At 44.2% G+C, this 55,444-nt stretch carries 55 protein-coding genes, 1 tRNA gene and 1 other RNA gene; 20 read left to right on the top strand and 37 right to left on the bottom strand.

The window, feature by feature from the left end:
* Positions 1-71: 71 nt before the first annotated feature.
* From topA to clpS, 11 genes are all read right to left on the bottom strand, one after another.
* Entirely contained in the window at positions 72-2,231 is a 2,160-nt protein-coding gene (gene topA, locus RMO55_RS00795) for a type I DNA topoisomerase (protein ID WP_310422018.1), read from the bottom strand.
* A gap of 284 nt (positions 2,232-2,515) precedes the next feature.
* The gene (gene cas3, locus RMO55_RS00800) at positions 2,516-4,765 is read right to left on the bottom strand and encodes a CRISPR-associated helicase Cas3' (protein ID WP_310422021.1); all 2,250 of its coding nucleotides are present in this window, start codon (positions 4,763-4,765) and stop codon (positions 2,516-2,518) included.
* A gap of 23 nt (positions 4,766-4,788) precedes the next feature.
* On the bottom strand, positions 4,789-5,310 hold the full coding sequence (locus tag RMO55_RS00805) for a YceD family protein (RefSeq protein ID WP_310422024.1): 522 nt from the start codon (positions 5,308-5,310) through the stop codon (positions 4,789-4,791).
* 75 nt (positions 5,311-5,385) lie between these two features.
* Positions 5,386-5,895, bottom strand: coding sequence for a R3H domain-containing nucleic acid-binding protein (locus RMO55_RS00810; RefSeq protein WP_310422026.1), 510 nt, complete (start codon positions 5,893-5,895; stop codon positions 5,386-5,388).
* Between the two features lie 140 nt (positions 5,896-6,035).
* The gene (gene yidC / locus RMO55_RS00815; protein WP_310422029.1) at positions 6,036-7,202 is read right to left on the bottom strand and encodes a membrane protein insertase YidC; all 1,167 of its coding nucleotides are present in this window, start codon (positions 7,200-7,202) and stop codon (positions 6,036-6,038) included.
* A 118-nt stretch (positions 7,203-7,320) separates the two neighbouring features.
* Positions 7,321-7,740, bottom strand: a complete 420-nt coding sequence (locus RMO55_RS00820; RefSeq protein ID WP_310422032.1) for a PH domain-containing protein — start codon at positions 7,738-7,740, stop codon at positions 7,321-7,323.
* Complete coding sequence (rnpA, locus tag RMO55_RS00825; protein ID WP_310422035.1) at positions 7,730-8,101, bottom strand: ribonuclease P protein component; 372 nt, start codon at positions 8,099-8,101, stop codon at positions 7,730-7,732. Before rnpA ends, RMO55_RS00820 begins: the two co-directional genes overlap by 11 nt.
* Before the next feature lie 29 nt (positions 8,102-8,130).
* Positions 8,131-8,268 carry a 50S ribosomal protein L34 gene (gene rpmH, locus RMO55_RS00830; RefSeq protein WP_015162297.1) on the bottom strand — a complete coding sequence of 46 codons (138 nt, stop codon included), beginning with the start codon at positions 8,266-8,268 and terminating at the stop codon, positions 8,131-8,133.
* A gap of 245 nt (positions 8,269-8,513) precedes the next feature.
* On the bottom strand, positions 8,514-9,164 hold the full coding sequence (locus RMO55_RS00835) for a hypothetical protein (protein WP_310422037.1): 651 nt from the start codon (positions 9,162-9,164) through the stop codon (positions 8,514-8,516).
* Positions 9,165-9,219: 55 nt separating this feature from the next.
* A complete protein-coding gene (locus RMO55_RS00840; protein ID WP_310422040.1) occupies positions 9,220-10,107 on the bottom strand; it encodes a type II CAAX endopeptidase family protein in 888 nt (295 codons plus the stop codon).
* Between the two features lie 162 nt (positions 10,108-10,269).
* The gene (gene clpS, locus RMO55_RS00845; protein ID WP_310422043.1) at positions 10,270-10,554 is read right to left on the bottom strand and encodes an ATP-dependent Clp protease adapter ClpS; all 285 of its coding nucleotides are present in this window, start codon (positions 10,552-10,554) and stop codon (positions 10,270-10,272) included.
* A 206-nt stretch (positions 10,555-10,760) separates the two neighbouring features.
* On the opposite strand from clpS, the gene purN reads away from it, so the two are divergent.
* Complete coding sequence (gene purN, locus RMO55_RS00850; RefSeq protein WP_310422046.1) at positions 10,761-11,405, top strand: phosphoribosylglycinamide formyltransferase; 645 nt, start codon at positions 10,761-10,763, stop codon at positions 11,403-11,405.
* 185 nt (positions 11,406-11,590) lie between these two features.
* Here the strand turns inward: purN and RMO55_RS00855 are convergent, their stop codons facing one another.
* Positions 11,591-12,724: a cob(I)yrinic acid a,c-diamide adenosyltransferase gene (locus RMO55_RS00855; protein WP_310422049.1), complete on the bottom strand. Its 1,134-nt coding sequence runs from the start codon at positions 12,722-12,724 to the stop codon at positions 11,591-11,593.
* A 202-nt stretch (positions 12,725-12,926) separates the two neighbouring features.
* Here RMO55_RS00855 and RMO55_RS00860 point away from each other — a divergent pair, with 202 nt between their 5' ends.
* On the top strand, positions 12,927-14,198 hold the full coding sequence (locus tag RMO55_RS00860) for a valine--pyruvate transaminase (protein WP_310422054.1): 1,272 nt from the start codon (positions 12,927-12,929) through the stop codon (positions 14,196-14,198).
* Positions 14,199-14,366: 168 nt separating this feature from the next.
* On the opposite strand, the gene RMO55_RS00865 is transcribed toward RMO55_RS00860, so the two are convergent.
* The 4 genes from RMO55_RS00865 to accD form a co-directional block, all read right to left on the bottom strand.
* A complete protein-coding gene (locus RMO55_RS00865) occupies positions 14,367-14,906 on the bottom strand; it encodes a type IV pilin-like G/H family protein (protein WP_310422057.1) in 540 nt (179 codons plus the stop codon).
* A gap of 195 nt (positions 14,907-15,101) precedes the next feature.
* The gene (locus tag RMO55_RS00870) at positions 15,102-15,749 is read right to left on the bottom strand and encodes a response regulator transcription factor (protein WP_310422060.1); all 648 of its coding nucleotides are present in this window, start codon (positions 15,747-15,749) and stop codon (positions 15,102-15,104) included.
* 466 nt (positions 15,750-16,215) lie between these two features.
* Positions 16,216-17,955, bottom strand: coding sequence for an ABC transporter ATP-binding protein (locus RMO55_RS00875; RefSeq protein WP_310422063.1), 1,740 nt, complete (start codon positions 17,953-17,955; stop codon positions 16,216-16,218).
* A gap of 157 nt (positions 17,956-18,112) precedes the next feature.
* Positions 18,113-19,000, bottom strand: coding sequence for an acetyl-CoA carboxylase, carboxyltransferase subunit beta (accD, locus tag RMO55_RS00880; RefSeq protein WP_310422066.1), 888 nt, complete (start codon positions 18,998-19,000; stop codon positions 18,113-18,115).
* A 285-nt stretch (positions 19,001-19,285) separates the two neighbouring features.
* Here accD and RMO55_RS00885 point away from each other — a divergent pair, with 285 nt between their 5' ends.
* The 4 genes from RMO55_RS00885 (at position 19,286) to RMO55_RS00900 (ending at position 24,003) form a co-directional block, all read left to right on the top strand.
* On the top strand, positions 19,286-20,929 hold the full coding sequence (locus RMO55_RS00885; protein ID WP_310422069.1) for a serine/threonine-protein kinase: 1,644 nt from the start codon (positions 19,286-19,288) through the stop codon (positions 20,927-20,929).
* Positions 20,930-21,105: 176 nt separating this feature from the next.
* Complete coding sequence (locus RMO55_RS00890; protein ID WP_310422071.1) at positions 21,106-22,254, top strand: aminotransferase class V-fold PLP-dependent enzyme; 1,149 nt, start codon at positions 21,106-21,108, stop codon at positions 22,252-22,254.
* A gap of 212 nt (positions 22,255-22,466) precedes the next feature.
* Positions 22,467-23,555, top strand: a complete 1,089-nt coding sequence (locus RMO55_RS00895; RefSeq protein ID WP_310422074.1) for a glycosyl transferase — start codon at positions 22,467-22,469, stop codon at positions 23,553-23,555.
* Between the two features lie 31 nt (positions 23,556-23,586).
* Positions 23,587-24,003 carry a secondary thiamine-phosphate synthase enzyme YjbQ gene (locus RMO55_RS00900; protein ID WP_310422077.1) on the top strand — a complete coding sequence of 139 codons (417 nt, stop codon included), beginning with the start codon at positions 23,587-23,589 and terminating at the stop codon, positions 24,001-24,003.
* Here the strand turns inward: RMO55_RS00900 and RMO55_RS00905 are convergent.
* On the bottom strand, positions 23,977-24,885 hold the full coding sequence (locus tag RMO55_RS00905; protein WP_310422080.1) for an NAD(P)-dependent oxidoreductase: 909 nt from the start codon (positions 24,883-24,885) through the stop codon (positions 23,977-23,979). The genes RMO55_RS00900 and RMO55_RS00905 overlap by 27 nt on opposite strands.
* Before the next feature lie 228 nt (positions 24,886-25,113).
* On the opposite strand from RMO55_RS00905, the gene RMO55_RS00910 reads away from it, so the two are divergent.
* Both RMO55_RS00910 and RMO55_RS00915 read left to right on the top strand, forming a co-directional pair.
* The gene (locus tag RMO55_RS00910) at positions 25,114-26,832 is read left to right on the top strand and encodes an AarF/ABC1/UbiB kinase family protein (RefSeq protein ID WP_310422083.1); all 1,719 of its coding nucleotides are present in this window, start codon (positions 25,114-25,116) and stop codon (positions 26,830-26,832) included.
* A gap of 186 nt (positions 26,833-27,018) precedes the next feature.
* Entirely contained in the window at positions 27,019-28,452 is a 1,434-nt protein-coding gene (locus RMO55_RS00915; protein WP_310422086.1) for an FAD-binding domain-containing protein, read from the top strand.
* 423 nt (positions 28,453-28,875) lie between these two features.
* Here RMO55_RS00915 and RMO55_RS00920 read toward each other — a convergent pair whose 3' ends face one another.
* The gene (locus RMO55_RS00920) at positions 28,876-29,331 is read right to left on the bottom strand and encodes a DUF2442 domain-containing protein (protein WP_310422089.1); all 456 of its coding nucleotides are present in this window, start codon (positions 29,329-29,331) and stop codon (positions 28,876-28,878) included.
* Positions 29,318-29,596, bottom strand: coding sequence for a DUF4160 domain-containing protein (locus tag RMO55_RS00925; RefSeq protein WP_310422092.1), 279 nt, complete (start codon positions 29,594-29,596; stop codon positions 29,318-29,320). Before RMO55_RS00925 ends, RMO55_RS00920 begins: the two co-directional genes overlap by 14 nt.
* A 163-nt stretch (positions 29,597-29,759) precedes the next feature.
* On the opposite strand from RMO55_RS00925, the gene RMO55_RS00930 reads away from it, so the two are divergent.
* A complete protein-coding gene (locus RMO55_RS00930) occupies positions 29,760-30,869 on the top strand; it encodes a peptidylprolyl isomerase (protein WP_310422095.1) in 1,110 nt (369 codons plus the stop codon).
* A 154-nt stretch (positions 30,870-31,023) separates the two neighbouring features.
* Here the strand turns inward: RMO55_RS00930 and RMO55_RS00935 are convergent, their stop codons facing one another.
* Positions 31,024-32,931 carry a serine/threonine-protein phosphatase gene (locus RMO55_RS00935; protein WP_310422098.1) on the bottom strand — a complete coding sequence of 636 codons (1,908 nt, stop codon included), beginning with the start codon at positions 32,929-32,931 and terminating at the stop codon, positions 31,024-31,026.
* A 185-nt stretch (positions 32,932-33,116) separates the two neighbouring features.
* Here RMO55_RS00935 and RMO55_RS00940 point away from each other — a divergent pair, with 185 nt between their 5' ends.
* From RMO55_RS00940 to rpiA, 3 genes are all read left to right on the top strand, one after another.
* Entirely contained in the window at positions 33,117-34,010 is an 894-nt protein-coding gene (locus tag RMO55_RS00940; RefSeq protein WP_310422102.1) for an LD-carboxypeptidase, read from the top strand.
* Between the two features lie 127 nt (positions 34,011-34,137).
* Positions 34,138-34,327: non-coding RNA, 6S RNA (ssrS, locus tag RMO55_RS00945), on the top strand.
* Positions 34,328-34,447: 120 nt separating this feature from the next.
* Positions 34,448-35,146 carry a ribose-5-phosphate isomerase RpiA gene (gene rpiA, locus RMO55_RS00950; protein WP_310422105.1) on the top strand — a complete coding sequence of 233 codons (699 nt, stop codon included), beginning with the start codon at positions 34,448-34,450 and terminating at the stop codon, positions 35,144-35,146.
* A gap of 153 nt (positions 35,147-35,299) precedes the next feature.
* Here rpiA and RMO55_RS00955 read toward each other — a convergent pair whose 3' ends face one another.
* A complete protein-coding gene (locus RMO55_RS00955; RefSeq protein ID WP_310422109.1) occupies positions 35,300-35,716 on the bottom strand; it encodes a photosystem I reaction center subunit II in 417 nt (138 codons plus the stop codon).
* Positions 35,717-35,890: 174 nt separating this feature from the next.
* On the opposite strand from RMO55_RS00955, the gene RMO55_RS00960 reads away from it, so the two are divergent.
* Positions 35,891-37,021 (top strand): iron-containing alcohol dehydrogenase family protein, encoded by a 1,131-nt coding sequence (locus tag RMO55_RS00960; protein WP_310422112.1) that lies wholly within the window; start codon positions 35,891-35,893, stop codon positions 37,019-37,021.
* On the opposite strand, the gene RMO55_RS00965 is transcribed toward RMO55_RS00960, so the two are convergent.
* The 5 genes from RMO55_RS00965 to RMO55_RS00985 form a co-directional block, all read right to left on the bottom strand.
* On the bottom strand, positions 37,005-37,424 hold the full coding sequence (locus RMO55_RS00965) for a hypothetical protein (protein ID WP_310422115.1): 420 nt from the start codon (positions 37,422-37,424) through the stop codon (positions 37,005-37,007). The genes RMO55_RS00960 and RMO55_RS00965 overlap by 17 nt on opposite strands.
* 104 nt (positions 37,425-37,528) lie before the next feature.
* A complete protein-coding gene (locus tag RMO55_RS00970) occupies positions 37,529-38,305 on the bottom strand; it encodes an SDR family oxidoreductase (RefSeq protein ID WP_310422116.1) in 777 nt (258 codons plus the stop codon).
* A gap of 20 nt (positions 38,306-38,325) precedes the next feature.
* A complete protein-coding gene (locus RMO55_RS00975) occupies positions 38,326-38,511 on the bottom strand; it encodes a hypothetical protein (RefSeq protein ID WP_310422120.1) in 186 nt (61 codons plus the stop codon).
* 99 nt (positions 38,512-38,610) lie between these two features.
* Positions 38,611-39,276 carry a DUF4033 domain-containing protein gene (locus RMO55_RS00980; protein WP_310422123.1) on the bottom strand — a complete coding sequence of 222 codons (666 nt, stop codon included), beginning with the start codon at positions 39,274-39,276 and terminating at the stop codon, positions 38,611-38,613.
* A 164-nt stretch (positions 39,277-39,440) separates the two neighbouring features.
* Positions 39,441-39,590, bottom strand: a complete 150-nt coding sequence (locus RMO55_RS00985; protein WP_310422126.1) for a chlorophyll a/b-binding protein — start codon at positions 39,588-39,590, stop codon at positions 39,441-39,443.
* Between the two features lie 267 nt (positions 39,591-39,857).
* Here RMO55_RS00985 and RMO55_RS00990 point away from each other — a divergent pair, with 267 nt between their 5' ends.
* Positions 39,858-43,142, top strand: coding sequence for a glycoside hydrolase family 15 protein (locus tag RMO55_RS00990; RefSeq protein WP_310422128.1), 3,285 nt, complete (start codon positions 39,858-39,860; stop codon positions 43,140-43,142).
* Positions 43,143-43,541: 399 nt separating this feature from the next.
* Here the strand turns inward: RMO55_RS00990 and RMO55_RS00995 are convergent, their stop codons facing one another.
* The 6 genes from RMO55_RS00995 to RMO55_RS01015 form a co-directional block, all read right to left on the bottom strand.
* Positions 43,542-43,925 (bottom strand): hypothetical protein, encoded by a 384-nt coding sequence (locus tag RMO55_RS00995; RefSeq protein WP_310422131.1) that lies wholly within the window; start codon positions 43,923-43,925, stop codon positions 43,542-43,544.
* Positions 43,926-44,282: 357 nt separating this feature from the next.
* Positions 44,283-44,363: a hypothetical protein gene (locus tag RMO55_RS22145; protein ID WP_396134143.1), complete on the bottom strand. Its 81-nt coding sequence runs from the start codon at positions 44,361-44,363 to the stop codon at positions 44,283-44,285.
* A 122-nt stretch (positions 44,364-44,485) separates the two neighbouring features.
* Positions 44,486-44,950 (bottom strand): BON domain-containing protein, encoded by a 465-nt coding sequence (locus RMO55_RS01000; protein WP_310422134.1) that lies wholly within the window; start codon positions 44,948-44,950, stop codon positions 44,486-44,488.
* Between the two features lie 114 nt (positions 44,951-45,064).
* Positions 45,065-45,670 (bottom strand): signal transduction histidine kinase (STHK), LytS, encoded by a 606-nt coding sequence (locus RMO55_RS01005; RefSeq protein ID WP_310422137.1) that lies wholly within the window; start codon positions 45,668-45,670, stop codon positions 45,065-45,067.
* A 188-nt stretch (positions 45,671-45,858) separates the two neighbouring features.
* Positions 45,859-46,632 carry a sterol desaturase family protein gene (locus RMO55_RS01010; RefSeq protein WP_310422139.1) on the bottom strand — a complete coding sequence of 258 codons (774 nt, stop codon included), beginning with the start codon at positions 46,630-46,632 and terminating at the stop codon, positions 45,859-45,861.
* A 235-nt stretch (positions 46,633-46,867) separates the two neighbouring features.
* The gene (locus tag RMO55_RS01015) at positions 46,868-47,092 is read right to left on the bottom strand and encodes a chlorophyll a/b-binding protein (RefSeq protein WP_310422142.1); all 225 of its coding nucleotides are present in this window, start codon (positions 47,090-47,092) and stop codon (positions 46,868-46,870) included.
* Between the two features lie 521 nt (positions 47,093-47,613).
* Here RMO55_RS01015 and RMO55_RS01020 point away from each other — a divergent pair.
* A complete protein-coding gene (locus tag RMO55_RS01020) occupies positions 47,614-48,168 on the top strand; it encodes a DEP domain-containing protein (protein ID WP_310422145.1) in 555 nt (184 codons plus the stop codon).
* 64 nt (positions 48,169-48,232) lie between these two features.
* Here RMO55_RS01020 and hemF read toward each other — a convergent pair whose 3' ends face one another.
* The 5 genes from hemF to RMO55_RS01045 form a co-directional block, all read right to left on the bottom strand.
* Entirely contained in the window at positions 48,233-49,249 is a 1,017-nt protein-coding gene (gene hemF / locus RMO55_RS01025; RefSeq protein WP_310422148.1) for an oxygen-dependent coproporphyrinogen oxidase, read from the bottom strand.
* Positions 49,250-49,432: 183 nt separating this feature from the next.
* Entirely contained in the window at positions 49,433-50,032 is a 600-nt protein-coding gene (locus RMO55_RS01030; RefSeq protein WP_310422151.1) for a YdcF family protein, read from the bottom strand.
* A 96-nt stretch (positions 50,033-50,128) separates the two neighbouring features.
* Positions 50,129-50,202, bottom strand: a tRNA-Arg gene (locus RMO55_RS01035).
* 95 nt (positions 50,203-50,297) lie between these two features.
* Positions 50,298-50,849: a DUF937 domain-containing protein gene (locus RMO55_RS01040; protein WP_310422154.1), complete on the bottom strand. Its 552-nt coding sequence runs from the start codon at positions 50,847-50,849 to the stop codon at positions 50,298-50,300.
* A 106-nt stretch (positions 50,850-50,955) separates the two neighbouring features.
* Positions 50,956-51,732 (bottom strand): 7-carboxy-7-deazaguanine synthase QueE, encoded by a 777-nt coding sequence (locus RMO55_RS01045; protein ID WP_310422157.1) that lies wholly within the window; start codon positions 51,730-51,732, stop codon positions 50,956-50,958.
* 140 nt (positions 51,733-51,872) lie between these two features.
* Between RMO55_RS01045 and RMO55_RS01050 the strand changes: the two genes are divergently transcribed.
* The 5 genes from RMO55_RS01050 to RMO55_RS01070 all read left to right on the top strand — a co-directional run.
* Positions 51,873-52,790 carry a hypothetical protein gene (locus RMO55_RS01050; RefSeq protein ID WP_310422160.1) on the top strand — a complete coding sequence of 306 codons (918 nt, stop codon included), beginning with the start codon at positions 51,873-51,875 and terminating at the stop codon, positions 52,788-52,790.
* 134 nt (positions 52,791-52,924) lie between these two features.
* Positions 52,925-53,551, top strand: a complete 627-nt coding sequence (locus RMO55_RS01055) for a Uma2 family endonuclease (protein WP_310422163.1) — start codon at positions 52,925-52,927, stop codon at positions 53,549-53,551.
* Between the two features lie 329 nt (positions 53,552-53,880).
* Positions 53,881-54,261 carry a 30S ribosomal protein S12 gene (rpsL, locus tag RMO55_RS01060; RefSeq protein WP_015161335.1) on the top strand — a complete coding sequence of 127 codons (381 nt, stop codon included), beginning with the start codon at positions 53,881-53,883 and terminating at the stop codon, positions 54,259-54,261.
* A gap of 376 nt (positions 54,262-54,637) precedes the next feature.
* Positions 54,638-55,108 carry a 30S ribosomal protein S7 gene (gene rpsG, locus RMO55_RS01065; protein ID WP_310422166.1) on the top strand — a complete coding sequence of 157 codons (471 nt, stop codon included), beginning with the start codon at positions 54,638-54,640 and terminating at the stop codon, positions 55,106-55,108.
* Between the two features lie 147 nt (positions 55,109-55,255).
* A partial coding sequence (locus RMO55_RS01070; protein ID WP_310422170.1) for a GTP-binding protein occupies positions 55,256-55,444 on the top strand: 189 nt, incomplete at its 3' end.

Consider the following 55,444-nt stretch of genomic DNA (forward strand, 5'->3'; position numbering starts at 1 on the left):
GGGTGGGGGGGGGGGTGGCAAAAAGGGACTACGCAGAAACCCAACCTACAGATCTGTATATTACTAAATCCTTATTCCTTAGCTCCATTCACACTCAGATTACCTAGTTTTGGACTCCACCATTGCTGCTCATTTCCTCGAAAATAAGCGACATCCTTGTGTTTGGGCTTGGCTCTAGCTTCCGCATCCGAACACCTTAGCATCGACTTTTGTTTCCCATCCTTATTGTAACTATATTCTTCCAGCGGCTTTTGGCAAACTGGACAAGGATATTCGGTAAGTTTTGGCGGAGACGATCGATCGGTTTTCGCCTGTGGGAGCTGCCATTCACTCGTGCGCTCCGACCAAAACATCACCAAACCCTTACCCTCAGTATCTTTGCATCCATCCTCACACTTGAGAAAATACCCCTTCTTCATTTTCTTGGTAGGTACTTTGGACATCGGTTTACTGCAAGTCGGACATTTAGAACGTGATTTCTCCAGCGGCTTACCCTGAAAAGATCCATAATCTTGTTCTGGTAGATTCTTGCTAGCCTTACTCAAAGCTGGTATAAAATAGCTTTGATTCCACCCAATCAGATAACTCTGCCACTCTTGTTTCCCCCTGGAAATAGCATCGAGTGTTGTTTCCATCTGAGCTGTGAATTCCGATTGAATCAATTCTGGCAAAGCTTGAATGAGAAAGTCATCTACTTGCAACCCCACAGTCGTCGGTTGTACTTTGCTCTTGACTAGTTCGACATAATTACGCTCCTTGAGTGTAGCAATAGTCGGCGCATAGGTGGAGGGACGACCGATGCCCCGACGTTCCATCAGTTGAACGAGTTTTGGTTCAGAGTAGCGCGGTGGTGGTTGGGTTTGTTTCTGCTCGTAATTGACATTAGTGGCTGTGAGTGGTTGCTGGGGTTGCAAACTGGGCAGAATGGCATCACCGCTAATATCCTTCCAATATTTGGCATAGCCTGCAAATTCGAGCATTTGACCCCTTGCTTGCCACTGGAGATCGCCAGATTGAGTCACAATCGTGGTTTTGCGAATCTGCGCGGGTTTGCATTGAGAGGCGATCGATCGCATCCAAATCATCACATACAGGGCGAATTCGTCCTCTGAGAGCTGTTGTTTGAGTTCGCTGGATGCTTTGGCGATCTCTGTCGGTCTGACCGCTTCGTGGGCTTCCTGGGCATCTTTGGAACTGCGTTGTTTTGCTACCTTCGTCGGTACATTATCTTTGTCATGAGCGAGGAGCCATTCCCGTGCAGCTTGGCAAAAATCCTGACTGAGTTCGACTGAATCAGTCCGCATATAGGTGATTAACCCTGCTTCATACAGCTTCTGGGCGACTGACATGGTATGTTCGGGCGAGAACTTTAACCGCGAACCTGCCGCTTGTTGGAGTGATGAGGTGATAAATGGGGCGGGTGGCTTTTTGGGGGCGAGTTTCCCTTCGATGCTTTGAACTTGATGGGGGTGAGATTTACCGATCTCTACCAGTCTCTCTGCTTCAGCTTGACTCAATACGCGAGTTGATTCAGCGACTTTTGTCACAGCACCAGCATCATCGCTAGTTTCCTCGTCTGTTGCTGGTGAAATAACCTGAGCCGTACCATTATAGAAGGCGCGAAAACCTTCAGCATAGTCTACAAATACCGACCAATAATCCTGGGGTGTGAAGGCTTGAATTTCTCGCTCTCGTTGACAAACTAAGTGGAGGGTGGCAGATTGTACTCGCCCGACACTTTTGGCTCCATTTTTGAGCCGCCAGATGAGGGGCGATCCTTTGTAACCGACGAGCTTATCCAGACAATCGCGACACCTACCTGCTTCGACTAGAGCCATGTCGAGGGCACGGGGAGACGCTATGGCTTTCTTGACGGCTGATTCGGTAATCTCTTGATACACAACCCGCTGGGGCTGTTTTAGCTTCAATACTTGGGCGATATGCCAGCCAATGACTTCACCTTCACGATCTGGATCTGAGGCGATGAAGATTCGATCTGCTTGTTTGGCGGCGGAGATTAATCCGGCGATGGTTTGTTGGGCGCGCTCGTTGCGGGGGATATATCGACAATCGATGGTATCCACACCCAAGTCGAAGCCCAATGAACTGTCCCCATCGTTGGCAAGTTGGCGAATATGTCCGATCGATGCTTTGACATCCCAGTCTGAGCCGAGAATGCTCTTGAGCTTTTTAATTTTACCAGCAGATTCCACAATCAGCAGATTTCGCATAGTGAGGGGTCAGGGGTCAGGGATGAGGGGTCAGCGGAGAATATTTGGAACCCTAGTTCTTCATCCTCAACCGCCCGCGACTAAAGTGCGGGCTACTAGCAAAAGTCCACTTAAGTGGACTTAATTATGCTAGCCCGCACTTTAGTCGCGGGTGATTGGCAACGAAGCACCAATGTCCTAGATTTTAGCGAATACCCGTGGGTACCCACAAGGGGCACCCCTACAAGTTAATTGCGTAGCAAGGTGGATTATTTTAACGATCGAGATCGAACCCAAAATACAGTCTACAGCATTAAATCTGCTGGATCGTAATCGATCGATCTTGCTCCAATTCCAATTCCCTTAACGGCGTGATAAGTACCGCCCCAGACATATAATCCAGGTGCGATTTCAGCACATAGATCTTTCCCTTGCAGAAACTCATAATTTCTGAGGCTAACCATGTAGGGTTGCAAAAAGCGATAATCACCCGCGTTTATGTCTCGATAATTCAGCTCCCGTAAGCGTTTTCGCACCTTATCGTCATATTCAATAATGACAGAGGTAGTGTCATCGCTAATTAATCGAAACTTTTTAGCTACTTCGGGAAAATCTAACCGCTTGCGTAAATCCTGAATCTGATGAATATCTGCACCAGATTGATAGAGACACTGAAAATATTCTTCAAAAATACTAGGATCGTGGAGATTGAGATTTTCTCGGTTTAGTAAGCGGATAGTCTCATCTACTGCTGTTTGATATTCTCCTTGTGGTACCTTGCCTTCAGAGGGTTGAAAAATTACTACTCTACCCAATCCTAGCTTTCCTTCCCGATTGCATCTTCCTGCGGCTTGGACGATGCGATCGAGTGGCCCCACCGCACGATATACTGCTGGAAAATCTAGATCTACGCCAGCTTCAACAACTTGGGTAGAAACTAAGATACATGGAAGGTTATTTTTCAATCTTGCTTTGACTGTCGCCAAAACTTCCCGTCGATGTTTACCACAGAGTAATGTGGAGAGGTGAAAAATATCTGCTCTGTCGAAATCATCGCTACGATTATTTAAAACATCTAAAACAGCTAACGTATCTTTGCGCGTATTTAAAACAATTAGGGCTTGATGCTGCTGGTGAGCGACTAGATCGTCGATTAAGTCACTCCACAACCAACCTTGAAGATGTAGCTCATAATTTACTCGCTGAAGATTCTGAAAGTGCTGGATTGCTAAATCTGGAGCGATAATATCGCGGACATTTTTCAATCCTTTCAAATATCCCGTATCGCCAGTGAATGCAGGTTGAGTCGCTGTACAAAGCACTACCGTTACTTGATATCGATCGCACAATTCCCCCAATACACTTAAAATTGGTGATAGTAAGCCGACGGGCAAAGTCTGAACTTCATCTAAGATAATTACACTTTTAACGATATTATGCAGCTTCCGACACTTACTTGGACGATTGGCAAATAAACTTTCAAACAACTGCACCGTGGTAGTAACAATTAATGGCACGTCCCAATTTTGAGTAGCTAATCTAGCTTTAGCATACTGCTGTCTAGCATCATCATTAATTTCTTCTTTATCATCAGAATAGAACTGTTCTGTATTCGCAGCACTATGATGTTCTAGTACCGCATTCTCACCTAAAATATCTCGATAAACATTTACCGTCTGCTCGATGATACTAGTATAAGGTACCGCAATAATTACTCGATCGAGTCCATATTTGAGTGCATGTTTGAGCGCGAAAGATAAGCCGCTGAGAGTTTTACCACCACCAGTTGGTACCGCTAATCTAAATACTCCAGCAGGTAATTCAGCCGCATCAGTACAAGCTTCGTAAACTTCTCGCCGAACTTGGTTGACTGATGATATGTCGGCTGCTTGAATTACTTTTTCTCGATCGATTTTAAGTTTTGTCCACAAATCTGTTAGATCGATTCTCTTACAGAGAGGCTCCGCCAACGATTGTTGTCTCTGAATCGTCTGTGCTGGTTTAAAATGCTCTTCAGTATCTAAGTAGTCTGCATCAACCAAACAAGAGAATAACAATCGAGTTAATAGATCGTAGCTATAGCAATCTGTGAGTAAACTTCTGACTAAAGGATTAAAATCTTCATCGATCTGCAATTTTCCTAATTCTTGCTCGGCATTAGCACAAGCAATTTTATAATCTTCTTCATGCTTTGGATTGGCAAGTTTATCAGGAAGTTCGGACTTTGCTGGCAGTCCAGCATGATGTCCATAAATTAACAAAGCTAGAGGAGTTGGTTTGTATAAGTCCCAAGCAAGTTTAGCACCATGAATAGCATGTGGAACTTTTTTAATGTATGAACTAGTTCCACTATGACACTTGTCTAAATATTTCTGAAATTCAGGATTATACTTACCCAGATCGTGCCATAAACCTGCATAGTAACCTAATTTCCCTGCCTTAAACTTATCGGCAAACTCCTCGGCTAAATTAGCAACATCACCTAAGTGCTCCTTGAGTTCATGCCATTTATCCTCACCCTTGGGTGGAGTGTGAGCATTGAATTTATATTGCATTTACAAGAATTGGATCGATCGATTTATTCTTCGAGTCTATTTTTGAGAGTTCCGAGAATACCCCACCGACTATCTAATAACTGCTGTGCTTCGGATAGTTCGGGATCTGGTTCTATTGGAGGGATAATTCCAGCACAATCTCGATCGCAAAGTTGTCGCAATGGCAATGATAAACACAATTGTTCGTACAACCACACATTAGGATCGAAGTGTCCATCTGGTGGTAAAGAATCGACTAATTCGTCTAGATCCGTGCGGATTTCCATCCCACGTCGATCTGGTTCTTCATCAACTTCTTCTAACCAAATAATCTCCGTCGCATCCAGTAACAGGCGATGATTGTACTGCTGCAAACATCGATCGCATTTGAGGGTAATAATTGTCTCCGCTTGTGCAGATAGATCTAAAAATGTCCCCCCATGTTTGACAATTACTTTACCTCTAACGGGTGTCAGTGTTTCAAACTCAGGAATCAATGTATCGACAATGATTTCCAGGGTTCGATCCTGTCGATTTGCTAGTTGGGGAATATGAAGTGGTTCCATCGCAATTAAGTAATAAGTAATAGGTAATAAGTAATAAGTAATAGGGGGACTTAACTCTGCCTATTTTCTCGTTACCTATGCTTCTGGAGATTGGGCTAATTTTACGACTAAACGTCGATCGGGTTCTTGTCCGCGACTCTCAGTTAATAGATCGCTATAACTAGCATCGCCATCAAAGAAAGTGTGCATTTGGCGGCGTTCGGCGGAGGACATTGGTTGAAGGGTAACTTCTGCGCCTGTTTCACGGACACGATTTGCTGCATCATCGGCTATAGCTTTGAGTTCGACGGCGCGACGCTGACGATAACCATCCAATTCGATCGTGTATCCTGCCTGTAAATCGGCTTCTGCGTGGATGTTTAAGCCAGCATTTGCTAAATACTGGATCGCATCGATCGTGGCACCTTGTGAGCCAATTAAAAGTTCTTTCTGGGTAGATGTGAGAGCGGTTGGATCGATCGTCAGCCAATAATTAGCCGAGGTTGATCCTTCTGGCTGTTGAGTATCTACAGTAGTTGCAAGTCCCGATAGGGTTAGTACTTTTTCTAACCACTGTTTGCCACGGTCTAAACGTTGGTCGGTCATAAGTTGAAAGTTGAAAGTTGAAAGTTGAAAGTTGAAAGTTGAGTAGTGACTAGTGGATAGCAACTAGTCGATTGCGAGGGTTTATGATTTAATTCCATATTCCCTAACTTTCCACTTTCCACTTTCCACTTTCCACTAAATTAAGTTGCTTTTTTCTTCTTACTATTCTTCTCGAACGGAATTTCTGCTCTATCGCTATTATCCTTGGGCTTTTCCCGTTCTTGTTGGTCTACCAGTTTCTGTAATTCTGGCGGTAAAGGTTCTTTGTTAACAAAGTAGGTTTGACCTAATTGAAACACGTTACCGATCGCCATATACATCAGTACGCCAGCAGGTAAGGGGAAGAATAGAAACATCCCAGAGAAAATAATTGGGGTGAATTTATTGACAGCTTGCTGCTGTTGTGCTGCGGGATCGTCTGAGGCTGGAGTTGTTGACGAGCCACTCGATAAGTTTTGGCTGACATAGAGACTCAATCCAAAGAAGACAATCATCGCGATGATATCCCAGTGGATTTTACCATCGGGGTCTACTGCGCCAACGTGACCGAGAGCATCGATGAAAAGGAATCCAGTATTAGCCGCAATTCCAGGAATCGTACCTTTGAGTGTAACTTCTCCAGGGGCGATCGCTTCGATTTGACCATCGGGGGTGATTTTAACATTCTCCATCCCTTTGGTAATCGTCCATTCAGGGGTGAGGTTGGAATCGGGATACTGGGAGGCTAATTCACTAAAGGGTTTACCATCAAGACCTTTAAAATCAATTTTAGCTTTCTGTCCCGCGCCTAAAATATTTCCGGTGGGGATATCCGCAACGACAGGCGTATGGATATTGGTGGTGAAATAAATACTGTGCGGTTCACTATTAAATACTTGTGGTTGAATTTGAGCGATCTCTGCGGTGGGGACAACCTGCAAGTTGACATTGAAATCGACATTGGAAAATGGAGATCCCCGCAAGGTGGCAAACAGCGCGAACAGAACGGGCATCTGTAGAAGCACTGGCAAACATCCCGCCAAAGGGTTGCCAAACTCCTTGTAGACATCACTCATCGCCTGCTGCTGCTTCGTCGGATCGTCTTTAAACTTCTGCTGAATTTCCTTAACCCGTTTCTGCATCAAGGGTTGGGAAATTTTGGTCTTTCGCATATTGCGAATCGAACCAGCACCCAACGGATAGAGTGCGAACCGAATTACCAAAGTTAGCGCGACGATTGCTAACCCATAGCTAGGCACGATTCCATAGAAAAAATCTATGATCGGCAGCATTATATTGTTAGAAATAAATCCGATTCCAAAGTCCATTGTCAACTAGGTATTAGGTATTAGGTGTTAGGTATTAAGTGTTAGGTATTAGGTGTTAGATATTAGGTTTAAAGCCACCATAAAACCTAAAGCCTAAAACCTAAAGCCTAATCGCTAATTATGTCATTTGAGCATCAGCTTCAGCTTTCTCAGTTACGCTCAACAACGGTACGCCATTTTTAGCAATTACTCGCTCGTTGATATAGTCATATATTTCCCGATAGCGAGGGAGAGAGCGTAACTCTAGACGACTACCATCTTTGAGGGTGACAACCATGTCTCCCCAAAATCCTAACCCACGGGGGATAGTTAGTGCGTCAGTGATTTCCGAATAAACAAGATCGGTGCGATCTTTGCCCATCCAACCACCAATTACGGAGATACGTCGATCGGTAATTTTATACCGCAACCAGATGGCTCTAACGATCGAACCTACTGCCAACGGGATAAAAACTATAAATACTGATAAAAATAGATGGAAGATGAGATCCCCAATGTGTGGCCCACCTTCGTAAAATGTTTCTTCTTTAATGCCCATCAAATATTCCTGCGGATGCCAACAACTGCTCTAATTCTCGCAAAATTTCGACATATTCGCACCCCTGTGCTGAAGGTCGAACGCCGATTATTACCGACCATCCGCTGGTAATTCGTGGCAACATTTGACGGAGTGCCGCTTTTACCTGTCTTTTGAGCAGATTGCGGATGACTGCTTTTTTACTGACTGTTTTACTGACGGAAATCCCAAATCGAGTAGCAGGTAGATTTTCGGTGGTGGAGTCTGGCAGATGTCGCAAACTTCTAAGTGTCAAATGCACTTGCTGATGACGTTTGCCATACTGATAAACTTTCTGAAAATCTTGCCTGCGTCTGAGTCGATGGGGTTTAGGCAATGACACGAGTTGCTACTTTATCTGGCGACACCAACCTATACGGACAGACGATGACGACCTCTGGCTCTACGGGCTTTGATCACTTTTTGTCCTGTCCGAGACCGCATCCGCGCTCTGAATCCAGATGTTCTTTTTTGTTTGCGGTTAGTACCGCCGAGAGTACGCTTTGTCATACCTTATATCCGCTCGAATTAACTAGTTATTAATACTATGGTGGGCAAAAAAGCCACAATGTACTAGTATAACAGCTATTGCACTCGATCTACGAATCTCGATCGGAAAATCCCCTCCTCGGAGCGGCGTTTTTATTCTGGGGTTCCCCCAGAATAAAAAAAAGAAAAGACAGGGGTACCCGTAGGGTGGGGTGAGTAGATCTCCGCCATTCACCAACCATTTCCCAATTACTTTATCCTTAGATTCAACCAAACCGAATTGCCGTCTTATATTCAATGCTTTTTCGCGCACACTCAAAGAGTGTAAACCACACCATTCTTTCTATTTTAAATGGATGGCAATCTCGTTCGCGGTCTATTAGAAGTTTCTTGAGCATATATTCACTAAGATCTCCACCCTCAAGCTGTATATCAAGAAATGGTGCAACTGAGACTAATTCGCGAAGTAGACAATAGCTAGATCCGACGATTCCACCCAATACATCGTCTTCCACAGCGGGAATGAGAGGTGAGGGAAAATTTACTGGAACATAGAAACCTTCACAATCGGAATGATAAACTAAATGTGAATAGATTGATGGGGAATCGTACTCAGCAGCAAGGAGTCGATCTTTCGAGGCATATTCGCCGTCAAAGGGTATAACCTCAAATCCTTTACACATGTGTACATAGGCACGGCGTAAGTAGTGAATTGATGAATAACTGAAGTTATCTGATTCGCCTCGATATGGTAGCTCGACGCTTTCTGGCTTTTTATGCCCTGGAAGTCCACAACGGAGCAGGAATCGGTCTAAAGATCGATAGATCTCTTTGTAATCCTCAATCTCCTCTTCATCAGTGTTATCAAGATTATAAAGAAACTCAGCCAGATCTCCAACAATAATAAGAAGTCCCATCTTCGTGCCGACCATCTAGGTTTCAAGTATTATCGATATTTTATTTATCTACTTATTAAGCTTTCGATCGATCGACCTTACCAGGCAGATTTGACATCAGGATAATTAAGATACTCAAAAAAATCAATCCGAGTAGTCCAGATAGTGGATTGCCATTAATTCCTGTTACCCAGTCGGAGACTCGACCGGAATACTCGACCATGTGACCGACATTGATAATATAATAAGCCCAAACCATTCCGGCATGAAGACCGATCGACATTCCCAGTAGATTTCGATTTTGGCGTTTGGCAATAATTACGGCTGTGCCAAGTAAATACAATCCTGGAAATTGCGGGAAAGACTCAATCATTGCCGCAATTGGCTTGAGAAAATGGAGTGAGGCAAATAATCCAGCATCAGCTATTAAAGAGATTTTTGGTGAATAATCTTGCTCCAACTCATCTAACATCCACCCTCTGAAAAATAGCCCTTCAGCTAAACCTGTACCTAATGCAGTTGCCGAACCTTCGAGTATCAATTGGATAATAGGTAAGCGGGGAGATTGCCATGTCAACCAGCCAAATAGCCCTTGGGTGATAAATAGTGCGAAGGCAAAGCAGGAACCGATCGCGAGTCCTTTGAGTAATAATAATCCGTTCTGGCGCGTGAAGACTAGACCATAGCGGGAATATAGATTGGGGTGCTGATATACTTTGCGTCCCCACCAGGGTAATAATGCGATAAACTCGATCGCGAGTAATCCCATTGTCAGGATGGAGAGTAAATTTTTGGTGCCAGGATCTTCGAGATTTTGGGTGCTACCCATCACTAAATATATTAATGCTAATCCAGGCGACCATAATAGAATCAGCACCAGGAGAAAGCTAATCATTCTCACTGGTGCTGGATAATTTTTAATTTGACTAAGATTTAGCATCACAAATTCACAACTTTTAGCCACAGCTATTTAGATTAGCTTAATTGACGCTAAAATTTGAATTTTGATTCTGTTTGATGTATGAAAGGATAAGTATCGATTGGCTAGAAACAGCCTGAAACTTAGGTGGTGGGCAATCCCCACTACGTCTAAAGCCTATTTACAAGTTACGAGTTACGACTTATTTTAATCTGCTGGCTCGATCGTACTAGTAAGACCGTGACTTTTCAAGACTTCGCAGTAATGTTCGGCGTGTTCTTGGTTACAAGTGATGACTAGAGCCATTCCATATTGATGGGCTTCCATCATCACATTAATAGCTTGAGGGGCGGAGAGATTGGGAATGGTAGTTATTAATACCTCTACCACATGCTCCATGCCATTAAAATCGTCGTTGTGCAGTAGCACTTTATAATTGGGTGCCAGTCTACGGATGGTAGCTGGCTTCTCGATCGTTTCTGTAAAGCTCATGTTTCGATAGATGAAATCAGTTGACAGTGGATAGGCAAAGAGTCAAAACCCATGATAACCATCAACAGGTAACTCATTCGCTACTTCTTTATTTTACCCAATCGCTACCGATATACAAGGTTAGTGGCAAGCTTTCGTAGAGGATTTTTACCAGAAATGGTATAACAAACTGGGGCACTTTGCTCGATCTTCATACTTGCACATCCATGACCGATACACCCAGCTTAATCTCGCCGACACCTAAACCTAGCACGAAAGCTAGTCCTCCACTCATCCTGGGAATCATGGCATCGGGAAGTGGGAGTAATTTTGAAGCAGTTGCTCGATCGATCGAGTGTGGTAATTTAAACGCTAAGATCGCCGTATTGATTCATAATAAACCCGATATCCAGGCGATCGATCGAGCACAACAACGCGGCATCCCGACAGTATTTCTCGATCATCGTAATTATCCCACGCGAGAGAATCTCGATCGAGCGATCGTCGATATATTCCGAGCGCATCAAGTAGAATGTGTGGTGATGGCTGGTTGGATGCGGGTAATTACTCAGGTATTAATCGATGCTTTTGTCGATCGAGTCATCAATATTCATCCTAGTTTACTACCTAGTTTCCCTGGAATTAGATCGATCGAGCAAGCTCTCGCCGCCAAGGTTAAGATTGCAGGCTGTACGGTACATTTAGTCAGTCTAGAGGTAGATTCTGGGCCAATTCTCGTTCAATCAGCCGTCCCAGTTTTACCTAATGATACTGTTGAAACTTTGCACGCACGGGTACAGATCCAGGAGCATCTAATTTTACCTCAAGCGATCGACATATTAGTCCACAGCCATTCTCATCATGAAGATTGAGAGCCGATCCAATCCAATATTTTGTCTCATCTTAGTCCGCGTAGGCGGACTTTGTATCACTAGTGGTGACTTCAGTCGCTGACTGACTTACCGTATTGAGATCGGAATCCTGGTTTTTAAAAATAAAACCGCTGCAATCCCCATTCTGTCGTTAACAATCTGACAATGATAGAAGCACTACTGATCTAGAAATCGACACCTCTTCGTAAATCTACGCCATTATCTGCATAATGTTTGTGACAGATCATCTCAGAGTGAACGCTGGCGATATTAAAGTAAGCGGGGGTATTAAAGCAGCGTCCAGTAATAATTACCTGAGTATCTTTGGGCTTATTTGTCAAACACCGAACAATCGGTTCTTGATCGAGTAGATCTAGGTCTACAGTGGGGTTTAACTCGTCGAGAACGATCGTTTTGTACAATCCAGAGGCGATCGCACTACTAGCTATCTCCCAGCCCCTCTGAGCCTCGATGTAGTCAATATCTTGTTGCTTACCCCGCCAGACAATTGCGTCGCTGCCACAGCGTTGGTGATCCACTAGTTGAGGATAGCTGTTTTTAAGGGCATTAATCGCGGCATCTTCGGTATATCCAGTACCACCTTTGAGCCATTGGACAATTAAGACGCGATGAGATTCATCTTGGCTAATTCCTTTACCGATCGCTTGCAATGCTTTACCCAGGGCACTTGTAGACTTACCTTTACCTGCGCCTGTATAGATTTCAATCCCTTCTATTCCTTGCTCTGCGGCTTGAGGATGGTGGTGGGGACGCATTTCGGAATGTAAATCGGCGATTTCGATTAAAGCTGCTGGTGCATCTCTGCCAGTGACAATCACTTCGAGATGATTGGGTTTTGATTTGAGCATTTCGACGACTTCCAGAATGGGAAGTAAACCCAAATCTAAGGCGGGGTTTAATTCGTCGAGCACGATGACAGAGTATAAGTCTGAGTAAATCGCACCTTTAGCTACAGTCCAAGCTCGATGGGCTTCTGCTCGATCGAATTCAGTAACTTCATCTCGTCCAAAATACTCCGAGCGTCCAGTCCGCACTCGATCGATCAAATGTGGGAAACTCTTTCTCAATGCCGCGATTGCCGCATCTTCATCATAATCCCGTTCCGACCCTTTTAAGAATTGCAGTAACAAAATTCGCGTATCTGCACCCGATTCAATTCCCAACCCGATCGACCTTAATACTACCCCTAATGCTGCTTGGGATTTACCTTTCCCCGCCCCATCATAGACGTGAATTTGTCCCGCCGCACGTTCTTTCTTTTTACTTGCCGTGCGAATCCCAATCCCAACTCTACTCACTTATATTTAACTCCTAAATTAATCGGTTATCAGCGATCGATTCGCTGGCAAAACTTCTTATGGTAGGGTGCGGTACGGCTGTGCCTAACACACCCTACCATAAGATATTCACTATCTATCGCTCAATAATTATAGACAAGTTATCAGAAGGGTTGTTTATAATATTGTTAACATCTGCTCGATTGTCCACTAACTGACAACTATGAACCTCGCACTATCTCAAATCGGTACCCAAATGTCTAACTTGACGGGTGTTCGCGCCATCATGAAAGACATTCAAGAAACTCTCGCCGCCAAGAAAGGTCGAGAGTTCATCAACCTCAGTGCGGGTAATCCAGTCATTCTGCCAGAGATCGAGCAAATGTGGCGGGACTACACCCACGAATTATTAGATAGTCCCGATTATGGCGAGGTTGTCTGTCGGTACGGTTCGAGTCAGGGTTATCAACCATTAATCGATGCAGTAGTCAACGATTTTAATCATCGCTACGGTCTCAATTTGACCTCGCGCAATGTCCTAATTACCCCCGGTAGTCAAAGTTTATATTTCTATGCGATGAACGCCTTTGGCGGGCAAACAGTGGGGGGACAGATGAAGCAGGTAGTTTTACCTTTGAGTCCTGATTATACGGGTTATGGTGGGATGGCGATCGTGCCAGCATCGGTAGTTGCTTACAAACCAACTTTAGATATCGACGCGGCGAATCATAGTTTTAAATATCGCCCTGATTTTAGTCAATTACAGATTGGTGAAAATACTGGTTGCGTCTTATTTTCGCGCCCCTGCAATCCGACTGGTAATGTCTTGACGGATGAGGAAGTCCAAAAAATCGTCGATCTTGCCGCCACTTATGATGCCCCTGTGCTGATTGATTCGGCTTATGCGCCACCATTTCCTAGTTTGAATTTCACCGAAATGACTCCAATTTTTGGTGACAATATTCTCCACTGCATGAGTCTCTCCAAAGCTGGATTACCAGGAGAAAGAATTGGTATTGCGCTGGGTAGTGAAAAATTTGTTGGCGTGCTGGAATCATTTCAGACAAATATGTGTCTTCACTCGTCCCGTTACGGACAAGCGATTGCCGCCAAAGCAATTGCCAGTGGCAGATTAGCCGATTTGTCTACTACTGTGATCCGTCCTTATTATCAGCAAAAGTTTGCTGTATTGGAAGCTGGATTAACTAAATTCATGCCTCAAGATTTACCTTGGTATCTCCATCGTGGTGAAGGCGCAATTTTTGCCTGGATGTGGTTCCAGGATTTACCAATGACTGATTGGGATCTATATCAAGCTCTCAAGCAAGTCGGGATCATCGTCGTTCCAGGTAATTCCTTCTTCCCTGGATTGCGCGAAGACTGGGCGCACAAGCAACAATGCGTTCGGATCAGTCTTACAGCCAGCGATGCTGAAATCACGACAGCGATGGAGCGGCTAGCCACCGTTGTGACACAAGTTTATCGGGGGAAGTAGGGTAGTTGGGGGAAAGGTAAAGGGTGGGAGGATGGTTCGGCTCCGCTCACCAACAAGGGAGGAAAGAGTTAGGATGCAAGCGTCCTGATTACTCCCCACACCTCCGACACCCTACTACGGTGGTACAGCCACACTCAAAAACTCCCCCAGTCCCCCGTTCCCCTAAGATTAAGGTTCGTGGTAATTGCTCGGACAGTCAATCCCCACCGCAGTGAAGACAACGCTAGGTGGTACACCAACATCTGGTTCATCAGACTCACACATTTTGGGGACGATGACTATTTCGCTAGCACTATTCTGATACATTAAATTACCACCAGTATAGGATCGATCTGCAGTATTACTAGCGGAGGCAATAATCGAGGTTTCGGTTACAATATTGCTGCTAGCCAATTGGTAAGCGTATGCTTGGCTAACACTACTGGTGCTACCAGTTAATCCTGCACCGATAGCTAAAGCATCGAAAGAATCAGCAAATCGATTGTTTTCAGTCCGATATCGAGCTTGCGCCCGATTGACTAAACCAATCGCCATCTTTCCTGACGATTCTCTCGCTTTTGCTGCTTGACCGAGCAGGGCGGGGATGGAGATGGAAGCTAAAATTGTCATAATCACAACTACCACCAACAGTTCAGCCAGTGTAAAACCTTGGGTAGAGCGTCGCAACAGTAAGTATCGTAAAATCTGGAAACTGAATTGTGGTTCCATCGCAGGTCAGGATAATGAGTAATACGCAGATACAATCATTGCTTCTGACTAACGTACCCACATATCGATCGAAATCTTTCAGATGTAAGCATTGTTAAAACCCAACTCACACTACTTTGACGCAGTCTGTTGTTGGGTAGCGCAACGCGAAGTCCAGCCCACGCGGATTATTTCGCTTTCAACTTTCAACTTAAATTACGCCATTCTCGTTTCAATCGCCCATCGCGCCAATTCCGTGCGATTACTCAGTCCGGTTTTCCCTAGCATATTCGATACGTGACTCTCGATCGTGCGTTGACTGACATTCATCTGGATGGCAATTTCCCGATTTGCCAATCCTCTAGCAACTAGTTGAACTACTTTCAATTCCGTTGGGGTAAGTTCGACACTTGCAGGAACTTGAATCGATGAGTTATCCTCGCCAAAGCCATCTGTATGTAACAATAGCCGATTTGTTTGCTTGAGTGAAGATTCGACTTGAGCGACGAGTTCTTCTGGCTCGAATGGTTTTACCATATAGACATCAGCACCCAAATTCAGCCCCTTAATCCGATCTTGGCTCTGCCCTCTCGCTGAGAGAAATAGAACTGGAATCCAACTCGTGCGCGGATCTTGGCGGACATTCTCGATTAGGGCATAACCATCCATCTCTGGCATCATAATGTCACAGATGATCATATCGGGGAGGTTTTGGGAAAGCAGGTATAGAGCTTCTTTACCATTATCGGCGGTCAACACCTCGTAACCCCGAAATTCCAAATAATCCCTAACTAATAAGATGAGATTGGGGTCATCATCGATTAATAGTAGTCGCTTGCGGTCTTTTCCACCAACTGCTTTCATAATCTTTTGACTAAAGTTAACCGTCTATTACGATCGATAATTTGTATTTAACCACCCAATTGGGTCACAAGGCTACCTAATAACTCAAGTTGCTAGAGACAGTATCGCCACAGGCGAGGCTACTTCTGATGAACGCAGTCGAAGTGTGCCAACGTCTATCGTTCACTGTCTGAGGGGAAGTGCCGGTGGGAAAATACTTTTCTCCCTCGTCCTCTTTACCGACCTCTGGTTATAACTAGCAACTTATCATTAATATTCAACTTACTCCAACCAAATAGCTTCGAGGTGTTTATAGATAATACTCTAAGATTGCGATCGAGTGGTAATAAGCTAGGTATTAGGTATTAGGATTTAGGTTTTAGGCTTTGGGATCTAGCTTTAGGCTTTAGTAAATAGGAGGAACGCAAACGTTCCAGATCTAATTTCTAGCACCTAATACCTAATACCTAACACCTAACACCTAGAATCAGTGCAACAACTCCTCTAACTGATTTTGATTGCACAACCACTGATATAAGCCTTTTTGAGCAATCAATTCCTGATGGGCACCAGTTTGGACGATTTCACCTTTATCCATCACCAAAATGCGATCTGCTGTTGCTGCGGCTGATAATTGATGGGTGATAAAGATAACTGTGCGTTTTTGTCCAGTGTGGGAGAGGTTTTGGAGAATTGCGGTAGCTGTCTGATTATCTACACTGGAAAGTGCGTCATCGAGAATTAGAATCGGTGCATTCAGCAGTAATGCTCGTGCTAATGCTGTTCGTTGGCGTTGTCCGCCGGAAAGGGTGATGCCACGTTCGCCGACTACTGTCTCGTATTGTTGGGGAAAGTTCAGGATTTCTGCATGTATTTGACCAAGTTTTGCTGCTGCTTCTACGATATTTTTGCTGGCCAAAGGATCGCCATAACGGATATTATTCTCGATCGATGTACTAAATAAAAAGCTTTCCTGGGGGACGTAGGCAATTGCCCCACGCAGACTGTTCAAACTCAATTTAGTCAGATCGTAACCATCGAGAAATAAACTCTGTTCGGGTATTTCTAATAGTCGGGGCAAGGCATTTGCCAGGGTAGATTTACCAGAACCGATCGGCCCGACGATCGCGATCGTTTCTCCAGCTTTAATTGTAAAATTAAGCTGGTTGAGAGCTGGTGTTTCTGCCCCTGGATAAGTGTAACTGAAATCCTGCGCGCTAATCTGACCTTGGAATGCTGTTTCAACATGCAGTGATGTCGCTTCGTCAGAGATTTTAGGTCGAGCGAAGAGGATGGCTTCGACTCGATCGATACTGACTTCACCTCGTTGATATGCGGTAATTGTAAACCCTAATAAGGCGGTTGGGAAAATTAGATTTTGGGCATAAATAACTAGAGATAAAAAATCACCAACGCTGATTTCACCACGCGCGATCGCTAGTCCGCCCTGCCATAATAACACTAACAAACTAATCGATGCTAGTCCTTGAATGATCGGGAATATCGTATTTCGCGATTCGGCTAATTTGAGATTAGCTTTAAATAATTCATGATTCTTTTTTCTAAATGCTTTGCGTTCAGTTTCTTCTTGAGCATAAATTTTAATTAGCGAAATCCCGCTCATATCCTCTTGAATCAACTCACTCAAATCGGAGATTGATTCTTGGACGACTACCTGTTGATTTCGCAGTTGTTGACTGAATAACTGTACCGTAATCAACATCAATGGATATACAGCTAATGCCATCAATGTTAGCTTGACATTAATATATAACATCGCTGGTAAAGTCAGCGCGTAAGCAAAAACAATATTTGCCGTACTCAGCACTGCAAATCCCACCAACCGCATGATATTTTCGACATCACTGGTAAACCTGTTGATCAGATCTCCTACCGTCGTTGTCGCAAAATAACCTGGCTCCAACCGCAGAATCTGCTCGAAGATATTCTGTTTCATCGTTGCTTGAACTTGTCGCCCTACCCCAAAAATGAGAATGCGGGAAATCATCCGCACAATCCACATAATCGAAGTCAATCCAACGATTGCGATCGCCAATTGAGTGAGATAATCGCTAGTAACCGAAGTTTTTAGTCGATCGATTCCCGATCTAATCGAGAGCGGAATATAGACACTCAAAGCATTGACAATAAATAGCGCGAATATGCCCTGGGCTACTTGCCATTTATAGGGATTGAGATAGTTGAGAAGTTTTTGAAAACGAGACATCGATTAGGGGTAGTAGAGGGAGAGGAGAAGCAATTATCGGCGTTGCTGAATCTAGTACTCGGCGGCGTAAATAACAGTACTATTTTGGGCAAAGGATAGATTCCTTTACCCTTTACCCTACTTAAATAGGACTTTTGTCTCTGATGTAAGATGTGAGTTATTCAACGATCGCAGTCATTGGTTGATGCAATCGAATTAATTGGGCGACTGTGTGCTTGAGTTGGGTCCGAGGGACAATTTTGTCAACGAAACCCTTTTGGAGTGAGTATTCGGAGGTTTGAAAGTCGTCGGGGAGTTTTTCGCGGAGGGTTTGTTCGATTACTCGTCTTCCAGCAAAGCCGATTGTGGCTTTGGGTTCGGCGAGAATGATATCGCCCAACATGGCGAAACTGGCGATGACACCGCCGGTGGTGGGATGGGTGAGAATCGGCAGATAGAGCAACCTAGCTTCGTGGTGTCGTTCTAGGGCGGCAGAGATTTTCGCCATTTGCATCAGACTGAGCATTCCTTCCTGCATTCTAGCACCGCCAGAAGCACAGACAATCGCGACCGGAATGCGATTTTTGGTGGCAAACTCGATCGCGCGGGTGAGTTTTTCCCCGACGACAGAACCCATACTCCCACCCATAAAGCTAAAATCCATCACGCCCAAAACGAGGGGTGAACCTTCAATTTTCCCCATTCCAGTGAGTACGGCATCCGTCAGTCCAGTTTTGTGCTGAGTTTCCCGCAATCTGTCGCTATAAGCCTTGCGATCTTTGAATTTGAGCGGATCTGTCGGCTGGAGATGTTCGTCTAGGGGTACCCATGTGTCCGCATCGATGAGTTGCTCGATCCGTTCGTGACAGGATACCCGCTTGTGATGTCCGCATTCTAGACAGACCATCTGATTGGCGATGATATCTTTAGAGTAGGCGATCGCATTACAATTTTCACATTTTGTCCATAGCCCATCAGCAATCTCCCGCTCCTGTTGTTGCTGTATGCTGGGACTAGATTTAGGGCGATCTGCAAACCAATCGAAGAGAGAGCTGATTTGGGGCATATGGCAGTTATCAATTAAATAGCAATTCGTAAATAATTAAGCTTGTCTTTATTTACTGATTTAGATATATTATCTCGTGTTTGGCGGCGATTGCCGATCCCTCATCTTTGTAATTAATTGCCGCGATCTCTGAAATCTGTTTTACTTGCTGGATAATTATGATATGTAATTCCACTATTTTAGCTACAATTAAGGCAGATTATCAATAAATTACTGGATCGTTTAGCAATCTTGTCTGTAGCATTGAACTAAAATTCACTTATTGCCTCTTCATCGATCGCAGCCATGAGCTACTGCCTTAATCCTAATTGCCCTCAGCCACAGAATCATCGTGAGGAAAAAATTTGCAAAGCTTGTGGTAGTCAGTTACTACTGAAAGATCGCTATCGAGCGATTAGTTTTCTCGATAGTGGCGGGATGAGTCGAAATTTTTTAGCAATCGATACAGATATGCCAGAAGAAAAACGCTGTGTCATCAAACAGTTTTTCCCAGCACCGCAGGTATTAGACGATCCTGAAGCTTTTGAAAAATCGATCGAGTTATTTCAGCGGGAAGGGGCACAATTAGATCGGTTGGGCAATGAATCAAATCAAATCCCGCAGCTTTTTGCTTACTTAGAACAGGAGCGAAGATTTTATCTAATCCAAGAGTTTATCGACGGACAAAATTTGCTCAAGGAATTACACGAACATGGTGCATATTCAGAAACTAAAATTCTCCAGTTATTAAATGATATATTACCAATTCTAAAATTCGTTCACGATCGAGGCGTGATTCACCGCGATATTAAGCCAGAAAATATCATGCGACGTAATAATGGTGAATTGGTAATCATCGATTTTGGGATGTCCAAACATCTCAATAGTACGGTGATGTCGCGGGGGACAACTGGCGGTACGATGGGCTATGCGCCACCAGAACAGATCCGTGCTGGGGTGGCTTATCCAGCTAGTGATATCTACGCGCTGGGGGCTACCTGCATCCATTTGCTGACAGATATCAATCCCGATCGACTGTACGATTTTATGGCTAATAAATGGACTTGGCGACAGGAATTAGTTACTCAAGAAAGATCGATTAGCGATCGATTAGCTGGGGCGATCGATCGAATGTTAATGAATGAGGTTCAAGATCGCCATCAATCTATTGCCTGTATTATTGCCGCATTAGCTTCCCCACCTGTGAATAACTGGCGATTGAAAGCGATCGTTGGTGCGGCTATTTTATCGATCGTCACCACTGGATTAGTTGCTTATACAAATAGAGATAAAATCGAGTGCCAATTGGGTGGACACAACAGAACCTGTCCCCTACCGCTGCTATCATTAAAATTCCAGACACCTGAAAAGATTGGAACTGTTACTTACTATCCATTCTTGCCTGTCGGAGATAGTCGTGGCGGCTCGGCGGAAATTAACATGGCAATATTGAGCGATGAATATGAATGGCAATTAGGTTCGGACAGTGAAGTTAGGCTTAATGGCAAGACTGAATCTGTACCAATTTCTGTGCTCAAAGAAAAGTTAGAAAAAAAAGATAAGGGTGTAGAGAAAAAAAGTATTCTTGATATCATGCAAAATCCCAACCGAATTATTGCTCTTGGCATGGCTTCTTGTGAAGGAAGTGATAAAGAAGAAGAGAATCGCGCGCTACGTCGAGCGATCGCGATTCAATCTAAAATTGTCAAGCCATTATTTGATGTTAAGGAATATCCAGTTGTCAACCTGGGTCAATTTTCAACTAATAACTGCGGACGAAACAATCCAGCCAATTCGATCCAAAGAAAACTTATTATCGTTGGAATGCGGAGACAATGTGCTGGTTTAGAGGTAAAAGAAGTTCTGTACAAACGACTTGGAAAAACAATTAAAGAGATCAAGCTGGATAACTACTCCAAGGGTAGTTTCCAGAATTTTGAACTGAAGTAGCAATTTTCACCCTGTCTTGATTCGTTGTCTTGTCTCGCTAAACCCTCGGCAAAGCCGAGGAGCGCGAGCCGCTGTCTTGACTGAAACGCACGCTGAGGGAACCTCAGCGCGATTTCAGTCGCAAACCGTCGGCGAACCCGACGAGCGCGAATCGCTTTACCCTTTACTCTCCTTCAATGAATCGTCACCAATTTCCCGCATTAACAAATAAAGCATACTTTAACTATGGTGGACAAGGGCCGATGCCACAAGCTGCCTTAGACGCGATTCTAGCTGGCTATCAGCAGATCCAATCGGCAGGGCCATTTGGACTCAAAACGAGCGAATTGGTGGTGAGAGAGTCAAATTTGACCCGTCAGGCGATCGCTTTGGATCTGGGTGTAACCGCACAGTCGATCGCCCTGACTGAAAATGTCACTGTTGGTTGTAATATTGCGTTATGGGGTCTAGATTGGCAACCTGGCGATCGAATTCTCCTCTCTGACTGCGAACATCCTGGCGTAATTGCGAGTATTCAAGAGATTTGTCGCCGCTTTCAAGTAATCGTGGATATCTTTCCGATTCAGGCTACTTTAAATACTGGCGATCCTGTCGCTGTAGTTACGGCGCAGTTAAAACCGCAAACTCGATTAGTCGTACTCAGTCATGTACTCTGGAATACCGGACAAGTATTACCTTTAGCTGAAATTTCTGCTGGTATTCGCCAATATCCAGATGCAGATCGACAGATTCGGATCTTAGTAGATGCGGCTCAATCGGTGGGTTTATTACCACTAAAGTTAGATGAGTTGGGGATAGATTTTTATGCATTTACCGGACATAAATGGTGGTGTGGGCCTGAAGGTGTGGGAGGATTGTATATTCATCCCAATGCAATGAACAGTTTAGCCCCAACATTTATTGGTTGGCGGAGTTTGGATTATAGTCAGCCAGATTTACCACTAATTGGTGATGCTCGTCGTTATGAAGTTGCGACATCTGCCTATCCTCTATATGCTGGATTGCGTGCGGCAATTAAGATCCATCAAGATTGGGGTAGTGCGATCGACCGAGCTACTAAAATTGTTAGTTTAGCCACTTATCTATGGGAAAGTTTACAACGATTACCAGAGATTAAATGTCTGAATCATACCGCTCCTCGATCGGGTTTAGTCTCTTTTCAGGTTGGGTCGAGAAATCATGGTAAATTAGTTCAATCATTAGAACAAGCAGGTTTTTATCTTCGCACGATTGTCGATCCCGATTGCATTCGTGCTTGTACTCATTATTTTACTACTACTGCTGAGATCGATGAGTTAGTTCAATGTTTAACTAAGCTGACGTAGATATCGATTTATAGCAATCCTACGTGAGATGCCTAACCCTAAGGCGGGCATACTTCCACAGGCTCAGTACAAGTAGAGCAACGCGCCTACAGGTTAATGTTGCTGCTAGAAATTCAAATGGGGCGATCTAATTAATTTCAACTTAATAACTTTTACCCTTTCTTTCTCCCCACTTGCTCCACTACTTAATTTAGCCTCACACTAGATTACCCATGTCAAATCCTACGATTTATATTGCCATTACCGATCATGGTTTCGGTCATGCTGCAAGGACTGCTTCGATTGCTGGACATCTCCAACAGCTATTACCATCAATTAAGTTGATTGTGGTAACTACCGCACCAAGATGGTTATTGGAATGTTATATCGATGGAGATTTTATCTATCGTCAGCGCAGTTTTGATGTGGGAGTAGTTCAGGCGGATAGTCTGAAGATGGATCTGGATGCAACATTAGTTCGATGGCAAAATATCCTTTCTAAAAAGGACGAAATAATTGCCCAAGAAGTGGCATTTTGTCAAGAGCATGGTGTAGATTTAGTCTTTGGCGATGCGCCGCCATTGACAACATTAATAGCCAAGCAATTAGGTGTTCCCTGTTGGATGTCGGGTAATTTTGGGTGGGATTTTATTTACCAAGATTGGGGCGATCGATTTAAGTCCATTAGCGACTGGATTAGTGAATGTTATGGACTATGCGATCGATTATTTCGCGTTCCATTGCATGAGTCAATGGAACGATTTCCTATTATTGAAGATGTGGGTTTGACTGGTGGAGATCCTAAATATCCACTAGAGGAACTCCGAGATAAGTTTAATCTAATTCAGCCTAAAAATGGAACGATATTACTCACATTTGGCGGATTGAGTTTAGATGCAATTCCTTATCAGAATGTCAGTCAGTTTCCAGAGCTTCAATTTATCACACTCGATCGCACTGCGCCAGATTTACCCAATCTCATTAAAGTCCTAGATCGAGCTTATCGTCCGGTTGATTTTATGCCATTGTGCGATCGAGTTGTCTCAAAGCCAGGTTATTCAACCTATGCAGAAGCTTTGAAATTAGATATTCCCATTGTCTCACTTACCCGCGCTGGCTTTGCTGAAGCCGAAGTGATCCTCAATGGAATGCAAGATTATGGCTATCATCAAGTGATTAGCCCCGACCAATTTTTCAACACTAACTGGGATTTTCTAAATCAATCTTTACAGCCACCTAGAATTAATCTTAAGTTGGCAACAGATGGGAATGATTTTATTGCGAGATCGATCGTTAATTATTTAGGTGGTCAATCAGTTTAGAATCAATTTTCAATTTTTAACTAATGTAACTATGGCTCATTACCAAAAACTTCTGACTATTCCCAGTACACCCAAATCCTTTGTTAAAATCACTTCCCAGATAAATCGTATTGTCACTGAATCAGGAGTTAATACCGGATTATGTACCCTCTTTCTGCGGCATACCTCTGCAAGTTTAGTAATTCAAGAAAACGCCGATCCTGACGTATTAATCGATCTGGCGAACTTCCTTGCTAAGTTAGTACCTGAAGACGAGAAATACATTCATTCTGCTGAAGGGAAAGACGATATGCCCGCACACATTCGGACAGCACTTACCCACACATCCGAACAGATTCCCATCATGCGAGGTAATTTAGTCTTGGGGACATGGCAAGGAATCTATCTGTGGGAGCATCGTCAACACCGTTACAATCGCGAACTAGTCGTGCATATTAGTGGTGACTAGATGAGTGGTCATTTGCTTAATTAATTCTAATTCTTGTCTGAGTGGTGGTAAACCATAGCCTAACGAGATCGCTTTCGTACTGTCTAGAGAAACATCTGCCGCCCTGGGAGCTGCCATCACCAAGTCTTGCTGATATATTGGCGATACTAGAGCTAGATCGAATTCAAACACTTCTGCAAGCAACTTACCAAAATCATAGCGAGAGATGCGTTCTTTGCCGCCTAAGTTAATAATCCCTGACGTAGATGATTGCAACATCATTAATAAGCCCTGAGCGGCAGTTCTTGCACTCACTGGCGTGCGAAATTCATCGATAAATAATCCCAGCTTTTGCTGAGAATATAACGCTTTAATCCAAGGCTGGATAAAACTAGTAGCTGTCGGTGGTGCCATCCCAAACATCAATGGCATTCGACAGACAGTAGCTCGATCGTAAGTAGTTAAAATATCACATTCGGCAGCTACTTTTTGTTCGCCATAGATATTAATTGGTGAGACTGGATCTGTTTCTAGATAAGGTGGCTTAGTACCATCAAAAACTAGATCGGTAGAGGTAAAGACAAAGGGAATCTTTGCATCGGCACAAATTTTGGCTAGTAGTTGAGATGCCGACACATTAATTTGATAAGATAGCTCTGGATACTGTTGACAAAAATTTGGTTTAGAAGCAGCCGCAGTATGAATTATCGCATCTGGTGCAATTCTATCGATCTCCGCTTTTAGCAGATCTAAACTCGTAAGATCGAGCCGATCTATATTAACATTTGGAATCTCGATCGACTGTTGATAATAAGTACCATATACTTCCCATTCTGCACGAGCAAGTTGGCACAAATTCCAGCCCAGAAAGCCACTCGCACCAGTAATCAAGATTTTCGGCATAGTTAAGAAAATATTAAGCTTTTGGGACAATTTCCACTCTAGCTAACTCTAGGTTCGGTTATCGCCCGATCGCAAGTGAATCTGTATTTTTGTATACTAATGTTAAGGAGAATTTATCTTTACTGAGTCGAAAAGTTAAGATAATAAGGAATAGCGTAACGAAAGTTAACGTTATCACTCAATAATTATGAGAGTACAACTCGATCGAGTAGGAGCAAATTTCCCAACGTGAGCCAGCAACAACTTGCCCAACTGCGCCGTTACAATCCCCAAGCGATTGCTAGTTACTATAATAAACGTCCGTGGCTAGTCATCTGGCGGGCAATAACTATAGTCTGGCTGTTCGCAGGATTCTTGATTGGTTTGCTACTCGATCGATCTGTCGGAAATATTGAAGCAAATAAATACGATCGAGCGAGTCAACTCCGCGAGATTCTAACACATTTAGGCCCTACTTATATTAAAGTCGGACAAGCACTCTCGACTCGCCCCGATTTAATCAGACAAGACTTCTTAGATGAATTAATTAAGCTACAAGATCAGCTCCCACCGTTTGATAATGAGTTGGCGATGCAGATTATCGAGTCTCAACTCAAAAAGTCTGTAGAAGAATTATACAAAGAAATTTCGCCTCGTCCGGTTGCTGCGGCTAGTTTAGGTCAGGTTTACAAAGCTAGACTATATAGTGGCGAAGAAGTCGCTGTAAAAGTCCAACGCCCTAACCTACTGCCAGTCATCACTCGCGACTTATACCTGCTGCGGTGGGCTTCTACTTGGATTAAACCTTTACTACCACTGAATTTAGGTGATAATCTCACGATTGTAGTTGATGAGTTCGGGACTAAATTATTTGAAGAAATCGACTATCAGAATGAAGGGCGCAATGCTGAGAAATTTGCTGCTAACTTCCAAGACGATCCTACTGTTAAAGTTCCATCGATTTATTGGAGATACAGTAGTCACACAGTACTCACTCTAGAGTGGATTGATGGAATTAAGCTTACCGATTTAGAAGGGATTCAAAAAGCTGGACTCGATCGAGATAAACTGATTAAGGCGGGTGTCACGTCGGGGATGAGACAGCTATTAGAATTTGGTTTCTTTCATGCAGATCCTCATCCTGGTAATCTATTTGCGATGGCAGATGGACGGATGGCATTTATTGATTTTGGGATGATGGATCAACTGACCCAGCATACCAAAGAAACGATCGCCGGATCGGTGGTTCACTTAATTAACAAAGATTATCTCTCGCTTACTGATGATTTTGTCAAACTGGGATTCTTAACTCCTGACATCGATATTTCCCCAATCATTCCAGCTCTAGAGAAAGTACTAGGGAATGCAATGGGTGAAAGCGTTGGAAATTTCAACTTCAAAACCGTCACTGATGAATTTTCGGGCTTGATGTTTGAATATCCCTTCCGCATCCCCGCTCAATTTTCACTGATTATTCGTTCCCTCGTCACCCAAGAAGGTGTAGCTCTGAGCCTCAATCCCGAATTTAAGATTGTCGAAATTGGCTATCCTTACGTCGCGCAAAGATTACTTAATAGTGAGACTCCCGAAATGCGTCGGCGACTGGTTGAAGTCATCATCAAAGATGGTAAATTGCAGTGGGAACGGCTGGAAAATATGATCGGTATTGCTCGTAGTGATAGCAACTTCGATCTTCTACCTACGGCACAATTGGGTTTCCAATTTCTGATGTCTGCGGAAGGAAAATCTCTTCGCAATCAGCTTGTGATGGCATTGACAGAAGATAATCGTCTCCACCTGTCAGAAGTTCAACAGTTGTGGGCTTTGGTGAGAGAGGAATTAGAGCCAGCTAAACTATTAAATATTGCTTTCAGTGCTTTCGCTGAAAATCTCCCTAAAGCAATTGGCGATCTTTCTACTGCGGGTGTCAATTCTTTATTTGGTTCCCTCACAAATAGTCGTAAGTAAAACTTACTCCTTTCCCAGTTTCAAATTAGACATCTAGGGCAGTGGGTGAATGGACAGATGGTGAATCGAGATCGTCTATTTCTTGAGTGGGAAAGGGTAAATAACTCGATCGGCTAAATGAGCTAAAATCAGTAGGGGCAATGCATTAATTACCCCTACTGATTTTTTAGATACGACTTAATTTTAATGTCCGATCTCGTTTTATTTTGGCATCGCAACGATTTAAGAATTTCCGATAGCATTGGTTTATCGCAAGCATGTCGCACCAATGCTAGAGTGATTGGGGTATTTTGTGTCGATCGAGCAATCCTTTCCCGCGACGACATTGCGCCAGCCAGAATTGTATACATGTTAGGCTGCTTGAAAGCTCTCGCCGAGGATTATACCAAAGCAGGTAGTCAATTATTATTTGTCGATGGAGATCCAGTCGATCGAATCCCCCAATTAGCTAGTACTCTACAAGCTAGAGCAGTATACTGGCATCACGATGTCGAACCATATTCCCAAACTCGCGATCTTCGAGTAACTACAGCCTTAGAAGCCCAAAATATCCAAATCCACACCAATTGGGATCGGCTGCTTCACGATCCTACCACCATTAGAACGGGCAATAAACAGCCCTACTCAGTCTACACACCCTTTTGGCGGAACTGGAATAGTCAACCCAAGCCAGCCCCAGTAGCCGTCAAACTACCAGCGAGCGAATTAACCCCCGCCGAAAAACAGGCTCTGACACAACTACCAACAATTAACCTCCCTACCGCTGCGGAACTAGGATTTACGTGGGAAGAGCCGCTAATTTTCGAGCCAGGTACCAATGCAGCCCAACAACAGCTAGAAACATTCTGCCGCAAATCGATCTTCAATTACGACGAACAACGTAATTATCCGGCAATCTCTGGCACCTCCGGCATGAGTGCCGCCCTCAAATTTGGGACAATTGGAATTCGTACTGTCTGGGCTGCGACAACCGAAGCTATGAATGAAACCAGGAGCGACGAAGCGCGTGCGGGGATTACCACCTGGCAACAAGAATTAGCATGGCGAGAGTTTTATCAACAAGCCCTCTATCATTTCCCCAGCCTAGCCCAGGGAGCTTACCGCGACCACTTTAAACAGTTTCCCTGGACAAATAACGAAACTCACTTTAAAGCCTGGTGTGAAGGCAAAACGGGCTATCCGATTGTCGATGCCGCCATGCGCCAACTCAATCAAACTGGCTGGATGCACAATCGCTGTCGAATGATTGTGGCTAGTTTCCTGACTAAAGACTTAATTATTAACTGGCAATGGGGCGAGAAATATTTCATGCAAACCCTCATCGATGGAGATTTAGCAGCGAATAATGGCGGTTGGCAATGGAGCGCATCGAGTGGGATGGACCCCAAACCATTGCGGATTTTTAACCCCTATACTCAAGCCCAAAAATTTGACGCTGAAGCTGATTATATTCGTCAATGGGTGCCAGAGTTAAAATCTGTAGATACCAAAATGATTCTCACTGGCGATCTTTTACCACTAACTCGCCATCAGGTAGGCTATCCGCTACCGATCGTCGATCATAGCGTCCAACAGCGGCTATTCAAAGAATTGTATGCCAGTGTCAAAGGTTCTGTGTAGGGAGATTTGCCCTAATATTCTATGAAATAACTGTACTGAAGGTGAGTGATACTCGGCGACCTCGTGGCCAAGACCTTCCACAAAACTTGTCACTCTTGCGAGCAGAAATGGCATGTTGCCAATTGTAACGTGATTCACCAGCAAGGACTAAAAGACTACAACATTTAATTGATTGTTGCTGGTGGGGTTGGGCGGGTTCGTTTCGCCATTAATGGTGCGTTGCGAGGATTTCTAGCATCACGCGGCGTTTTTATGCGGGGGGAACCCCCGCATAAAAAAACGACAAGACACCCGCCATCTACGACATATGGGAATAGGTTTGAATTTGGAATTGCTGAAATCCAGGCACATAATTCAAACCTTTGACTGAGATCGGCATCGCTTCTATCGATCGAGTGAGCATAACTATTAAGGTTATTTAATTTATGAAGAAGTGTTTTGGATTAGTTTTCGAGGACGACCACCTTTTTTGCCGTTCTCACGAGACGAAAGAGCTTTAGCAGGTGATGAAACTTTGCCACCTGCTGCGCCTAATTGTGACATCCAATTTTTAGTTCCAAAAATACCGATTAGTAGAGCTGGAATACTAAAGCTGACACCTAATGAATCCCAGTGAATACTATCGCCAGAGCTAGGCATCCAGAAATCGGCGAGAGCTTTAGGGGATGCATCTGCAAGTCCTTGAGCGAGTTCTGGTGGAAAGCTGAAGATCGCATTATTAGTTAACTCGATCGAGATAATATTGTCTTGAGGTAAGTAACAAGCAGATCGAGCGCGTGGTTCAGTTTGATTAGCTCGTTCTCCTTCTGCTCTAGCGGCTTCAATTTGAGATGATAAATTTTCTTCTGTTAATAAGTGTTGCCATTTATTTGTTGCCATGATATTCATTCCATATTTCTATTAAATACTCTTGATGGTCTGCGGCTAGATTTAATGCATTGATAATATCTTTATTTCTAACATCTTTAGCTGTGATTTTAACTAAAGATGGAGGCTCTACAGTGGAGCCAATATTAATTTTAATGTACCCTGTTCTCGAACCACGCTTCCGACCTTTGAAAACATGAACATGCGCTGGCTGGTGGTCGTTGGTAAAAATATAAACGAATAGATTACTCTGCGGATCGGATAAGACTTGTGGCATACGATCGTATTTTAACCTATTCGTTAGGTTTTTTCAAATATTTATTATCATAGGGCGAAAAGTCGAAAATAGTACAGAACTCGATCTCCATGTGAAATCCCAGAGCTGACGGGGGCGGTGATGTGGCAAGATAAGGGGAGGATTATATCAACTTTTTTTAGAGATGCAAACGGGCAAAAATTCTATATTTAGTCGCTGGCGACAATGGTTACAGACTGGGATAGCAACCATGCTGATCCTCAGTTTATCGGCAGGAGTTAATGCTGCAACTCTACTACCATCGGGTAATGCGATTACTGACGGACAGGCGATCTTGCGATATGCACTCCCGATCGATAATAAACCAGTGCGGGAACTTCAGAATAGTTTGGAAGATATTTCAAACCATCTGCGGGGGAAACAGTGGAGTTCGATTAGTGGGGATGTCAAGAAAGCTGCTGCGGTATTGAAAACTAAGCAAGCCGACATCTTGAAAAGTGTGCCAGAAGCGAAGCAAGCGCAAGCACAGACTTTAATTAACGAGATTCAGACTAGTGTTGATGCTCTAGCTATTTCAACGGAAGCCAAGGATAAGCCACAGGTTCAAGTCGAACGCGCTCAGGCTCTAGCGAAAATTGGTACGCTCGAAGCTGCAATGGTGACTGGTTTTCCCTATACAGTGCCAGCAGAATATAGCAATATACCACAACTCCAAGGTCGGGCGACGATCGCGCTCAAGACTACCAAAGGCGATATTAACCTAATCGTAGATGGCTATAGTGCTCCAGTAACGGCGGGTAATTTTGTCGATCTCGTCCAACGGGGATTTTATAATAATCTCGCTTTCACCCGCGCCGAGAATGATTATGTCCTCCAAATTGGCGATCCTCCCGGCGATGAGGTGGGTTTCATCGATCCCAAAACCAAAAAATATCGGGCGTTGCCATTGGAAGTAATGGTCAAAGGCGATAAAGAGCCAATGTATGGCATTACGATGGAAGACGCTGGACGATTCCGTGAGGAGCCAGTTTTACCTTTCTCCTCCTATGGTGCTGTCGCGATGGCTCGTTCCGATGCCGATCCTAATGGTGGTTCGTCTCAATTCTTTTTCTTTCTATTCGAGCCAGAATTGACTCCAGCCGGACGTAATCTTCTCGATGGACGCTACACTGTATTTGGTTATGTAACTTCGGGACAGGAAGTGCTCGGACAACTTAAAGCCAATGACAAAATTGAATCTGCAAAAGTGATTGAGGGTGCAGATTTATTGAAGGTATCAGCGAGGGAGACTTGATGCGCAATTTTGAATCAAAAATCCAAAATTAGCTCCCAATCTCAATTATTTTGGGCGTTGCTGAATCGATATACGGTCTTGTACTTCTGAGAAAAATTAGCGTTTCTCTCTCTGAAGCTTCTCGATCTCGTTCATCCCTGAATTCAGCAACGCCTTAGTTTGAACCATCATTAGGACTAACAACTGTGCTGGGTGTGGCTGCTGGTGATGGAGAAGTAGATTTACCCTGAGCTAGTAACAAACTGCCAGCAACAATTGCCATTAAAATGATCGAGACAACTGCTCCTAATACCAAGGGTTTTTTGCTATTAGTGTCTGGCTGCTTCGATCCTTTCTCAGCATAGATCCGCTGACGTTCGATATCGCCACTGTTAGTTTCGGGACTACTGAGCAATAAAGTGTCAGAATGAACGAAAGGAACAGTGTCATTGCGGAGATCCTGGAGCACAGTGCTTTGTCCGGCTTCAATTGGTTGTTTTACTTGACAGTGAACGAGTGCAATTGTGGCGTTATCATGTCCATTCTGCGTATTTGCCATGTTGATCGTGCGCTGACAAGCCGTTGCCAGATCTACCTTGCCTTCTAGTACGGGCAAAATCTCGGTTTGCCAGTACTGAACTACTCGATCGCGATCGCTGACTCCATCAGAACATAGCAGGAAAATACATTCTTCATCAACGATCGTTCTGCGGATATTTGGATGGAGTGCTGTCGAAGAATTCATCCCCAAGGCTTGAAATAACGAACCAGAACTATTCATGCCCAAGGCTTCCCGATATAAAACGCCGCTGAGTCGGACTTCCCGTGTTGCCAGATCGTCATCTAAGGTCATTTGATGACAACCAGTGCGCGTAATCCGATAGACCCGACTATCGCCAATATGGGCGATATAAGCCTCATGGCCGTAGATCAGGCTCATTACCATTGTCGTCCCCATTCGCTCGCGTTCTTGGCGATTTTCGCTGTCATTGCGGAGACTAATTTGGTCGTTGGCAACACAGGTAGAATTTTCGATTTGAATCGTAATACTATCAGGATAGCGATTTTCGGGTTTGTTGAGGACGTTTTCGATCCGCCGATGAATGGTATCGATCGCCAAAGCGGAAGCTACTTCTCCACCTTGATGCCCGCCGACTCCATCGCAGACGATCGCTAGACTGAGATCGTAGCCAGTGTTTTGATACAGTGGCGAGCCACTGGCTGGATAACAAGCATCTTCATTCTGTTCTCTGGTCGGGCCAGTATGACTGAGGGCAAGATAATTACAATTGAGAAATTGTTTTTGACCGACAGTTCGCAGTGCTTCATCTAGCATGGCAATTAACTGCGTTGCTGTCGTAATTTCTTCTTTGACTAATTGAATGCAGACTTTCTCCAAGATTTGGGCAATGCCAATCCGAGCCTGCTTTTGCCACAGTTTCCAGATTTTACCCAGTTCGGATAATTTGGGTGGATTAGCTCCATTGGGCATCAACTCGATGACCCGTAACAGTCCACCTTCAACCCGTAATAATTCTGGATTGAGCAACGTCCGACTTACGCCTTCAACCTGCATCGAGTCCCAGAGATTGGCGATTTGCCACAGCCAATTGAGTTGGCGCATCGATCCCGCTGTTTTCCAACTTTCAGTAATTTCGGGCATCACTTTACCCGCAAATGCCGCGCCCAAACCCTCGCTATAAATCGGTGCTTTTTCCAGCAACCAGATCGTGCTACTACGTCGCCCCGATCGATTGAGTGGAATCGATCCATAAACTTGGGGAATGTGAGGACGGTGTCCAACTAACCGGAGGTAAGGTTCGATCGCTTCTGTTACTTTCTCGACCACTTCTGGTTGCCAGCCTGGTTTAGTGTCCAACAATACCCGATTATTAACGACGATATAGCGGTTATTCGCCAACGTCTGACCGATTTTTAAACTGAGCGCATCTTCGCCCACAGTCCACAAGTAAACTTTGGGGATAGCTGTCCGACAATGAGCACAAAAATTATGACTCACTGGATTAGGAGCCTGACATTCAGGGTTTTGGCAGACGATTTTTGCCTCTAGTTGGTTGGTCATGGGGTTCGGGGTGCTCCAGTCAGCCGATAGTTTGCGCTATCATGGCAAGTCAGGTGTATTGCTTGAGGTAATTTCGGTCGGCAGATTTTGAGAACCGCAATGCAGTCAATCCAAATTTTAACCTGCGATCGCGTGCGAGTCTCTATAATCTATAAAAATAAATCGGCCCAATCTTATAAGTACCCATGATTCACCCAAATCGAACACCTTTACCCCTCAAAAGTGGAGATTTGTTACAGGTCATTGCACCTAGTGGGAGATTAAGGGAACGAGCTGCACTCGATCGAGGTATCCAGATTTGGCGAGATCGCGGTTATCGGGTAGAAGTAGCCGATCGAGTCACGGAAGGTTGGGGCTATCTCGCAGGAACTGATGTGGCTCGACGCTCCCAATTAGCCGCTGCTTGGGAAGATCCCAACTGTCGGGCAATTCTATGCGTGCGCGGCGGTTATGGCGGGATGCGGCTATTGGAAAATTGGCAGTGGACTTCGATTGCTGAACCCAAATGGTTAATCGGATTTTCAGATATTACGGCATTGCTGTGGAGTCTCGATCGAGTGGGGATTGTCGGGATACATGGGCCATTATTGACCACTCTAGCAGATGAACCTGACTGGTCGCACGATCGACTATTTGGGTTAGTGACTGGACAACCGCTCTCACCGCTTCAAGGCGATAGTTGGGTGGGGGGAGTGGCGACAGGTCGATTATTACCGTGCAATCTGACAGTAGCTACCCATCTACTTGGTACTCCATTTCAACCAGATTTAACTGCGGCAATTTTGGCGATCGAAGATGTCACTGAAGCTCCCTATCGGATCGATCGATTACTCACCCACTGGCGGCTCACTGGAGCCTTGTCAAAGCTTGCAGGTATTGCGATCGGTCGATTTAGTCAATGCGATGCTCCTGAAGGGATCTCTAGCTTTACAGTGGCGGAAGTGCTACGCGATCGACTCACCGATCTTCAGATTCCCATTGTCGCCAATCTCCCCTTCGGACATGACGGCTGTAATGCTGCACTACCAGTCGGAGTTGAGGCAATTCTAGATGGGAATACAGGTCAACTCAAGTGCTAATTTAACCTAGTGAATAGTGGATGGTGGATATGTAGATGGTAAATTAAGTTAAACCTTTCCCATTTACCCTTTACCCTTTCCTACCCTCTATTCAGAACTAAAAACTTAGGCTATCATGGTGGTTATGGTCTGGCTGCGACGTTGGTGACTGCCAATAACGTTTTTTGATCTATGCTTGAATTTTTTACGGGAACTAATGTTGTTCTAGCGGCAGTAGACTGGACTTTTGTATCCAGAAACTTTATGCGCGAACTTCCGGTACCCACCTGGTTTTAACCAGGTCATAAACTGAGGTAAGACGGCGTTGCGGTTGACCTAAATTTTTGAGAACCAGAACCTCTAGTATTTATGCTGGGGGTTTTGTTGTGAATCGGGATTCGGGATTAGTTTTACTGATAAAGTGGTATCCGAAGATATTGGATGAGATTAAGCAAATAATGACACCACAAGATTTGATGAAGCAGGAAGTCGGAAAGGCTGCTGCGGCGAGAGTACAGTCTAATTCGATCGTGGGATTGGGTACTGGTTCGACAACTGCGTTTGCGATCGAGTACATCGGCAAACGATTGGCTGCTGGCGAAATTACCAATGTCAAAGGGATTCCCACTTCTTTCCAAGCCAGAGTTTTGGCGAAACAGCATGGTATTCCCCTAACTACTCTAGATGAAGTCGATCGCATTGATATCGCGATCGATGGTGCCGATGAAGTAGATCCTCAAAAGAATCTGATCAAAGGTGGTGGTGCGGCTCACACTCAGGAGAAAGTCATTGATGCGCTGGCAGCGCAGTTTATCGTAGTCGTAGACAATACCAAACTCGTAGATAAACTTGGAAGCACTTTCCTGCTGCCTGTAGAAGTCATTCCAATGGCGGTGACTCCAGTCATGCAAGCGATTGAAAAACTCGGCGGCAAACCCCAACTGCGGATGGGTATTAAAAAAGCTGGCCCAGTTGTCACCGATCAGGGTAACTTAGTAATTGATGTGAAATTCGACTCGATCGATAATCCCGCCGAGTTAGAAAAGACCCTCAATAATATTCCTGGCGTGCTGGAAAACGGTCTTTTTGTCGGCGTAACAGACTTAGTGTTAGTTGGCGAAGTTCAGGGCGATAAAGTCATCATCAAGGAAATGTAGATATTAGGTGTTAGGAATAGCAGTATTAGAGGTTTAATTCTCCATTTCAGCAACCCCTCCCCAGCTTAATACCTAGAGCCTATATGCAAAACAAACGAGGTGTTAACATAGAGTTAACACCTCATCCATAATATTTGCTAAAACTAGGTAAATCTAGTCGTAGGCTTTTTTGCCAGTGAACTTAATCTTAGAAGGATCGGGATTGCTACCGATGTTCCGAGCTACACTACCAACAGCTTCCCGTCCAGCATTCACTTTCTCAGGAAATACACCATCATTGGGATGGAGTAATGTCGTGTCACCTTTAGGGGTAACACGGTAGACTTTGTAATCGGTGATTTTGAACTTACGTAATTGAGTACCAAGCGCGAGACACTGCTCTTTCCGAGCCAAGTATAAGAGGTTTTCCCCAGATACCATTGTCGCTGCACCGCCAGTAGGCATTTCAAATACTTGTTGCTTAGGACTAGTCCAAGTAATTCCGTATTTTTCTTCTACATCGGCTTTGCTGAGTAAGCCACCAGTGCTGCCACCAAAAATCGGTGTTGTGCCAGTTAGTTTATCTGCCATAAAACTGCTAGTTGTAGGGTTTTAGGGAATATTACCACTCTGTCTGGGCACGATCGCCATCTCGTCAAGAACTGTAACAGTTGGGAGAGGGGAGTTGGGAGCTTTCAAGTCAGCATTCCCTTGTTATCTCGTTTTTATTGCGTTAAAAAAATAGTTAACACAACGATCGATTCTATGACTACTAATCCTACTGCGATTTCCTTGCTGGTTGCTCCCGCTCGCGTGATGCGGGGACAAAATGCGCTTGGGGATGCGATCGAGTATATCCTCAGATTAGGTCAACGTCCGCTGATAATTGGTGGAGAACAGAGTTTAAAGCTGAGTCAATTGCAGGTACTACTCGATCGACCGGAATTAGAGATCGATACAGTAAAATATACTCCAGACTGTTGTGAAACTAGTCTCGATCGATTAATCCAAACCGCCTCAGCACATCAAGCCGATCTGATCATTGGTATTGGTGGGGGAAAATGTTTGGATACTGCCAAGTTATTAGCCCATCGGCATGAACTACCAGTGGTGACGATTCCCACTTCTGGAGCGACTTGTGCGGCTTGGACAGCCTTGTCAAATATTTATTCTGAGTCAGGCGCATTTCTGGATGATGTTAGTCTCGCGAAATGTCCAGACTTATTAATCCTCGATTATGGTATCGTCGCTACCGCACCAGCACGGACACTAGTAGCTGGCATCGGTGATGCGATCGCCAAATGGTATGAAGCTTCAGTCAGTAGCGGTCATTCATCCCAGACATTACTCATCGCCGCAGTTCAGCAGGCACGAGTACTCAGGGATATTCTATTCCAAAAATCGGCAGCCGCGATCGCTCATTGTGGGGGCGAAGACTGGCAAGAAGTTGTCGATGCCACTGTCCTCCTCGCAGGGGTAATTGGTGGGCTAGGTGGTGCCCAGTGTCGCACTGTAGCCGCCCATGCCGTCCATAATGGTCTCACACATCTCCCAGGCAGTCATCATGCCTTACACGGCGAAAAAGTGGCCTATGGGATTTTAGTCCAATTGAGACTAGAGGAAATGCTCCAAGGAAACCAGTTAGCCGCTACAGCCAGACAGCAGTTGCTCGATTTCTACACGACAATTGGGTTGCCAAAAACTTTAGCAGATTTGGGTTTGAGTGAAATTACGATCGCTCAACTACATCATGCGGCGACACTTGCGTGCAAACCCGATTCCGATTTGCACCGCTTGCCTTTTCCCGTGGTGCCGGAACAATTAGTCGCAGCAATGGTATCGACGACAATTGTCGAGCGAATGGCTGAAATCGATCTGATTAACGATCTGGTTTAGAACCATGACATTTTGATAATAATTTCTGGAGTTCGAGGGGTGCTTCATTTAAAGAAATTGACTTTGTTGCAGGGCATCCAAACCCAAAACTTTCGATCTCGCCACTATCCTTAAACTTAACTTTCAATGGTATCGAAGCCCGATCGAAGATTGCAACATAATTATTCCCTTCTTCGATAACTCTTTGATAAGCTCCCAACCATTTTTTCAAGCTCTCCACTAAATTGCGATCCTGAATATTACTACCTGGAGGGGCAGAGTTATAGCGAAAAATTCGATCGATAATAATTTCTGGAGCTGGCTGTGCCATTACAGTTAAGTCCATCGATGCTACGATCGACAATAATGTACCCACCACAGCTACTCGATTGGCAATTTTCAGATTCAGCTTCTTTCTGTTCATCGATATCACGATTTTCATCCTCTTTCGATCGACCGGACGATATATATAGATCGATCTTAGCTTGAAATTTCGATAACAATCGAGCAAACTTATTAAGATCTAGTTCAATATCCACCACCATTAGAATTGAAAATCTGTCCAGTCATCCATTGGGCATCATCTGTCACCAACCAACCAATTAATCGTGCGGCATCTTCGGGCATTCCCCATCTTCCTTGGGGATTAGCAGCACGAATGAATTCATATACTTTATCATCTGCCCAACCTGTATCTGTGGCACCAGGATTAACAGTATTTACCGTAATTCCCCGTGGAATTAGATGAGCGGATAAACTCAACGTTAATTGATGTATGGCACCTTTGGAAGCAACGTAAGCAAGTTCGCTCGGCATGGGAGTGAGATGTTGCCCAGAAGTTAGCAACACGACTCGTCCACCAGCACTTTTGTGATGTTGCTTTGCGAAGGCTTGCGTCAGCAGTAATGTCCCGCGCACATTGATTTGAAAATGGGTGTCGATATCTACTGGGGTTAGTTGTTCCAAATTTCCCATCGTGCTGTAGGTATGGTTCGCAATTAAAATGTCCACATGTCCAAAGGCTTGCACCGCTGCATCCATCATTAGATGAGGCACGGTAGGATTGAGAAAGTTTCCTTCACCGTGGGCAATCCGCGTGCCATGCGCCTGAAGTTCGGTTATCAGTGCGGAAACCCCGTCAGGATCGGCTCCCCACTCCCGATCGGCATCGTAGGGGGAAAAAGAGTGAACGAACACATCTGCACCCATTGAGGCGAGTCTTTGCGCGATCGCAAAGCCAACTCCTTTCCGCCGACTCACGCCTGTAACTAGTGCAACGCGACCTTTTAAAACTGCTTCAGGCATAATTGTTTTTGAGCTATCGTCTACAAGACATCGGAATCTAGGGCATGAATATGATTGTCTCGGAGAAATTGCATATTTACCGATCGAACCGGAGCCTGAGTTGCTGCATCTAGTCGATCGATAGTACCTCTAATTCCACCGCCCATTACCATCGTCCACCAATCCTCTGGAGTAGCGACATGATTGCTGTCTGTTTCGGTAAACACTTTTACTCACATTTTGGATCGATGCATAGATACTATTACTACTAAAACCCTTGGGGAACCTCAGATTTACGCTGATTACTTGCGATTGCAATTAATCGCCTAGTTCAACTTTGGACAAGCAGCATTTATCCGTCTGGCGGTGGGGCACTGCTGCTCCAAGCAGGGCTGATTGTAGGCATCATCTGCTTCTGGTGCAGGGGGTATTTGTCCGAAAATCATCTTGCAACTGAGATCCTCAAAGTTGGGTGTCATGGTGAGGGGAATCCCAAACTTCTCGGTGAAAAAATCTTGAGTGGGCACTTTGCACATATTTACGCACATCCCGACACAACCACTATCTGCGAGGTAACGGCATTTTTTGATATAGACAGCCGAAGGTTGCGATCGAACCGTTCCATCTGCCAAGCTGATCTCAGCTTGTGCAACCTCACAAGGCCCTACCAGCCACTCGAACAGTTTTGCGGCGAACCAAGCATTTAGCACGCATACCAATCGTGTCGGCGAGAAAAATGTCCGAATCGCCCAGATTACTGGGGCAGGTACTAATGATTGCAGCACTTTGGCGACAACTACTTGCTGTTGTTGAGCATTCCGCCCCTGCATAATTTTTTTCGACAAATCGACAAAACCGCCGTAGCCGCTGACATCGGTACCCGCACCCAGAGCCTGAGCCATTTTGTGCGAAAATAGCCGAATAAACAATCGATCGACTAAATTGTCTTTGTATTCGTCTGTGACAATAGTTTGTACGGCTTTAGGCTGCATAGCTTTCCTTCAGATCGGAGCGTCAAGATTCACTCTTTACGATCTTAACTGTATTTTTCATTGTTGCCAGTGGTAAAAACATCAATCAGCAGGTATCTGAAATGCATTAAAAAAGCTGGGTAGACACCCAGCTAAAATTAGATTGATTGAGGTTGTAGCGAGAATTACATTAATCCGAGGAAATGCAATACACCTTGTCCAGTGACCAATTCAGTAACGACAGCGGCAACAAAACCAATCATCGCCATGCGTCCGTTCAGGTTTTCGGCCGAACCAGTGAAACCAAATTTCGCTTCATCTTTCTTAGCTTGCATAGTTCTGACTCCAGTAACGTAAATATTTGTGACTGCTTATATAAAATAATGTAACGAATAAATTGAAAAATAGCAACTTATTGGAAATATTTGTAAACTCTCTAGTGACTAGGTAACTAATCATGCATTGAATAAGATATTGACACGTACTTGTCTACATTCGTGCGTTTCAATACTTGGAATAGAGGCTAGCTTTACCCTTTACCCTGCTTGGTGCGCTTTCCCCCACCTCACGATCCGACTTCGCTAGATCCTAGCCGATAAACTATGAACCGTTCTCAGCAACTCGATCGATATTACCAACAAATCCAGTCGATTATCCTCAGCCGCCAAAGTCCAATTACGGGGCTGTTTCCTGCGAGCACGGCAATTACAGCGCATGGCGATTATACAGATGCTTGGGTGAGGGATAATGTCTACACCATCCTAGCCGTGTGGGGATTGGCTTTAGCGTATCGGAAAGTGGATGCACCGCCAGGGCGGTTGTTTGAGCTGGAGCAGAGTGTGGTGAAGCTAATGCGGGGATTGCTGTTTTGTATGCTGCGCCAAGCCGATAAGGTGGAGCAGTTTAAACAGACTCAATCACCGCTGGATGCGCTTCATGCTAAGTATAGTACCCACACGGGGGATGTCGTGGTAGGAGATGATGAGTGGGGACATCTCCAATTAGATGCCACTTCTCTGTTCATCTTGATCTTAGCGCAAATGACCGCTTCGGGGTTGCCAGCGATTTATACGCTGGATGAGGTGAATTTTGTGCAGAATTTGGTTTATTATGTCGGGCGCACTTATCGCACTCCTGATTTTGGATTGTGGGAGCGGGGGGATAAGATCAATCATGGAAGTGTGGAATTAAATGCTAGTTCGATCGGGATGGCAAAAGCGGCGTTAGAGGCAATTAATGGTTTAGACTTATTCGGGGCAAGAGGTTCCCAAGCATCAGTGATTCATGTGTTACCTGATGAAATTGCGCGGGCGCGGTTGACATTGGCTTCGTTGTTACCGAGAGAGTCGAGTTCTAAGGAGACGGATGCAGCATTATTAAGTGTGATTGGATTTCCCGCTTTTGCAGTTACAGATCCGCTGTTAGTAGCACGGACTCGGACTAAAATTGTTGAGAAGTTAGAGGGTAAATATGGATGCAAACGATTTTTGCGCGATGGACATCAGACGGTATTAGAGGATAGCACTCGGCTGCACTATGAGCCAGAAGAACTGCTCAAGTTTGAAGGAATTGAGTGTGAATGGCCGTTATTTTTTACCTATTTATATTTGGATACTTTGTTTAGTGGCGATGTGGTGGGGATTGAGAAGTATCGCAGCTTATTGTTGGCGGTATCTGTAGACGTAGATGGGATGCAGTTATTACCAGAGTTGTATATTGTACCCAAGGATAAAATTGCGGCGGAGCGATCGAACCCACATTCTCAAACACGGATTCCCAATGAGAATCTGCCCTTAGTTTGGGCGCAGAGTTTATATTTTCTGGGAGAGCTATTATTTGATAAATTTCTCGCACCTGGAGATTTAGATCCGTTAGGGCGACATTTGCGGATTGGGAATAAGCGTCGGCGAACTGTCCAGATTGCTTTGATTGCCGAAAATGAGGAGTTACAATTACAATTAGCTGACTATGGAATTGCAGCCCAAATATCGGCACAGATCGATCCGATTCAAGTCCGTCAATCGACCGAACTAGCCGCTGCGTATACTCAAATTGGACGTAATGATAAATTAGGCTTAACTGGTCGTCCAGTGCGAAGATTGCGCAGTTTAACTACTTGCCGAATATTCAATATTCGCGGTGAGACAATTGTCTTTCTACCAGCATTTTTAGACCAACAACAGTTTTATTTGACCCTCGATTACCATTTCCTAGTATCGCAAATTAAGGCAGAGATTGCCTATATTAGCGAACAGTGGACACAGTTAGGCAGACCGACAATGACACTGTTGTTAACTAAATCATTATTGCAAGAAGGTCAAGCTGAATTTCAAGGTCAACAATATTCTTCACCGTTACTAGAACTGATTGCTGAATTTAAGCAAGGTAAATGTAATGGGGTGCCGATCCGCTTGGGGGATCTGAATTACTTAAAACTTACGGCGGGAATAGAACGGATCGATAACTTACATGAATTTGAATTCGATCGATCTGTGGTCAATCCATTAGCACCACAACATTATTATCTCACCTATGCAGCCGATCGCAATCAACCATTAACCAATACTCAAGAGTTTCTATTAGAAGCTGAAACCAGCGTCAAGCTTTTGCTAACACAACTCAGAGGATCTAACAATATTTATCAACAAATCGAATTGCTCCATACTTTAACTAGATTAGAAGGTTTAAACTTTAATACTGGATTTGGTGGTGCTGGAATAAGTGTGACGGTGGCCGATTTACTCGATGAAGTTTACTTCAAAGCAGGTAATTTTAGCGATCGACCTGATTGGGCAATCGTGCGTTATGCGGCGGGTTTATTAGACAAAGTTGATATTAGTTTATCCGATGCTGTCACAGACATTCTCATTGGTGGGAAACAGCTTACGGTGGGGATGGCTTATAGTGAAGCTGCTTTAATTGACGCGCCAATGTCCCATACCGAAATTATTGAGAAGATCGACAAATTCTGTCGTGAGGATATTCGCGATCGAGTATTGACACAAGAGATTATTATCTATCTAGGCTTGTTAATTAAATCGCAGCCAACTTTAGTCAAAGGATTACTAACATTAAGAGTCGGATATTTAATTGTCTTGCTAACTAGTGAGCTAGTAATGGAGCTAGGAATTACTCAAGACGAAGCTTACGAAAAATTGATGGAACTTAGTCCCTTTGAAATTCAAACTAGACTCCATCAAGTTCTCACTGACTATCAAGGTTTAGGCGATACTGTCTTCCAACAAGAATCTCTACATCTAAACCAATCTCAAAATCAAATTGAATGGATTGTAGATCGATCGACCGAGCGAGTGGATACGCCTTCAATTGACTGGCGATATCAGCGACGCAAAGATGGGGCAATCAATCGAGTCGATCGAGATTTCTATCCGAGTGTCTGGCGGTTGCTCGAACATTGTAAAGGACTGACGATCGGTGATAAACTAGAGAAGCGCAATCGTCTGGATAGCGAAATAATTTTATCTGAAATGACTCCAGGTGAGAAGAACTTTGCCCTGAGGATCGAGCATTTGCTCAATAAAATTGTCGCGCCAGAATATCGGCAATTAAACATTGAAGCACTGATGGCACTAGCTGCTTTATCCGAACGCAATCCCGATCTAAATATTGAAGAATACATCGTTCTAGATGTATTGATCGGTCACGCAGTCCGATTGGCTTGGCTAGATGTCGAGCTACCAAAAGCAACAGCTACTCAACTCGACTCGACAGCCTTCGATCCGACTAATTACGAGCGATATAAATCATCTGCTTGGAGTGCTTTTTATCAAAGCTCCCCATATATATGTGCGAGTTATATTGTCAAATCGCTGCAATTCTTGAGCCAGCTAGCAGATAGTCCTACTAAATCAGGAGCACTAGGATGAAAATTGAGGTCAAACTAAATCAATTAACACATCAAGAGTATATTCAGGTTATCAAAAATCGCCATAAATATGCAGGTTTTCCTGATGATGGCGTGACGAATGACCTTTAACTCGGACGATAACGATTGCTCGAGGCAATTGTAAGCCCAGTGTCAGCAGGTAGAAAAGGGGAAATTTAGAGATGCACAAATAGAACTAGTAGGCGACTTGACAATCGATAGCGATCCAGAAGAGTTCGATTAATCAACAAAGAGCAGGATCGATTCACACTTGTCTTCAATGATTTAACTCCTCAGATATTTATAGGATAGACATGTTATTCAGCTAGGCTAGCTGTCTATCCCATTTTTATCTAGTCTAGTCTCGATTATCCCAACAACTATCACTCCTGAATTTAGACTATTTTTTCAAGCGATATGCGGGATTAGTGATATCGATCTTAATATCTTGACGGGTTTTGATTGGTTTAAGATTAATTCCACTAGGACTATTCTTAGTACCATTAACTTGTTGGTTACTAGTCCGTGTCTGATCGACTGCACGGTGGCTACCGTGGTCATTTTGGACATTAGTAGTATTTACCGTATTGCCAACACAAGGACCTGTAGAACCTTGAGTAACTTCATTGCTTTGCTTTCCAGGCTTTTTAGAACCATGCATGGACATTTGGATGCTCGTATCGTTCATCACGCATTGGGCACTAGCATGGGGGGCTGGTAGGGCGATCGAGGCAGATAATGTAATAAGTGAAAGTAAACTAACGGACAAATATGAGGATTTCATGATTTTTGCAGGAAACGATCTTGAAGATTACTACATCACAAGGATCGACGATTCCGTAAATTTCCCCAAAGTTTCACTCAAAGCACATCCATTGCGAACATCCTCGCATTTCAATACTTAGGGCGGCGAAGCCAGAAATATCGACATACTAGGGGTAAAACCGTTGATGAACATCGAAACGTATTGGCAGGGATCGATAGTCGATCGATCTCAATCCAGCAGTAGTTACAGCTATTAGGGACGTGTAACTTGATCGAGTACCAGCAAAACGGGATTAATCTTTCTCCTCACAGAGTTCGACAACTAGATTTATTAATCCTGTGCATTACCCAGGTTGGAAAAATTCTGTTGTAGTTCCTACAACTCTTGCTCTGATTGGTTTTCGACATCAATGATTTGATTTCGGGCTGAATCAATCGATCTAATCAATTCATCCAACTTGATTTGAACTGCTTTAGCATCCCGATTCTGAAAATTTTGACATCAGGAACGTCACAATCGTCGTTCTGGTAGGATCTATGCCGATAAATAGAGAGATATTTTTTGACTAATAAATAATTTTAGGGAATTATATCTGCTTTGACAGTGACACTTTTAACACCTTTAATTTCCATTGCTAGTGGTTTAATTTTATTCAATTGATCCTGCGTTTTTACTACTCCAGATACAGTGAGATCTGCATCTTTTGCCGAGACGGTGAGCTTGCCAACTGGAATATTTGCTTCCAACTTACTTCTTACTTCGCTGGCTAAATCTGCGTCAGCTCGTTTCAGAGGATTGCCTCCCATATTATTGCGTTGCTCTCTGGCTCTGATATCAGCATTTAGTTGCTTTTTGCGGATGTCATTTTGAGCATCGTCTTGCGTTGGATTAGCATTTTCGGCGGTAGAAACGACACCATTAGTATCTGTCGAGCTGGGGGCATCGGCGGCCGTTTTTGCTGTACTGCAAGCTGAGACACTTGCCATTAGTAAGACGCTAATTAGTAAAGTTTTCGTGGAATTTAGTTGATTAGTGCTATTCATCTTACGATCCTTAATTGTAGTTGTTGATAAATCAGTGTCTAGTTAGCTTCACTTTTCAATTGAGTGGCTGAAGACCTTGTTTGAATTTTGATGTCAATCCAACATTTCGCCGATCTATAAATAATGGGTAGTAACTGGTGTTACCGTATATGCTGAGTCACTATGAAAATCATAGGCATACCATTCGTGAATACCATAACGACTGAAGATTGACTTAGCTAAAGTGATATCTGCGGCTGAACCTTCCACCATGACTAGATAATCGCCTTGTGAAACTCGATCGCTATAAACATGAGCGCGATCTTCGGGGATACCTAAGCCCAGTAAGCCACCCGCCAAGCTCCCCGCAGCGGCACCAATAAAGCTGCCTGAGATAGTTGTCGCGATTGCCGTTGCAGCGGCCCCAGCGAGCATAACAGGGCCGACTCCAGGAATTGCGATCGCACCCAATCCGACTAATAAACCAGCCACACCACCGATGGCACTACCGGTGACAGCTCCGGTTTTGGCTCCTTCCTCGGCAACATTTTCATCAGTGCCCAGGTTGCCAATATTCATGAGGGTGCTAGTATTGGCTCCGGTAGATTCAATCTGGTTATTAATGCCGCGTCCTACTACAGAAACTCGATCCATCAGAAAGCCACTATTTTTTAATTCATGTAAGGCAGTTTCAGTTGTTTCGTAATCTGAAAATGTACCGACAGCGCGTTGCTTTAGCATATTTTTTACTCCTAAAATTTAAGAACTTGCTATTTATCGAACTTTTAATGGTTTCTGTGGATACTTCCAGCATATCTAGTTTGCTTGATTAACTCATCTGCCAAAAGGTAGATTTGTTACTATGCCGATTCCACTGAGCGGAAATTATACTAACAAGATAAATAATTTTATAGTTGTTAAATTTACTTTCAGTGATTAACGTCGGCAAACTCTCCGTCATAATGAAGCGATTGGGTACCAAGCCGCTTGTCCCAAAAAGTAAAATATAGCCCGTAGTGTAATGCATACTGACGATGATGAACAGCGTGATGAGCTGGTCCTGTAAACCAGCGGCTACACCAGTGATGAGGGAAATTTACTGGTAATCTTTCGATGCCTAAATGATTGACAACTGCCCAAACTGTCATGGTAATCAGGATGGCAATTACAGTAATGAAGTGAAGTGGAACTATGAAGATAATTGCGACTAAAAATAGGGATTGAACGATCGCTTCTGGTGGATCGAAGGCAAATGATGTCCAGGGTGTAGGATGGTTCGATCGATGGTGTCCTTGATGCCACCTGCGGAATAATAAGGGGTGGTGGAACAATCGATGCAAAAAGTAAAAATAGGTGTCTTGTAGGACGATTGCGAGGGCATAGCTAACAGCTAAATACCAGAGAGGGTATTGATGAACGTCGGCATATAAGCGAGTAATCCCTAATTCATATGCTGAAACGATCGAGGCTGCTGCGAGTGCAAATATAATCGAGGAAAGTACTGAGAGTTTGATATCCCGCCTAATCGATTTCCACGGTGGTGATAGTCTTTTCCTATCGCTCTCATCTTCCCTAGTATTAATAGTGGATGGACTGGAAATTCCGTACAAAAATAGATGCGTTCCTCCTGCCAAGATAAAATATCGCGCGAGGATAATTCCGAAGAAAGCAAATCCATAAAACGCAAATGAGTGGTCGGTCAATTCAGTTTCCTCTGGACAATAGATGGATGAAGTAATAGATAAATTGAGATTGAAGAATGAGAGCTAATATCTTGAGGATATCAAACTCTATCGCAATCCTAAATGAGAAGCGCGGGTCCCTAGAGGGCGGGCATGAGGTAACGCCCCTACGAGTTAACTCTACCGATTTTCATTCTGAGAGGCTGCGCCAACGGAACTCAAATAGGATTGCTATATTCTTCAATCTCATCGCTAATTACTGAACGGGAGGGATGAGTGTTTGAACTAGGCTCCAGTAGTGAAGAAAGCCCTGGTTAGAAGCTAACTCAGTTAGTAATGCAGCTACAAATCCAATCATGGCAAACCGACCATTCCAGTTTTCAGATTGAGGAGTGAATCCCCATCGCCAACGGTTACGATCTTCTTGTAAAGTGGGTGTGTCAAGAATAGGATTGGCAATTCCTTTTGTTGGACTTGTCATGATAGATGTTCTGCTTTATATGGTTATGAGAGCTAGGCTGAATTCGCAAAATGATCCAAAAATGCTTTGTCTAATTTATTCATCACCCTGAACAGATCCTATCAACTATCTATAGGTGTGTATATCTACCAAATGGGTGATTTTCGAGAAACTTGTCAGTGTCAATAGATAGAGAAGACAATCGACCGATGGTGTTATAGCTATTTATAGCGATCCTAACCGAAAAGCTTAACCCCTAGAGGGCGGGCATACCTCGACTTCCCTAGGTACAAGTACTTCGATAAATTTATTACAAGTGAAGTACTATTCTGAGCGAAGAGCTAACAGTCAACATCCTGTCAACAAGCGCACTACCGCCTTGCGACTGAGAAGCAAAACTGGTATTCCGTCAAATTACATTTACCTCTGGAATGCTTACTATTTTTTTAAATAAGTTAAGATCGATACCCTGGATGGGTATATTAGTTGATATCGATTGTTATCGATTGACTTAATTTAGTCCCATTGGGAAATCAGGTGGCATGTTACTAAAGTCACAAGACGTAAGTTATTGTCAACTTGTACGTCAGTTCGGAAATACATCGGAAATTGTGAGTGGGGTAAATTATCAAGGCAATTTATTTGTCCGAGGTAATTCGTATCCTCAACAGCAACGTCAGTTAGCAATTACAGAAATGCGTCGCAGTTATCTCGATCCAGAGCCTGTGATAGCTTGCCTGTTAGTAGAGGATGGAGATATTGTCACTATTTGGTATGAAGATCGATACATTACTAAAATAGTCGAATCTGCTGGAGATATCGTCAAGTATTTCGATCTAGCTCAATTAGTGAACGATATGCGATCTCCACAAGGAGTCGAAATTAAAAATCGCTCCCAAAGTTTTCGCCTCCCATATCTCCGCTGCTTTATCGGGCGAGAAGCGATCGATTGGATGACTGATAGGCTATCGATTAGTCGCCTCGATGCTGTTGTACTCGGTCAAAGATTAATTGATGACAGTTGGCTGCAAAACATCTCCAATCACCAGCCGTTTGAAGATGGAGAGCTTTTTTATCAGTTTTTTATGGACAAGTGAATTAGTGGATAGTGGATTTAGATTGAATGTAAGGTTGGTAGTGTTCGCCATTTCAGTTTCAGGCTTATGCTTTCCAATTTGCCCAATCTTGGGGCTTGAGGAAGACATTGTAGAGTTCGGCTTCGGGTGAGTTGGGTTCAGGTTGATAGCCGTATTCCCATCGCACTAGGGGCGGTAATGACATCAAAATCGATTCTGTCCGTCCATTAGTCTGGAGTCCGAAAATTGTGCCACGATCGTAGACTAGATTAAATTCTACATAGCGTCCGCGTCGGTATAGTTGGAAATTCCGTTCGCGTTCGCCATATTCAGTATTACGACGGCGTTCTACAATTGGCACATATGCAGGTAGGAAGCTGTTAGCGCAGTCTTGAGAGATTGCGAATAACTCTGACCACGTGCGGGGCGCGGGAACGCCGATCGAGTCGCTATATTGAGCCGCAGGCCCTTGGGGGTCAGGACCGCGATATAATGCTCCTTGACCATCTTGATAGTCAAAGAAGATTCCGCCTACGCCACGGGTCTCATTGCGGTGTTTGAGATAAAAATATTCATCGCACCAGAGCTTAAAAGTCGGATATAAATCGGGACTGTGTTTGTCGCAAGCTCCCTTGAGGGTATTGTGGAGATGACTGGCATCTTCAGCAAATGGATAGTAAGGTGTCAGATCCAAACCACCACCAAACCACCAAACGGGACCAGCTTCAAAGTAACGGTAGTTGAGATGAACGGTCGGAATATAAGGATTGCGCGGATGCAATACCATCGAGGTACCTGTAGCAAACCACCGATGTCCAGCCGCATCGGGACGTTGACTTAAAATCGAGGGTGGTAAATGGTCGCCCCAAACTTCCGAAAAGTTTACGCCACCTTGTTCAAATACATTACCCTCTTTCATCACTCTCGATCGACCACCACCGCCTTCAGGGCGATCCCAGCTTTCTTCTTGAAACTTTCCACCGCCATCAACTGCTTCCAAGCCTTGACAGACACTATCTTGAAATTCCCGCATGAACTCAGTCATCCGACTTTTAGCATCAGCAGGGGGTAGAAACTTGGTGTCGGTGGAGAAAGCTGTCATATGCGAGATGTAAATGAGGTTAAATTGATTTAACTATCTAGCAACCTATCATATTCAGGCGATCGACCACCGACGATCGTTACGGAAAGTATACAAATTATGGCTTAAAGTTTTCAGATCGGGTTACTATCGGTTCAATTGTGTCGGTTTGAGTACGATCGATTGGAAGTCAATCATGATTTATTACTTACCACCAGCATAACCAGTCGCTATCCATAGCAAAGATCTGAAGCTATCTCTGACGGTTTTCTGAATTGGTTCTGTCGGCCTACCACTAACAAAAGTTACTGGTTTAACTTTAATCCCTCTGCTGCCAAAGACAATTTCACCGATCGATCGGGCGCGTCGCATATGATCGTCAGAAGTCACAAGATAGACACTGGTAATCCCTTTCGACTCGAATCGATCGACTAACGTTGTAAAATTGGTAACAGTGTCGATCGCTTGATAATCTAGATGTAAATTTTCAGCAGAGACACCAGCCTTTTTGAAGACTCGTTTGGCATAGCCTGGGGGTGCGCCACTAGAAATCCATACGGGTAGATTGGGATGTTTATGGGCAAATTTCGCTCCAAATATTTCGCGCTCTTCTTCACCACCTAATACAAAAATTACTTGAGGTTGAATCCAAGTATTTTCGACCTCTCGATAGCCAATCCAGGCTATGGGCAATAGTAGGGGTGAAATTGGTAACAGTAATTTCCACAATCGCCAGGGATAGCGACGGCGGTGTTTAATAATTGACGACGGATGGGATCGGGGGAGGGTATGATGATGCGCCATGCTGCAATGAGCTTGGAAAGGATAAAGTGAGGAACTGGATTGCGCCCAGTAAATGTTAGGCTCAAGTTACCACAATTTATCAATGCAGACAACGAACGGGACTGGCGGGAATCGAACCCACGGCCTATCGCTTAGGAGGCGATCGCTCTATCCTTCTGAGCTACAGCCCCAAGAGGGGGGGTGGGGAGTTGGGGAGTTGGGGAGTGTGGGGGAAAAACAGTTTTTACCCTTTACCCTTTTTCCCTCAAGCCTAAAGCTATCAAGCCTAAAATATCTTACCCATAATATTCCCGATATCCTCGACGATATTACCATCACCGTCGGCATCAATCATCTTCGTAGCCATGCCCAGGAAGTCATTGCCGCCACTCATACCACCGAGCATTTGGGCAATCCCATTTGCATCCAAACCACCTTGTTCCTGACTGGATTTGCCCAATGCACCCATTACTAATGGTGCCAGCATACCTAGGAGTTGAGTAGCTGCGCCACTATCCATACCAGTGTTCTGACTGATACTATCAGCCATTTCGTTTTGTGTGCCACCGCCCAAAACTTGACCTAGTAAAGCACTGCCCATATTAGCCGCACCAGCATTACCGACAAATCCCATCACGTCATCTAAAATCGATCCATCATCGCCTTGAGCTACTTGTCCAGTTGCTTCAGGCTGGTTGCCAAAGGCTGACAACAACATCGGTAAAGCCATACCTACCGCCGATTGGGTCGTACCTTCATTCGCGCCGATTTGCTGACTAATTTGTTGAATTACTGGGCCACCCAGTTGACTAGCAAGCATACCAATTAATGGATTCATGACAATTTAGCTTGAGTTTGATAATGTTGAATGTCGATTCAATCGCCGCCAACATTGTACACAAATCTTTCCCCAATTTTGATTTGGCTAGCTAATAGCTAGTAAATTATAACTGTCCAATCATTTTATGTGTCTGGGGAATCACCCGAATTTGGGGGAGATACTCTTTCATCACAGCTTGCCAAGTTAATACCTGTTCGGGTGTTGGGGCGGTTAAAGCTGGATTTGTATGGGGTTGGGCTAATGCTGTCATGGGTTGCAGAAAGACGATGATTTTGTCGCTCACCGCCGCGACTAACTGAGCTGCTTGTCGAAGTTCAGCCAAATCGGTAGTCTGCGAAATAATAATTTTTACGAACACCTCAACATCCGCAGCTTGACACAGTTGCAAAAATTCTCGATGTTCCTTCCAGTGCGTCTCACCGCTGACACTAGGTAACTTAATATCCATTCCTACCAAATCTAGGTATGGCAAAACTTGAACTAATTGTTTCGGGCGATGTCCACCTGTTTCGAGATAGATTGGTAAATTAGTTAATTCCTTAACTTGCGGCAACCATTGCGCGAGAAATGGCGCGTGTAAAAGCGGCTCGCCACCAGTAATGCTGATAGTGTCATGGAGATGTGGCGAATTTTGCTGTTTAATCCAGGTGAGGAGTTGGGATGACTCGATCGGGTTATCATGAGTCGTAAAATCACGTTGCCCTGGGGTTTGCTCGATCGAACAAGTCGATTGTTTCGTCCAGGTATGTTGGCTATCGCAATAATGACAGCGCAAATCGCACCCACCAAACCGCACAAATATCTGTCTGGTACCGACATTTACCCCCTCACCTTGAATCGCTGAAAAGATTTCAATTAAATTAGCAGTGAGTGCAGTCATGAGTATTGGCAACCGATGGACTAACTATTCTAGCTTATGCCCGAAAATAACGGCGACAGACACCACGAAATACCGAATCGGTAAAAATATTGAGCATTGAGCGGATCGATTATTCCGCAGTTAGTACGTATTACGCTTTTATGCCAGAACCAGTAATTTTTATAGCTTTAGAACCACATACCGATCGAGATCTGCATCAGCTTGACGAAGCTCTTCAAATCTTGTCACGTAAAGAGCCAACTCTCCATATCTATACAAATTGGTATACTGATCGAGTCATAATTGCTTGTAGCGAGGAGATGGGCGATTCTTACCTAACAAATCTGGTAGCGGGTGTACAGCATGAATTTAAGATCGAGACAACCATCAGCAAACCACAATCATTTTATCGCGAAACCATTCGTACAGGTGTCAGGCAAGAAGGTAGGTACATCAGACAAAGTGGTGGTGGTCACTCATACGGTCATGTTGTCATGGAGATCGAGCCTGGAAAACCTGGAAGCGGGCTGAAATTTATTTCCAAGCTTGTTAATGCTCCTGTCTTAGAACATTATGCCGAATCGATCGAACAAGGTGTCAAAGAAACGTGTGAGTCTGGGATTTTGGCTGGGTATCCAGTCACCGATCTAATTGTTACGCTTGTCGATGGCTCTTACCATGAATATGACTCACATGAAATGGCCTTTAAAATTGCGGCTTCGATCGCTATTGCAGAAGCTGTCAAAAAGGCACAGCCAGTTTTGCTAGAGCCAGTTATGAAGGTAACAATTGAAGTTTTTCATGACTGTTTGGATGAAGTTATTCACCTACTCGACTCCCTGCGCTGTCAGATCGATCGACAAGAACGGTCAGGGGAAATTGCTAAGATTATAGCTAGAGTTCCTCGTGCAGAAATGTTTGGCTTTCAAACAGATCTCGATCGCCTCAGCCAATCTTGTAGTAGCTTCTCGATGGAATTCGATCGCTTTGATGAAGTACCGCAATGTCTAACCGAAAAGGTCGTTACGGAGCACGAGCAGAGAAAGTTACAGGCACGCAATAGTTGGAAAGAATTGTAGCCCACCAAAAAGGTTTCAGCCAATCTCCATCTAACAAACATTTACATCCAACTTACCATCTCGATATATCGATCGATAGCAGTCAGGGATTTCGATCGAGTAAACTTAGAATATTAGTTTGGCGAAGTTAGCGTATGACCATTACGGTAGACCAACCAAGACAGCATAAGCCCCAGAGTTTTGATGACTTTCTCGATCGATATGGTGGAGATAATCGCTACGAACTGATTGATGGAGAGGTATTCGACTTTGAACCAACAGGCTCGCATGAAGAGGTTGCTGCTTTAATTACGACCAAAATTTGCGTCCAAATCGAGACAGCGGGATTACCTTGGTTTGTCCTTCAGCGGGGAATATTGCGACCTGAAAATATTGGGATGACCGCATTTAGACCTGATGTGGCAGTAATAGATCGAAATCAACTTACAAAAGAAATGTACTGGTCTGAACAGTCAATTCTCACTTTAGGTAGTTCGATTAAATTTGTGGCGGAAGTGGTGAGTGGCAATTGGCAAAATGACTATTCCCGCAAGGTGGAAGACTATGCGGTTTTGGGTATCCCCGAATATTGGATTGCCGACCACGCCGGATTGGGCGGTACGAGACACATTGGTAAACCGAAACAACCTACCCTGTCTACTTGTACACTAGTGAAAGGGGAGTACGAAATTCAGCAGTTACGGGGCAATCAAAGCATCATCTCACCAACTTTTCCCAATTTGAAACTGACTGCCGAACAAGTTTTGAACGCAGGGAGGTGAAATCACTGCTTGAGTTAAATACCGTGGATTCGTGTTGAGGATATTTGCTTCGTCTAATTCCCGCACTCGATTGAAATCGGTGCTATTGATACAAAGTCCGCCTAAGCGGACTAATTTGTTCAGTCCGCGTAGGCGGACTTCACGTCATGACCCACATAACGCCAGAAGCGAGGCTACGCCAACGCGGAGCGTATCCGAAGGATGGTTTCAATCGTAAGCATTTCTATATCGATCTCTGATTTTTTGATTGACACGCGCAGACAAAACATCGTAGAATGGTAATTTGTCAACAGTTGGAACCGCTAGGTGACTGCAAAAATTTCTAACACATGCCAACCATCCAACAGCTAATTCGCAAAGCTCGCGAAGACTATAAAGTCAAAACTAAGTCACCCGCACTGAAGGAATGTCCTCAGCGTCGTGGTGTGTGTACTCGTGTCTACACAACTACACCAAAAAAACCTAACTCAGCTCTACGTAAAGTAGCGCGGGTGCGGCTAACTTCTGGATTTGAAGTCACAGCATATATTCCTGGGATCGGTCACAACCTCCAAGAACACTCTGTGGTAATGATTCGTGGCGGTCGGGTAAAAGACTTGCCTGGAGTCCGGTATCACATCATTCGCGGTACATTAGACACTGCTGGTGTCAAAGATCGGAAGCAAGGTCGTTCCAAATATGGAACCAAACGTCCTAAAGCAGCCAAGTAAGTTTCACATCTCGGTCGCCATTACTCATTAAAGAGTGCGTCAAATATATTTGTAAGCTTACATAAAAATCATGCCCAGTCAGGTCGTAGGCTCCCATGCTGAGGGTGTCTACATGTCGTTGCGTTAGGTGTCAGTTCTAGACATTCATCCTAACCTAAGATAATTGCTGAAGTGAAGATAAATTGGTAGTTTCCGGTTTCGTTGCAATTGGTAAGCGAATATCGCAAGATCCGCCACACCATACACTGAAGATTCCTATATTAATCCTCAAAGAAAGCAAGTTAAGTCGGTCAAATAGTGAACAGTCAACAGTCATAACTGATAACTATAACTAGTAGCTGATAACTGAACAAATCACCAATTCAATCTTCCGTTTATGTCACGTCGAGCCAAAGTCCTCAAACGCTCAGTTCCACCAGATGCTGTCTATAACAGCCGTCTGGTTAATATGATGGTGCGCCGCATCATGCGAAGTGGTAAGAAATCAGTCGCTTATCGGATCATTTATGATGCGATGAAAACAATTGAAGAGCGCACCGGAACCGACCCGCTCGAAACTTTTGAGAAAGCAGTCAAAAATGCTACTCCTCTCGTGGAAGTCAAAGGTCGTCGGGTCGGTGGTGCTACATACCAAGTACCGATGGAAGTGAAAGCCGATCGCGGTACAGCACTAGCTATGCGCTGGTTGATCAACTATTCTCGCTCTCGTGCTGGCAAATCGATGTCAGGCAAATTGGCTAACGAGCTGATGGATGCAGCGAACGAGACAGGTAGTGCGATTCGTAAGCGCGAAGAGACTCACCGGATGGCAGAGGCAAACAAAGCATTTGCTCACTACCGTTACTAGAGTTTTGCGCTCGTTTTCACTAGCGTAGCTTCTCCCCTGGAGAATCTATCTATGGGCACTTCATCCGACAGTGCCCAAAAACATATACAATCTTAATAAAGATTAACTAGTTCCATATTAAGGCAACAGACAAGTAAGGAGGTTATTGTGCCACGTACCGTCCCGTTTGAGAAAGTACGCAACATCGGGATTGCCGCCCACATTGATGCGGGTAAAACAACCACCACCGAGAGAATTTTATATTATTCTGGGGTTGTCCACAAAATCGGTGAAGTTCACGAAGGAACTGCAACCACCGACTGGATGGTGCAAGAACAAGAGCGTGGAATCACCATC

Source organism: Chamaesiphon sp. VAR_48_metabat_135_sub, assembly GCF_031418915.1.
GTDB lineage: Bacteria > Cyanobacteriota > Cyanobacteriia > Cyanobacteriales > Chamaesiphonaceae > Chamaesiphon.

Coding starts and splice junctions, on each gene's coding strand:
- topA (WP_310422018.1), bottom strand. CDS start 2,231: ATGCGAAATCTGCTGATTGTGGAATCTGCTGGTAAAATTAAAAAGCTC.
- cas3 (WP_310422021.1), bottom strand. CDS start 4,765: ATGCAATATAAATTCAATGCTCACACTCCACCCAAGGGTGAGGATAAA.
- RMO55_RS00805 (WP_310422024.1), bottom strand. CDS start 5,310: ATGGAACCACTTCATATTCCCCAACTAGCAAATCGACAGGATCGAACC.
- RMO55_RS00810 (WP_310422026.1), bottom strand. CDS start 5,895: ATGACCGACCAACGTTTAGACCGTGGCAAACAGTGGTTAGAAAAAGTA.
- yidC (WP_310422029.1), bottom strand. CDS start 7,202: ATGGACTTTGGAATCGGATTTATTTCTAACAATATAATGCTGCCGATC.
- RMO55_RS00820 (WP_310422032.1), bottom strand. CDS start 7,740: ATGGGCATTAAAGAAGAAACATTTTACGAAGGTGGGCCACACATTGGG.
- rpmH (WP_015162297.1), bottom strand. CDS start 8,268: ATGACAAAGCGTACTCTCGGCGGTACTAACCGCAAACAAAAAAGAACA.
- RMO55_RS00835 (WP_310422037.1), bottom strand. CDS start 9,164: ATGGGACTTCTTATTATTGTTGGAGATCTGGCTGAGTTTCTTTATAAT.
- clpS (WP_310422043.1), bottom strand. CDS start 10,554: ATGAGCTTTACAGAAACGATCGAGAAGCCAGCTACCATCCGTAGACTG.
- purN (WP_310422046.1), top strand. CDS start 10,761: ATGACCGATACACCCAGCTTAATCTCGCCGACACCTAAACCTAGCACG.
- RMO55_RS00860 (WP_310422054.1), top strand. CDS start 12,927: ATGAACCTCGCACTATCTCAAATCGGTACCCAAATGTCTAACTTGACG.
- RMO55_RS00865 (WP_310422057.1), bottom strand. CDS start 14,906: ATGGAACCACAATTCAGTTTCCAGATTTTACGATACTTACTGTTGCGA.
- RMO55_RS00870 (WP_310422060.1), bottom strand. CDS start 15,749: ATGAAAGCAGTTGGTGGAAAAGACCGCAAGCGACTACTATTAATCGAT.
- RMO55_RS00875 (WP_310422063.1), bottom strand. CDS start 17,955: ATGTCTCGTTTTCAAAAACTTCTCAACTATCTCAATCCCTATAAATGG.
- accD (WP_310422066.1), bottom strand. CDS start 19,000: ATGCCCCAAATCAGCTCTCTCTTCGATTGGTTTGCAGATCGCCCTAAA.
- RMO55_RS00885 (WP_310422069.1), top strand. CDS start 19,286: ATGAGCTACTGCCTTAATCCTAATTGCCCTCAGCCACAGAATCATCGT.
- RMO55_RS00890 (WP_310422071.1), top strand. CDS start 21,106: ATGAATCGTCACCAATTTCCCGCATTAACAAATAAAGCATACTTTAAC.
- RMO55_RS00895 (WP_310422074.1), top strand. CDS start 22,467: ATGTCAAATCCTACGATTTATATTGCCATTACCGATCATGGTTTCGGT.
- RMO55_RS00900 (WP_310422077.1), top strand. CDS start 23,587: ATGGCTCATTACCAAAAACTTCTGACTATTCCCAGTACACCCAAATCC.
- RMO55_RS00905 (WP_310422080.1), bottom strand. CDS start 24,885: ATGCCGAAAATCTTGATTACTGGTGCGAGTGGCTTTCTGGGCTGGAAT.
- RMO55_RS00915 (WP_310422086.1), top strand. CDS start 27,019: ATGTCCGATCTCGTTTTATTTTGGCATCGCAACGATTTAAGAATTTCC.
- RMO55_RS00920 (WP_310422089.1), bottom strand. CDS start 29,331: ATGGCAACAAATAAATGGCAACACTTATTAACAGAAGAAAATTTATCA.
- RMO55_RS00925 (WP_310422092.1), bottom strand. CDS start 29,596: ATGCCACAAGTCTTATCCGATCCGCAGAGTAATCTATTCGTTTATATT.
- RMO55_RS00930 (WP_310422095.1), top strand. CDS start 29,760: ATGCAAACGGGCAAAAATTCTATATTTAGTCGCTGGCGACAATGGTTA.
- RMO55_RS00935 (WP_310422098.1), bottom strand. CDS start 32,931: ATGACCAACCAACTAGAGGCAAAAATCGTCTGCCAAAACCCTGAATGT.
- RMO55_RS00940 (WP_310422102.1), top strand. CDS start 33,117: ATGATTCACCCAAATCGAACACCTTTACCCCTCAAAAGTGGAGATTTG.
- rpiA (WP_310422105.1), top strand. CDS start 34,448: ATGACACCACAAGATTTGATGAAGCAGGAAGTCGGAAAGGCTGCTGCG.
- RMO55_RS00955 (WP_310422109.1), bottom strand. CDS start 35,716: ATGGCAGATAAACTAACTGGCACAACACCGATTTTTGGTGGCAGCACT.
- RMO55_RS00960 (WP_310422112.1), top strand. CDS start 35,891: ATGACTACTAATCCTACTGCGATTTCCTTGCTGGTTGCTCCCGCTCGC.
- RMO55_RS00965 (WP_310422115.1), bottom strand. CDS start 37,424: ATGAACAGAAAGAAGCTGAATCTGAAAATTGCCAATCGAGTAGCTGTG.
- RMO55_RS00970 (WP_310422116.1), bottom strand. CDS start 38,305: ATGCCTGAAGCAGTTTTAAAAGGTCGCGTTGCACTAGTTACAGGCGTG.
- RMO55_RS00980 (WP_310422123.1), bottom strand. CDS start 39,276: ATGCAGCCTAAAGCCGTACAAACTATTGTCACAGACGAATACAAAGAC.
- RMO55_RS00985 (WP_310422126.1), bottom strand. CDS start 39,590: ATGCAAGCTAAGAAAGATGAAGCGAAATTTGGTTTCACTGGTTCGGCC.
- RMO55_RS00990 (WP_310422128.1), top strand. CDS start 39,858: ATGAACCGTTCTCAGCAACTCGATCGATATTACCAACAAATCCAGTCG.
- RMO55_RS00995 (WP_310422131.1), bottom strand. CDS start 43,925: ATGAAATCCTCATATTTGTCCGTTAGTTTACTTTCACTTATTACATTA.
- RMO55_RS01000 (WP_310422134.1), bottom strand. CDS start 44,950: ATGAATAGCACTAATCAACTAAATTCCACGAAAACTTTACTAATTAGC.
- RMO55_RS01005 (WP_310422137.1), bottom strand. CDS start 45,670: ATGCTAAAGCAACGCGCTGTCGGTACATTTTCAGATTACGAAACAACT.
- RMO55_RS01015 (WP_310422142.1), bottom strand. CDS start 47,092: ATGACAAGTCCAACAAAAGGAATTGCCAATCCTATTCTTGACACACCC.
- RMO55_RS01020 (WP_310422145.1), top strand. CDS start 47,614: ATGTTACTAAAGTCACAAGACGTAAGTTATTGTCAACTTGTACGTCAG.
- hemF (WP_310422148.1), bottom strand. CDS start 49,249: ATGACAGCTTTCTCCACCGACACCAAGTTTCTACCCCCTGCTGATGCT.
- RMO55_RS01030 (WP_310422151.1), bottom strand. CDS start 50,032: ATGGCGCATCATCATACCCTCCCCCGATCCCATCCGTCGTCAATTATT.
- RMO55_RS01040 (WP_310422154.1), bottom strand. CDS start 50,849: ATGAATCCATTAATTGGTATGCTTGCTAGTCAACTGGGTGGCCCAGTA.
- RMO55_RS01045 (WP_310422157.1), bottom strand. CDS start 51,732: ATGACTGCACTCACTGCTAATTTAATTGAAATCTTTTCAGCGATTCAA.
- RMO55_RS01050 (WP_310422160.1), top strand. CDS start 51,873: ATGCCAGAACCAGTAATTTTTATAGCTTTAGAACCACATACCGATCGA.
- RMO55_RS01055 (WP_310422163.1), top strand. CDS start 52,925: ATGACCATTACGGTAGACCAACCAAGACAGCATAAGCCCCAGAGTTTT.
- rpsL (WP_015161335.1), top strand. CDS start 53,881: ATGCCAACCATCCAACAGCTAATTCGCAAAGCTCGCGAAGACTATAAA.
- rpsG (WP_310422166.1), top strand. CDS start 54,638: ATGTCACGTCGAGCCAAAGTCCTCAAACGCTCAGTTCCACCAGATGCT.